Source organism: Acinetobacter sp. FDAARGOS_494, assembly GCF_003812225.1.
GTDB lineage: Bacteria > Pseudomonadota > Gammaproteobacteria > Pseudomonadales > Moraxellaceae > Acinetobacter > Acinetobacter baumannii.
This window is the reverse complement of record NZ_CP033866.1, coordinates 3,744,919-3,802,589: the sequence shown is the minus strand read 5'-3', so window position 1 is coordinate 3,802,589 and position 57,671 is coordinate 3,744,919. Positions and strand designations below refer to the sequence as shown.

Here is a 57,671-nt window from a genome sequence, read left to right as displayed (position 1 = left end):
GGCGGCGCATATTATCTGGCAGCTCGTCGAAGCTTTGATTTTACAAGTTTGCTTCAATATAAACCGCAAGAGAATACAACGCTAAAGCTGGCTTATTTAAAGTCAGACAATAAAGCACAATTTTCACCTGAACTATTTGTGACTGATCTGATGTATCAGCTTAAAGATAAGGGCGTTGGGTTTACCTATTTAAACGTATTAGATCTTACAGATGCTGAACACGTTTCAGGGCGCGAAGATCTTAAAAATTATGCTTTACGTTTGAATTATCAACCTTTACCAGAACTGCAAGTTAAAACTGAGTTTGTAGTTCAAGATAAAAAAGATGGCCAAGAAAATGCTGGCTACTTAGCGCTGAACTATAACTTTTTATCTTCAAAATATACGCCTTCATTAGGCTACCGTTTTAGTCATTTTTCAGACCAATATGACCCTATGTTTTATGGAAATACGGTCGGGTTCGGTACGTGGTTTCAGGGGGAGGTTGCCGGAAACTATGCTGGTCCATTCAATAAAAATGCAGATATTCATCAAGTCTCTTACATGATGAATTTGAAAGAAAATTTTATGTTGGGTGCTTTGGCTTATAAGTTCAAAACAGTAAATAAGTCCTTAGCCAATGTGGATGGACATGAGCTGGATGTATTCTCGGTTTGGTCGGTCAATAAAAAATTCAACGTTATTCCTTTAGTGGGACTTTATAAACCAAAACACGATATCCATAGTGGCGGTACTCAAAACTACGATGACAAAACCAATGTCTATGCGCAGTTAATTTTGCAATACATCTATTAATAGATCCTTTAAATGAATTGAGAGAAATAAAATGAGTGAAGTTCAGATTTTACAAAGCGTGCAGCAATTTATGGCACGTCAACATGGACATTTTATTGATGGAAAGTTAGTTGCTGCCGAGCTTTTAGATAAAGTGGATATTGTTAATCCGTCGACTGAACAAGTGGTTGCTCAAATTAGTATTGGTAGTCAACAAGATGTCGCAAGCGCCGTTAAGAGTGCTGAACATGCTTTTCAAAATGCTTGGGCTGAAACTACGCCGTATGAACGTGGCGTTAAACTAAATAAGTTGGCAGATTTAATTGAACAACATGGTGAAGAACTTGCACAGCTCGAGACGTTGTCTACAGGAAAGCTTATCAATATTTCCCGTCATCTTGAAGTTGCACAATCCGTTATTTTCTTAAGATATTTTGCGGGTTGGGCAACTAAAATTAATGGTCAAACCATTCAACCCTCTATTCCTTCTATGCAAGGAGAAAAATATACGGCCTTTACTTTAAGACAACCAATTGGCGTGGTTGCAGGGATTGTGCCTTGGAATTTCTCACTCATGATTGGCGTTTGGAAAATCGGTTCAGCTTTGACAACTGGCTGTACCATTGTGCTTAAACCAAGTGAGTTTGCCAGCTTATCTTTATTACGTTTAGCTGAACTTGCGATTGAGGCAGGTATTCCAGCGGGTGTAATTAACGTAGTTACGGGTAAGGGGGAGACAGGACAATATTTAATTGAGTCGCCGCTCGTTAAGAAAGTCTCGTTTACAGGTTCAGTACCAACAGGTATTGCCATCGGTAAACTTGCAATGAGTAGTGATTTAACTCGGGTAAGTCTGGAGCTGGGTGGTAAAAATGCCATAGCTGTTTTGGCCGATGCAAATATTGATGAGATTTTACCGACTTTATTGCAAGCAACTTTTGTGCATCAGGGGCAAGTTTGTGCATCCCCAGAGCGTTTTTTTGTACACCGTACAAAATATGATGAACTTGTCGGGAAACTCTCGAAAGCACTTTCGCAGTTTAAAATTGGATCGGCTATGGATGAAGGAAGTATGTTTGGTCCACTCTCTAATCAGCCACATTTTCATAAAGTGAAACATTATTTAGATATGGCTAAAGCCAACAATCAGATTATTGCTGGTGGTGAGGCTTTAGATCAGACCGGATATTTTGTACAACCGACTTTAATTTCCTTTAAAAATACGGATGATCCTTTATTTTCAGAAGAAACTTTTGGTCCAGTGGTCGGAGTAATGCCATTCGAAACTGATGAAGAGCTCATTCAACTGATGAATCAGTCACGCTTTGGTTTAACCGCAAGTATTTGGACAAATGACTTATCTAAAGCTTTAGGTTTAATTCCTAAAATTGAAGCAGGTACCTTGTGGGTCAATATGCATACATTCTTAGATCCATCAGTTCCATTTGGTGGGGTAAAAGCTTCGGGAATTGGCAGAGAGTTTTCAGATGCCTTTATTGAAGATTACACCGAATTAAAATCGGTCATGATTCGGTATTAAACTAATAAAGAGGTTTGTCATTTTATAAATAACAAACCTCAGTCTTTTAACATAAAAATTGGGCTAAAAAGTTAGTAGTTTAAAGTGATGCTTTGTTGAGTTGATTGGTCGATTTCTTTTTGACTCACTGCATCATCTTTACATTTATAACTTTCAAATAAAGAGAGCTGATCTGCAAAGTGGGCATCAGGTTTTCCATTTTGATTGATAAAACCACTTTGTCCTGGGGCCAAAATCGAACACATGGTAACTTGATTTGGATTTAAGACCACTCTAAAAGTAGCACTTCCTGTATTTCCATAAGTACTAAGGTGTTGTTCATGTGATGGATCAGCCCAAGGAATGCCTACCGAATTTTTGCTGGAAAAACCCATGGTTGCCACCGGAATTTTCCAGTCGTTCGGGTCGGTAGAGTGATATTGATTTGAAAGTTCAGTCAGCGCATTTTCTAAAGCTTTTAATACGACTTCATCTGCTGTTTGTCCTTTTAAGAAATCAACATTCTGAGGAACGCTTGCCTGTTTTCCTTGCAGTGCATTCCAGATTAATTTCGATGCACTCGCTGGCTGTGCACTTCGTGGATCATTATTTACCGGATAAAGCGTATCGGTATAACGCTTATAAATATTTTCTGAAAGGTTTGGTTTGAGTACCAGTTCAATCATTTGATTAAGCCATGTACGCGTAATTGCTGGTGCTGCACCTTGATAATATTTCGCCTCGCTATCAGGGCGTAATTTAAGATCCCAACTGGCAAGTAAGGGAGCGACTTTTTTAGCTAACGGTGTTGCCTTAGGACTTTGTGCAGCTTTGACCATATAAGGAACAAAATAACGCGCATTTAAATCAGACCATGCAGCCGTTTTATTAATTTCCCAAATTTCTTGCTGACTCAGTTTTGCTTTACTTTCTAAAGGTTCAATTAGTTCATTCACCCGATCTACATAAGAAAAGTTTGACGAATCTGAGCGTAAACCTGCATAGGCTTTGTTATTCCAGCTTGTGACATAACCTTTTTGCGGATTGTATTCTTTAGGGTTGTGTGAGAAGTCATAAAAACCTTGCCACTCCATTGAACCATCACCTTTAGCTGGAAGCTGAATATGCTGGTTTTCAGGGCGAATAGGTAAACGGCCTAAAGCAGCCACACCGATATTATCTTTAGTATCGGCATAGAACCAAGTGATAGAGGCCGCGACACGTTTGGCTTGAGCAAGAAACTCATCCCAATTTGAGGCTTTCGCTGCATTTGCCCATCCTAATAAGGTTTCAATTTCTACACCTTCCCAGCTACGTTTTTGTGCATAGGCCGTATGGTTATTTTCATCCCATGTACTTACAAAACCTTGTTTACTCTTATAAACATCTAAAACATGGTCGGCTTGATTCTTAACTTTTATTTTTACTTGCTTGTGTTCAAATGGAATATAAACCCCTTTATATAAATATTCTTTTGAATTACTTGGATTTAGGGTAAGTTGATAAACATCGTTAGTATCAAGTGAACCTACCGTCGAACCCCATGCGATTTTGCCATTAGTTCCAAATAAAATTGCAGGCAAGCCAACTGGAGTTATACCTGTCAAATTATAGCCAGCACCATGTAAACCAATAGCGTAGGTAATTGCTGGTGTATACCATCCTTGCTGTGGGCCATTATATAAAACTGCTTGGCCTTCAATAGTCTTATCACCTTTTAATACCCATGCATTACTGGCGGTAGGTACACCATCTACCACACTTTTGCCTAAAGCAATGCGAGCTTGAGCTAAATAGGTTTTGGCTGCCTTGTTTGAAATAGGGCTAATGTCTTTAAGTATTTGTTGTTGATGTGCTAAAAGCTGAGTTTTTTGTGCAGATTGAATAATAGTTGGGGCACTTGGGTCATCTAGCCAACGTAATTGTTGATAGACTTTAAGGCCTTCTTCTTGACCTTTTTCTTTTTGCAGTTGCGTGAGTAAATCTAAATTTGTTACTTCCGAACTTGCTGAAAAGAAGCGATTTAAAATTAAGCCCACCCAAACCATAGCAATATCTTCTGGTTGCCATGTTGATGGTTTAAAATCATGATCTGTGAACTCTTTAGGCATAAGAGCTGGATCTGCTAAAACCTCTTTAACACGCTTATTAAAACCTGCGGCATAACCTTCAAAAATTGCTCGGTCTTCTGGTGAGAGTGCAGCGAGTTGTTGCTTAATATTTTCTGGGTCAAAACGACTATGTGTCGCAATATCATATTGAAGATAGTCGGGGCCGAGGACCTCAGCAACCGTACCTTGTCCTGTACGTTTTGACATTTCCATCTGGAATAATCGATCAGTCGCTACCGAATATCCATAGCCGTAAAAAAGTCCATAGGTATCATTTGCATATACATGTGGTGTACCGAATTTATCGCGCTTAATTGTGATCTGCTTTTGTGTCGGTGTGGGGTCTAAACTTGATGAGGAATTACAACCCGCTAAAAGCGCACCTAAAAGTAATGTTCCATATTTAATTAAAGGGCGTGTAGGGTGAGGCCGAGAGTTCAGCATAGATATGTTCAATTTAGATATCCTTACTTTCATTATGAATAGAAGTGAGCGATTTAAGAATCTTCTTAGATTCACGTCACAGATGAACAAGCCCTGTTCATGAATTTAAAATACTGTTATTTATCCATGTAATTTTCCATTACATTTGAGGTATATATTTATACCTTCTCGAACAAGTTATTTAATTTTCTATTTTGAGAGAATAAAAAAGGCCGTTATAGGCCTTTTTTTGAAATGAATGAGTTTTATAGAAGACGAATTTAGCCCAATAAAAAATCTTTTAAGATTTTATTAAAAGCTTCGGGTTGCTCGACATTAGAAATATGAGAGGCATTTATTTCTGCAATTTTTGCTTGTGGGATGCGTTGCTGCATAAATTGACCATCTGCAACGGTTGTTACAGGGTCTTGGGTTCCAGCAATCAATAATACTGGAATTTTGATGTCTTTTAACTGCTCACGGACATCCGCTTTAGCCAAAGCCTCACAACAATTGGCATAACCCATTGCGCTGCCAGCACTTAAGTCGTTACACAGGTTGTTGACAATAGAAGGATGACTTTGGATAAAGGGATCTGTAAACCATCGCGAAGCTGCTGTGGCTGCGATTGGCTGTAAACCTTGCTCACGTACTAATTTTGCACGGTCAAGCCATGCCTGCTCTTGACCAATTTTAGCAGCAGTATTTGCCACAATGATATGACTAAAACGGTTAGGGCAGTGAATCGCAAGCCATTGACCTGTTAAACCACCCATTGAAATACCACAAAAAGCAGCTTTGCTAATATTCAGATGATCCAGTAAACGGACAACATCTTCACCTAATTGCTCTACAGTATATGGACCGTCAGGCGTAGATGATGAACCGTGACCACGAGTGTCATAGCAGATCACAAAAAATTGATCTTTTAACTCATTAAACTGTTTTTGCCACATGCCATAGTTGGTGCCCAAAGAATTGGAAAACACCAGAGCAGGGGAAGATGGCTCGCCAAAGGTTTGATAGTTGATTTGTGCATCAGCAGATTGAAAAGATGGCATTTGTTTCTCCTTAAAGTGCTTCAACACGTTCAATAATCAAAGCAATGCCTTGACCCACCCCAATACACATTGAACACAAGGCATAACGGCCGCCTGTTTGCTCAAGCTGGTTTAAGGCTGTAGTCACAAGACGTGCACCCGAGGCACCCAGTGGATGACCTAATGCAATTGCTCCACCGTTTGGATTGACCTTGTCAGAGTTGTCTGGCAAACCTAAATCACGGGTCACTGCCAAAGCCTGTGCAGCAAAGGCTTCGTTAAGCTCAATTACATCCATCTGCTCTAAAGTCAGGTTGACTTGTTTGAGTAATTTTTTAATGGCGGGTGCTGGAGCAAAACCCATAATGCGTGGTTCTACACCCACCGCTGTTGAAGCAATGATCTTGGCACGTGGTTTGAGGTTGTAAGCCTGAACTGCTTCATCAGAAGCAATCAGTAGAGCTGCTGCGCCATCGTTGATGCCTGAAGCATTGCCCGCAGTAACTGTGCCATCTGCTTTCACAACTGGTTTAAGTTTGCTTAAACCTTCAAGGGTGGTCGATGCACGTGGATGTTCATCGGTATCAATCACAACAGCATCGCCCTTACGCTGAGGGATTTCAACTGCCACAATTTCTTTAGAAAAAAAGCCTCTGGCTTGCGCGCTTGCGGTGCGTTGTTGGCTCACCAAGGCAAACTGGTCCTGATCTGCACGATTGACGTTAAACTGTTCAGCCACGTTTTCGGCAGTCTGGGGCATGGTGTCTACACCATACAATTCTTTAAGTTTTGGGTTAATGAAGCGCCAACCCATGGTGGTGTCTTCAATCTTCTGGCTACGGCCAAAAGCATTGTCAGACTTACCCATCACATAGGGTGCACGGCTCATGCTTTCCACACCACCTGCAATCACCAAGTTCGCTTCACCTGCTTTAATGGCACGGGCAGCAATGGCAATGGCATCGAGTGATGAACCGCATAAACGGTTAATAGTGGTTGCCGGCACCTGATAAGGTAAACCCGCAAGCAGTGCTGACATACGGCCGACATTACGGTTGTCTTCACCGGCTTGGTTAGCACAACCATAGATCACATCATCGACCTGTTCCCAATCTACCCTAGGGTTACGCTGCATGAGGGCTTTAATCGGCACAGCGCCAAGGTCATCGGCACGGACAGGTGCAAGACCACCGGCATAACGGCCGAATGGAGTACGGATGGCATCGATGATATAAGCGTTTTTCATTCTAACTTTTGTCCTTTACTTCAGGCCTTTTTAGCCATTCTCCGTAGGTATTTCACGGTGGCGACATGGATGTCGCCTCGTTGCTCAGCACAACAGGGAGGTTGTGCCTGAGTAACAAAGGTTTTTGGTTACTTTTTAAAAAAAGTGACACGAATTAGCTGGTGGTACCTGACTTAAACAGATAAGACTCCGTTGTGATGCTTTATAAATTTTCATATCAACGAATAACATCACAGCTGTAATTTATTGTGATATCCATAGGTCTGTTGTATAAGCGATACCTTACTTTTGAAAGGTCAAAAGTAACAAAAACCTTTGTTGAACAGAGGAGGCTTCCATGCCTCCCTGTCCAACGGGCGACATCCATGTCGCCTGTCACGATAGTGAATGCTGTGTAATAGGTGTTTGTTGTGTAAACCTTACCCTTGAGTCGCATCAATCAAAGTTGCACCGGTTAAAGCCTGTAACTCATCAAAGCTAAGACCTTCCACTTTCTCAATCACCTTTAAACCGTCTTTGGTCACATCAATCACACACAGGTCAGTGTAAATACGGTCAACACAGTGTTTACCCGTTACCGGATAAGTGAGCTCAGCGACAATCTTCGGCTCACCTTGCTTGGTGATGTGGTCTGTAGTGATAAATACTTTCTTGGCACCAACTGCCAAATCCATTGCACCACCTACCGCAGGAATCGCATCCGGTGCACCCGTGTGCCAGTTCGCCAAGTCACCATTGGCTGCCACCTGAAATGCCCCAAGCACCGCAATATCAAGGTGACCACCACGCATCATGGCAAAGGAGTCTCCATGGTGGAAAAAGCTGCCGCCTTCAAGCATGGTCACAAACTCTTTACCCGCATTAATCAGTTCAGGGTCTTCTTCACCTGCAGCTGGTGGTGGGCCAAAAGCCAACAGGCCATTTTCAGAATGTAGGAAGACATCTTTGTCAGCAGGTAAGTAGCTGGCAATCTTGGTCGGTAAGCCAATGCCCAAGTTCACATAGGCTCCATCGGGAATATCTTGTGCCACAAGTTGCGCAATCTGGTCACGGCTGAGTTTCTGGTAGCTCATGTTATTTCTCCTTATTGCTTACTGTGCGGGCTGTACTTGTACAACGTGCTGTACAAAAATACCTGGGGTAATGATGTGTTCCGGGTCTAATCCACCCAGTTCAACCACTTCAGAAACCTGGGCAATGGTGACATCAGCAGCCATGGCCATGATCGGGCCAAAGTTACGTGCAGATTTACGGTAAACCAGATTGCCCCAGCGGTCGCCCTTATAGGCTTTAATCAGGGCAAAGTCAGCCTTGATCGGATACTCAAGCACATAGTCTTTACCATCAATATGACGGGTTTCTTTGCCTTCAGCTAAAAGTGTTCCAAAGCCTGTTGGTGTAAACACCGCCCCAAGGCCCATACCTGCTGCCTGAATACGGCACGCCAGATTGCCTTGTGGTACCAGTTCAAGTTCAACCTTTCCGGCACGGTACAGTTCATCAAACACATAAGAGTCAGACTGACGTGGGAAAGAGCAAATCACTTTTTTAATTGAACCGGCTTTGAGCAGTTTAGCCAGACCATAATCCCCATTACCGGCATTGTTGCTCACAATGGTCAAGTCCTTAACGCCAAGTTCAATCAGACCGTCAATGAGTTCAGCGGGTTGTCCTGCGGTACCAAAACCACCAATCAGAATGGTTGCACCATCTTTAATCTGCGATAAAACCTCGCTTAGTGAGGACTTACTTTTGTCAATCATGTGAGAAACCTTAGAGCATGAGGTAACGTGATGTATTACTACCGCTAAAAATTTATTGAAATTCTTAATGGTAGTAATAAATGGAGTAAATTTTGTGAGTCAAAAGCGAACTTTTAACTCACATACACTTTCAATTAAGCACTAGCGCGACGGCGTTCAACTTCAGTTGAAGGAGCAGCAGCGGCTTCTTTAACCAGTTCAATGTTAAATGTGATGTGTTTGAAAGCGTGATCTAAACCACGGCGTTGAATTTCAGCAGGATCTGTGACATCTACTGCTGTTGCCACTAAACCGTCACGAGTAGCGAAGGCAAAGTCATCCCATAAGTACTCATCACCCTCAATGTTGAATTGAGTAGTCAGCTTGCGGTAACCCGGTGCAGAAACGAAGTAGTGAACGTGAGATGGACGGTTACCATGACGGCCTAACTTGTTAAGAAGAGCCTGTGTTGTACCTTCAGGAGGGCATCCATAACCAACTGGCATAGTGGTTAACGCTACATATTTACCATCTGCATCGGTGAAAATGGTACGGCGTAAGTTAAAGTCAGATTGTGACTTATCAAAGAATGAATAGTTACCTAAACTGTTGGCATGCCATACTTCAACTTTGGCATTTTCAATAATATTGCCATCAGTGTCGGTTACCGTACCTTCAATAATTAAGGTATCGATTTTGCCAGTCTCGGTTCCGTCATCCATACGTGCAAAGCCAACTGATTCAGGTGCGCCAGCAACATAAAGTGGACCTTCGATAGTACGAGGTGTACCGCCTGTAATACCAGCTTTGGCATCTGCTTCATCTGCACGTAAGTCAAGGTAATGTTCAAGACCTAAGCCTGCTGCCAAAAGACCAAGTTCATTTGCTTGACCTGCATCGGTAAAATATTCCAAACCTTTCCAAACTTCAGAAGGTTGGATGTCTAAATCTTCGATGGCTTGAAATAAATCCCCAAGAAGGCGCACTACAATTTGTTGAACACGTGCATCAACTTCGCCTTTTGCAGTGTCGACATTCATTTGTTTTACAAGCGCATCAATTTGTTGACGGTTCATACTAAAACTCCTTAAGTATGCAATACGGTTTTGGGTGGCAGCGCTGCGGGCATTTGGTTTTGCTAGCGAATAAGTGCCGCCACGTTCCTTGTTACCTTCTGAATAATCTGCTTGGTTTTTAAATGGACTTCAGAGATCGCATTTAAAAAATTCTTTCTATTTACGAATCATCATCACGAACAGAAGATGGATGACGGTTAAGTGCCATCACTTCAATGTCCATGTATGGATAGAGAGGTAAACCTTGTAAAATGTTATGCAATTCTTCATTGCTCTCTACATCAAAAATGCTGATGTTCGAGTACTGACCTGTAATTCGCCAGATATGACGCCATTTACCTTGGCGTTGTAAGTCTTGCGAATAAGCTTTTTCAACGGCCTTAATTTCATTTGCTTTGTCGGCTGGCATATCAAGTGGAATATGCACATCCATACGTACATGAAATAACATGGGAAACTCCTTATCCTGTTGCCTTAACGACGTAATTTCTCAATCTTATCTTCATCAATTTCAATGCCTAAGCCCGGAGCTGTCGGCAAATGCAATTCAAAGTTTTCGTAACGTAGCGGCTCTTTTAAAATTTCTTCGGTAAGTAATAACGGACCAAATAATTCAGTGCCGAACGCTAACGTTTCAAAAGTTGCAAATACATGGGCCGATGCAATACTTCCTACAGGGCCTTCAAGCATAGTGCCGCCATATAGGTCGATACCAGCCAAACCAGCAATTTTGCCAACTTCACATGCTTCAATCAGACCACCAGATTGTTCAATTTTTACGGCAAATACATCTGCACCATGATTTTTTGCAATACGGTACGCGCTGTCAGGGCCAGTTAAAGCCTCATCAGCCATAATGGCTACATCAAAACGTAGGGTGAGGCGAGCAAGTGCTTCGGTATTTTGAATTGCACATGGCTGTTCGATTAAATCGATTCCACCATCTTGGAGCTGTTGAATACCATGAATACACTCAAGTTCTGACCATGCACGGTTTACATCTACACGTACACTAACATCAGCACCTAATGCTTTTTTAATAGCAATCACATGGTCAACATCTTGCTGTAAAGGACGTGCACCAATTTTAAGTTTGAACGTGTTGTGGCGCTTTAGCTCAATCATTTTGCGAGCTTCAGCAATATCTTTTTCTGTGTCACCAGACGCAAGCGTCCAAAGCACAGGTAAACTATTACGCAGACGTCCACCTAAAACTTCGCTTAATGGCACACCTAAACGTTTGGCCTGAATATCAAGTAGGGCAGTCTGAATGGCACACTTAGCAAAGCGGTTACCATTAATATTTTTACGAATCAGTTTTAGTGTTTGTGCAACATTTAAATCTTTAACTGATGTCAGTAATGGTGCAAAGTAGGTATCAATATTGGCTTTGACACTCTCAGGACTTTCTTCACCATAGTTCAGCCCACCAATGGTGGTGGCTTCACCCCAACCGACAATACCATCCGTGGTCGTAATTTTAACGAGTACCAAAGTCTGGGTACGCATAGTAGTCACAGACAACTGGTGAGGACGGATAGTTGGAATATCCACAAGTATGGTTTCTATGGTTCTATACATGAAGTTTCAACTATTACGAACTTGTTTGTATACCATAGAAGAATGTAATAGCCTAAAATAGATATAGAACGGTATTTTAAGATACTAAAAAGGTATATTAATGGAATTAAGACATCTACGTTATTTTGTTACCGTTGTTGAAGAACAGAGTCTGACGAAAGCTGCAGAAAAGCTTTTTATTGCTCAGCCACCTTTAACACGCCAAATCAAAAAACTAGAAGAAGAATTAGGGATCGATTTATTCGAAAAAGGCTCTCGTCCATTAAAAGTAACGGAAGCAGGGCTGTTTTTTTACCAGCATGCGGTACAAATTTTGACGCACACCGCTCAAGCTGCTTCGATGGCTAAAAAAATGAAGCTGGTCGAGAATGTTGTTAAAGTTGGTTATGTGAGTTCGCTTCTTTATGGGCGATTACCACAGGTCATTTATCTATTTAGGCAAAAAAATCCTGACATTCATGTCGAGCTTATTGAATGTGGTACACGAGATCAGGTGGAAGCATTAAAACTCGGTAAAATTGATTTAGGTTTTGGTCGATTACCAATTAGTGATCCAGCCATTAAGCGACTTTTACTCAGAAAAGAAAAATTAAAACTCGCAATCCATAAAAAACACCCATTAAGTGATTTCCAAGAGTCAGGAATTTATTTATCTCAAATTATCAATGAGACAATTTTTTCTTATCCAACCACACCTAAACCAAATTTTTCGACCACTATTCAAGCTTTATTTACCAAATTAGGTCTTGTTCCGGCCAAGCTGACTGAAGTACGAGAAATTCATATGGCACTTGGCTTGGTGGCATCTGGAGAGGGTATTTGTATTATTCCGGAAAGCGCCTGCGACATTGGAATGAAGAATCTAACTTATTTAAATATCTTAGACTTAGAAGCCTATAGTCCCATTTCTCTATCTATGCGTAACATGGACCAAAGTTCCTATATTCCTAAAATCTTAGATTGTATTGAAGAGATCTATAGCGAAGAAGAAGTATCCAGAAATTTGAATTTATAAATTTTTAATACGCTTTAAATTGAATTATCATGTTATTTTAAAACTTTAAACCTATAGGTAATATGTAAAAGGAATTATTAAATGAGAAAAATTTTAGGTATAGCTTCTCTCATTATGTCTACAGGTGTTGTACATGCTGAACAATTAAATGAACAAGAACAAATTTCTCCGTATAGTGCGAATGTGACTTTTGCAAGTCAATATATTTCGCGTGGTTTTCAACAAACTTGGGGTAAGCCTGCACTACAAATTGGTTTCGACTATGCAAATCCGAATGGGCTATTTGTGGGTACTTGGGCATCCAATGTAAGTTCTAACTATCTCCGTGATGCTTCAGTTGAATGGGACTTTTATGCAGGTTATTTAAAAACCATCGATAAATTCTCAATTGGAATGTCTGTTTTTTATTATTATTACCCAGGTGCAAAAAGTACGGCTGAAACGGGGAGTACAAGCTATAACTATGGCGAAATTGTGCCTCAAATTGGCTATGGTCCTTTAAGTCTCAAATATTTTATTACTTATACCCCAGATTACGCAGGTTATAACTCAAATACGATGGGTGGACCGGAAGGTAAACGTTCACGAGGAACAACTTATTTAGACCTCAACTTTACACAGCCGATCAATGAAAGTTGGACTTTTGGTGCCCACTATGGCTATGAAAGAATTAAAAACTTCTCAGAAGCTAATTTTCAGGATATGAAAGTCGAACTTATTAAAGATTTAGGTGATGGCTGGACTACAGGGTTAGCTTATACCAAAGCATGGGACAAAGACGGATACTATAGAAATTATAGTAATGGTGAATCAGATGCACCAATTTCAAATCCAATTCACTCAACCTTTACAGTAGCTGTAAAAAAGGTGTTCTAATTTATACATAAAAAGCCTGATCACTTTAATTTGGAGTCAGCAGGCTTTTTCTAATACATAGAGAAAATTATTTTTTAATTAAATCATAAGCCATTTTAGTATCGTCTAGCTGAACCAGTGAAGCATGACGAGCAGAGAGCGGATCTTTATTTTCAATTGCTGTCAAAATAGCTTTATGTCTTGGTAATGAATGACCTTGTAAATTTGGGCGTAGACTGGTGACTTGAATCGATTGCTGCAAAGGTAAAACCAGCATTTTTGACATATAAGCCAATAAGTCATTATGCGTTGCTTTGGCAATTGCTAAGTGAAACTGGATATCTGGCTCTATAAATTCTTCAACTGTTGTTGCCTTTTCCATTCCTTCATAGGCTTGCTTAATACGTTCAATATCTTCTTCATTTGCTGTACTTGCCGCAATATAGGCTAACTCCGGTTCTAAAACGCGTCGTACGGTAGAAAGTGTTTTAAAAAACTCGTGCTCAGGCGTGGTTTGAATCAACCAGAACAGTACATCTGGGTCGAGTAAATGCCATTCTTCTTTAGGTCGAACTACTGTTCCGATTTTGGGCCTTGAATATGTTAAGCCTTTCGCATTTAAAACACGTATAGCTTCGCGAAAGACAGGGCGGCTGACTTTATATTCCTCACATAAATCAACTTCACTTGGGAGTTTTTCATTTTCTGAAATTTCTCCAGAAACAATTTTTAATCCCAATTGTTGAACGATTAATGCATGTTGGCTTTTGCTTGGAATAGGATTTTTATAGTCAGCTTTACTCATATTTCACTATTACGACATGTTGAATATCCTATGGTATAGATGACCTTGTGTTTTAACAAGATCATCTTTTTCAAGAATAAATATTAATGGGAATGACGTGGAACTTCTGAGCCACGGCAACCGACCAAGAAATCAAAATCACAACCCTCATCGGCTTGTAAAACATGTTCTACATAGAGCTTACGGTAACCGCCAATAAAACTTGGTGGAGCTGGTGGTGCTAAATTTTCAAGACGTTGCTTAAGTTCTTCATCACTCACTTCTAGGTGAAGTTTTCCAGCATAGGCATCAAGTTCGATAAAGTCACCATTTTGAACTACGGCCAAAGGCCCACCCGCCATAGCTTCAGGGGCAACATGTAAAACGACCGTGCCATACGCAGTTCCACTCATACGTGCGTCGGAAATACGAACCATGTCGGTAATGCCTTTGGCTAAAATCTTTGGTGGTAGGCCCATATTTCCAACCTCGGCCATGCCCGGATAGCCTTTAGGGCCGGCATTTTTCATCACAAGAATACAAGTTTCATCGACATCTAGATCTGGGTCATTAATGCGGGCTTTATAATCATCGAAGTTTTCGAATACGACTGCACGACCACGATGCTTCATAAGTTCGGGTGTGGCAGCAGATGGTTTAAGCACCGCACCTTTAGGCGCTAAATTCCCGCGCAAAATACACATACCGCCATCTTGTCGAATTGGATTATCTATTTTTCGAATTACTTCATCGTTATAAATAGGTGATTGTTGGCAGTTTTCCCAAATGGTTTGACCGTTTACGGTTAAAGCTTGAGGATGTGGTAAGAGATTGGCTTCACCCATGCGACGAATCACGGCTGGCAAGCCGCCGCTATAATAAAACTCTTCCATTAAAAAACGACCCGAAGGCTGTAAGTCAACAATGGTTGGCATGCCACGGCCAACACGGTTCCAGTCATCGAGTTGTAAATCAACCCCAATGCGTCCAGCAATTGCTTTTAAGTGAATCACGGCATTGGTTGAACCACCAATAGCTGCATTGACTTTAATGGCATTTTCGAAAGCTTCTTTGGTTAAGATTTTGGAAAGACGTAAATCTTCATGAACCATATCAACAATACGCATGCCAGAAAGATGAGCCAACACATAACGTCGAGAATCTACAGCTGGAATGGCCGCATTGTGGGGTAAGGAAGTGCCTAGGGCTTCAGCCATACAGGCCATTGTAGAAGCTGTGCCCATGGTATTACATGTACCAGCCGAGCGCGACATACCAGATTCAGCAGATAAAAATTCATTTAAATCAATTTTGCCTGCTTTGAGTTCTTCATGCATTTGCCAAACGATGGTACCTGCACCAATGTCTTTACCTTTGTGCTTACCATTCAGCATGGGACCGCCAGTCACTACAATGGCAGGAATATCACAACTTGCAGCTCCCATTAATAATGCAGGGGTGGTTTTGTCACAACCTGTCAGTAACACCACACCGTCAATAGGGTTACCACGAATCGCTTCTTCAACATCCATACTGGCTAAGTTACGGGTAAACATGGCGGTAGGACGTAAATTCGACTCACCATTTGAAAATACAGGAAACTCAACAGGGTAGCCGCCCGCCTCTAAAATTCCTTTTTTTACGTGTTCGGCAATTTTTCGAAAATGCGCATTACATGGGGTGAGTTCAGACCACGTATTACAAATCCCAATGATAGGCTTGCCTTGAAACTCATGATCTGGAATTCCTTGGTTCTTCATCCAGCTGCGATACATAAAGCCATTTTTATCCGTTGTACCAAACCAGGCAGCCGAACGAAGAACTTGTTTGTTATTCATACAAATTTCCCTATATAGTATTACTATTAGAATTAATTAAATTAAAAATACACCATAAATTTTATTTTTAAAAGGTTTGAAATTTAAATAGTATTACTATATTTTAAATTGAAAGGATAATTTACGAGCAAGATGCTCTATAAGTAAATAATAGGAAATGGAGTCGAAGATGGATTTCGAAAAGGATGTAATACGGACGGTCACGTTTAAGCTAATACCTGCATTAGTCATACTATATCTCGTGGCATACATTGATCGTGCCGCTGTTGGATTTGCCCATTTGCATATGGGTGCCGATGTAGGAATTGGTGATGCTGCCTATGGTCTAGGAGCTGGTTTATTTTTTATTGGATATTTTCTTTTTGAAGTCCCAAGTAATTTGCTTTTAGACAAATTTGGTGCTCGTAAATGGTTTACCCGCATTTTATTAACATGGGGCCTCATCACCATGGCCATGGCGCTTATTCAAGGCCCTAAAAGTTTTTATCTCTTAAGGTTTTTACTCGGTGTAGCAGAGGCGGGTTTTTTCCCTGGTGTTTTATACCTAATTACGCAGTGGTATCCGGTGCGGCATCGCGGAAAAATCATGGGAATGTTTGTGCTTTCACAACCAATTGCCATGATGATTGCAGGGCCTTTAGCTGGTCTATTACTTGGAATGGATGGCATTGCAAATTTACACGGCTGGCAATGGTTGTTTGTTGCAGTTGGCTTGCCCGCGGTTTTATTGGCTTTACCTACCTTTTTGTGGCTGCCCGATAACATTGATAAAGTAAAATGGTTAAGCATTGAACAAAAACAATGGCTTAAAAATGAACTCGTTAAAGATGAAGCCGAATATGACCAAACCCGACATGCCAATCCACTACATGCTTTAAAAGACAAACGCGTACTTTTATTAGCACTTTACTACTTACCGGTAACTTTAAGTATTTATGGTTTAAATCTCTGGCTTCCTACCATTATTAAGCAATTTGGCGGAGGTAGTGATATTCAAATTGGGTTCTTATCTAGCATTCCCTATATTTTTGGAATTATTGGACTCCTCATTATTCCGCGTAGTACTGACCGCCTAAATGATCGTTACGGACACTTAAGTTTTCTGTATGCACTAGGTGCTTGTGCAATGTTTTTAAGTGGTTGGCTAAATTCCCCAGTCATGCAGTTGGCAGCTTTGGCTGTAGTTGCGTTCTGTCTATTTTCATCGACTGCCGTGTTTTGGACACTACCGGGTCGTTTCTTAACGGGTGCAAGTGCAGCAGCTGGTATTGCCTTAATTAACTCTGTTGGAAATTTAGGTGGCTATGTCGGTCCATTTGGGATCGGACTGTTAAAAGAATACACGGGAAATATGGCTGCTGGTTTGTATTTCTTATCTATCGTCATGCTTTTTGGCTTGATTCTGACTTACATCGTCTATGCCAAGCTCGAACGTCAAAAAACACAAACAGTGAATATTCAAAAGCCTTTGTAAGGAATAAAACATGCAAATTATTCAATTTGAAAATCGTGCAAATCAACGTGCTGTTGCCAAAGTAGAAGGCAACATGGCATATCCGGTTAAAAATATTCAATCGGTTCGTGATTTAGCACTTTTGGCAATCCGCAATAAAGTTTCACTGGAACAACAAGTTGAGGCGTTAGGGTTTGAGTCCGAAACTTATGATTATTCATCTTTATTAGCAGACTTAAAGGTATTGCCGCCTTTAGATCATCCAGATCCAACGCATTGTTTAATTTCCGGTACAGGCTTAACCCATTTAGGTTCTGCATCTGCACGCGACAAAATGCATCAACAAAATTTAAGCGATGACAGCTCGGTGACCGACACCATGCGAATATTTCAATGGGGCCTACAAAATGGCCGTCCAGCACAAGGTCAGATCGGTGCGCAACCGGAATGGTTTTATAAAGGTGACGGTTCAATTGTGGTAAGACCGGGAGCTGAATTACCTTTACCACCATTTGCTGAAGACGGCGGAGAAGAACCTGAAATTGCAGGCCTCTATGTTATTGGCGAAGACTTAAAGCCTTATCGAATCGGGTTTGCGCTGGGTAATGAGTATTCTGATCATGTGATGGAGCGCCGTAATTATTTATATCTAGCACATTCAAAATTACGTTTTTGTAGTTTTGGTCCGGCTTTACGGACGGGCGAGTTACCAAAACATTTAGTCGGAACCAGCCGTTTGCGTCGTGATGGACAAATCATTTGGGAAAAAGAGTTTCTGTCAGGTGAAGACAATATGTGTCATAGCTTGGCAAATCTGGAATATCACCATTTTAAGTATCAACAATTCTTAAAAGCAGGGGATGTTCACATCCATTATTTCGGTACAGCGACTCTATCTTTTGCCGATGGTATTCAAGCGCAAGTCAACGATGAGTTTGAAATTGAAATGAAAGAATTTGGACTTCCGCTCATAAACAAACTTGCTCATATGCAACCCGAATTACCGATCGGTTCAGTTATTACTCTCTAAGGAATATAAAAATGGTCATTGGACACAACTTTATTGGCGGTTCACGCAGCGCACAAGGTACAACCTTATTAAAAAGTATTCAAGCTACGACTGGTGAAGCTTTGCCTTATGAGTTTCACCATGCAACCGAGCAAGAGATTAATCAGGCCTGTGAAGTAGCCAGTCAAGCCTTTAAGACTTACCGCCATACCACACCTGAACAGCGTGCTGTTTTTTTAGAAAATATTGCAGATGAACTCGATGCTTTGGGTACCGATTTTCTAGAAATTGTCTCACAGGAAACTGCTTTGCCACTTGCACGTTTACAAGGTGAACGTGCCCGGACCAGTGGGCAAATGCGCCTGTTTGCTAAAGTGCTGCGCCGTGGTGATTTTTTAGGTGCCCGTATTGATACCGCTTTGCCTGAGCGCCAGCCTTTACCTCGCCCAGACCTGCGTCAGATTAAAATCGGTGTAGGCCCTGTTGCAGTCTTTGGGGCAAGTAACTTTCCTTTAGCATTCTCAACTGCGGGTGGTGACACTGCTTCGGCACTGGCAGCAGGTTGCTCTGTAGTGGTGAAAGCCCATAGTGGACACATGGCGACAGCAGATTTTGTAGCGCAGGCAATTGAGCGTGCCGTAGAAAAATCAAATATGCCTAAAGGCGTATTTAACATGATCTACGGTAATGGTGTGGGTGAACCACTGGTTAAGCATCCTTTAATTCAAGCTGTGGGTTTTACAGGTTCATTGCGTGGTGGACGAGCTTTATGTGATATGGCCGCAGCCCGTCCACAACCGATTCCGGTGTTTGCTGAAATGAGCAGTATTAACCCGATGCTGATGTTGCCAGAAGCCTTAAAAAACCGTGGTGAAAAAATTGCACAGGATTTGGCAGATTCAGTGGTTTTAGGCTGTGGTCAGTTCTGTACCAATCCGGGTTTAATCTTGGGAATTAAATCAGCTGAATTTAGTCAGCTCATTAACAACCTGACCGACATTATGGGGGCTAAGCCTGCGCAGACTATGCTCAATGCCGGCACCTTAAAAAGTTACACCGCTGGTCTTGAGCACTTGACCCAGCATCAAGGCATTAAGCATTTGGCTGGCAATACTCAACAAGGTAATCAGGCGCAGCCACAACTGCTTAAAGCTGATGTTGAGCTTTTACTGGCGGGTGACCAGCTTTTACAAGAAGAAATCTTTGGGCCAACCACAGTCGTCATTGAAGTTGAAGATAAAGCCCAACTCATTCAGGCACTACAAAGTATGAATGGGCAATTGACTGCGACTTTAATTGCCGATGAAGCTGACTTAACCGAGTTTGCAGATGTAGTTCCAGTTTTAGAGGAAAAAGCCGGTCGATTACTTATAAATGGCTACCCAACTGGTGTTGAGGTCTGTGATGCCATGGTTCATGGTGGGCCATACCCAGCCACTTCAGATGCACGAGGTACTTCAGTTGGAACCTTGGCCATTGACCGTTACTTGCGCCCTGTGTGTTACCAGAACTATCCACAGAGTCTATTGCCGGAAGCCTTAAAAGACAGCAACCCGTTGCAGATTTTAAGATTGGTCAATGGTGAGATGACCAGAGAAGCGATCTAAGAATAAAAAGAGACCAGATGATGGTCTCTTTTTCATAGTCAATTTCAAATGTGAAATAATTTTCATATTTGAAATAATATTTTATTTTTAAGTGATTGATTTTAATATTAAAAATAGTGGCATGTAATTTGCTCCAATAGGATTAGCTACAAGGAGTAAATAATGAATGCGAATCATATACTGCAATTGAGCGGAATATTGCAGCAGAATCTAGGGCTAATCCCTCATGAAATTCAGTTAAAAAAAATGAGTGGCGGAGCTATCCAAGAAAATTGGCTAGTTCAATCTGAAGATTTTGCATTAGTACTGCGTAAAAATGCTGAATCTAGTGTAGAGGCTAGTTCAGATCGGGAGCAGGAATTTTTACTTTTAGATCGGTTATATCACTTTGGCATTAAAGTGCCAGAGCCACTTTATTTCGAGAAGTCACCTAACTTTTTAAACAGTGATTTCTTCATTATGAAAAAAATTGATGGTGTTACAGAAGGCCATAAATTAGTTCGAATTACAGAAGAAGAAAAACGTAAAAAGATTACTCAAGACATTGGTAGGCAACTTGCTTTAATTCATGCCATTCAATCAGATGAAGTATTAGAGAAACTACTTCCTAAGCCAGATAAAGATCAATATTTAGAAAAAAAGCTTACAGTTTTTCTAGAACAACTGGATCACTTAAAAAGACAACGTCCAATCCTTGAGTACGCTATTCAATGGATGTTTAACAATCTTCCAAAAGTCGATGATTTGGTCTTAGTCCATGGTGATTACCGCATTGGTAACATCATGATTAATGGCGATCAAATTTCAGGAATTTTAGATTGGGAATTTACGCAATGGGGAGATCGAAGAGAAGACTTAGGATGGTTTACCTCTAAATGTTGGCGTTTTGGTCAAGATGAAAATATAGCTGGGGGAATAGGTTCATATAAGGACTTTGCGAAAGCTTACGCTGAGATTTCCGATATTTATATCCCTGAATTTGAAATGAAGTTTTGGCATGTCCTGTCTCATGTTCGATGGGCAATTATTGCGATGCAGCAGTCTGACCGAAACAATGAAATGGATACTCCATCACTCGAATTAGCCCTAACGGAATTTTTAGTTCCCCGCCTTGAAAAAAATATCTTGGAAATATTGGGAGAAAAAGAATGAGCGAGCAAAAGATAATTGACCTGATCAAAGCTAGCCAAGCCGTCATTAAAAATGAGCTTTTACCGCAATCGGGCAGTCAGAAATATAACTTGTTAATGCTCATGAGAAGCTTAGAAATTTTGCAGGCTTATATTTTGCAAAAAGATACCTGTACATTGCATCGTTCAGGCATTTTACAAGATTATTTTTCATTTCCAATTAAAGATATTGATGAGGCAACTCAATTGTTTATTAGCGATATCCGTGAAGGTAAACAATCGGATCAAACTTTTGAGACATTAAAAGCCCTGAATTTGGAAGAATTAAAAATTACTGAACCGAAGGTGGCCAATCATGGATAAATATCGGCTACGAATTTATTTGGTTCGACATGGGCATGTTTCATACTTTGATGCAGCTAATAATCCGATTAATCCGAAATTTGCACAGTTATCCGAACGAGGAATAGAGCAAATACAACAACTGGCTCATCAATTACAAGTTGTTAATTTTGAAAAAATTTACTCATCTACCATGCCTCGTTCGATTCAGACAGCCGAAATTTTGAAGCGCTATCAAAATGAGTATAAAGACATTCAGTCATTCGATGATATTCGAGAAATAAGAGCAGGACGTTTAAGAGAAATTTCGTTGGATCGCGCTGAGCTGGAAATCAAAAAGGCCTATCAGTTCCATAAAAATAACCTTGAATTATTTGTACAAGGCGAAAGTTGGACTCACTTTATTAGTCGTGTACTGACTTGGTTTGAAGGCATGATATTAACGGCAAACAAAGACCAGAATATCCTCATTTCTTCACACGATATTGTAAATCGAATACTCATTAATTGGGTTTATGGACATGACTTCAAAGATGTTTATTCGCAGGAACAAGATTATGGCTGCTTAAACATTCTTGATCTGACGATTGAAAATCAAAAGGTAATAAGCAAACGAATCAAGCTTCAAAATTTCACGCCGTACAATCTGATTAAAAATGAGCTATTTAATAGCGCTATGGATGATGTGTATGAAACTTATATCGCGACTCAAGGCTTTAAATTAAAGGAGCTCAGCTCATGATCACACTATCTAATGAATTATTAGAGCTACAACAGAAAGTTAGAGAATTTATTCAGCAAGAGGTGATTCCATTAGAAAGTGATCCTCGCCAAGATAGCCATGGCCCTAGTGAAGCTTTACGCCAAGAATTGGTGAGTCGGGCGTGTAGTTGGGGGCTGCTAACTCCTCATGCAAGTCGAGAAATGGGAGGACTTGGTTGGTCGCATCTGCAAAAGGCTGTAGCTTTCGAAGAAGCAGGATACTCTGCTTTAGGCCCAATCGCGTTAAATATTCATGCGCCAGATGAAGGAAATATCCATCTTTTAGATGTTGTGGCAAATGATGCACAAAAAGAAAGATGGTTAAAAAAACTGGTAGCTGGAGAAATTAGATCTTGCTTTACCATGACAGAACCTGCACCAGGTGCTGGCTCGGATCCATCCATGCTTCAAACAACGGCAATTGCAGATGGCGATGACTATATTATTAATGGCCGTAAATGGTTAATTACAGGAGCCGATGGAGCGAGCGTTGCGATTATTATGGCAAAAATGGAAGATGGCTCTGCTTCAATGTTTCTAACAGATACAAACGTTGAAGGCTTTATATTAGAAAAAAATATGAATGCTATGGACTCATGCTTTTCAGGCGGGCACGGTATTTTACGCTTTGAGAATTTACGTATACCTAAAGAAAACGTTTTGGGTGAAATTGGTAAAGGATTTAAATATGCTCAAGTTCGCCTTGCACCAGCACGTTTAACACATTGTATGAGATGGCTGGGACAAGCAAGGAGAGCACATGATATCGCTACTCAATATGCACGAGAACGCCAATCTTTTGGTAAGAGATTAGGAGACCACCAAGGCGTTGGTTTTATGCTTGCCGACAATGAAATGGATATTTTAACAACTCGATTAGCCGTTCACTATTGTGCGCAGGTTTTAGATTTGGGTGAGAAAGGAAATTACGAGTCGAGCCTAGTTAAAGTGATCAGCTCTGAGGGTATCTGGCGTGTGGTGGACCGATCAGTTCAGATTTTAGGTGGACAGGCCATGACGGATGAATCAGTGGTCTGCAAGATTTTTAAAGATGCGCGAGGTTTTAGAATTTATGATGGCGCAAATGAAGTTCACCGCATGAGCATAGCCAAAAAACTATTAGGGAAACAGGCATAATAAAACAGGGATAAGAGAATGAATATTTTTGATGTAAAAGATAAATATATTTTAATTACTGGTGCTTCAAGCGGTCTAGGGCATCACATAGCTGAATTATTTGCAAAAGAAGGTGCCAATATCGTTATTTGTGCCAGACGGTTAGAGCGATTGAAAGAATTAGAATCGCATATAAAAAATGAATATGGCGTACAAGTTTATACCTTTGCATTAGATGTAAATGATCGTTCCGCTGTGAAAGATATGCTTAGTTCTTTAGAAGCTGAAGGAGTCACTATAGATGTGTTAATTAATAATGCCGGGGTGAGTGATACCAAGCGTTTCTTAGACTATAACGATGAAGATTGGGATAAGATTGTAGATACTAACCTTAAAGCCCCTTGGCAATGTGCACAAGAAGTTGTGCAGCATATGATTAAAGCTGAACGAAAAGGATCGATCATCAACATTACATCAATTCTGTCTCAGTCTACCAACCTAGGTGTTAGTCCATACTGCGCATCAAAGGCTGGATTACGCCATTTAACAGAAGTTATGGCAGTAGAGTTGGCTAGATTTGGTATAAATGTAAATGCCATCGCTCCAGGTTATATGATTACTGAAATTAATGAAGAATATTTAACGAGTGAGGTAGGCCAACAGCTTTTAAAGAAAATTCCTACAAGGAAGTTTGTAGAGTTTGATGACTTAAATGGGCCATTACTGTTACTTGCTTCGCAAGCGGGACAAGGCATAACAGGTATCGAAATTAAAGTCGATGGCGGTCATAGCGCTGCGCCTATATAAAACGTTTTTTAATGGAGTAAAAAATGCTGAATCGAAAACCAATTAATATTTTGGTCACCTATATTAAAAAACCTAATATTAATGGTTTTCGTTCTTTGGTTGAGCAGGCGATTAGTGAAGTAGAGTCGAACGAAATTGATTTGGTGGAATGCCATATTTCAGATGTACAAGATGTTGCTCAAAGCTTAGTAGAAAATGGCTGTCAGATTCTTCTATGTACGGGAGCGACCGCGAGTTTTCTACAGAAGAAATTAAACATTGATATACAGGTCATTCGAACTGGTACTTTTGATGTCATTCAAGCCATATCAAACTTAAAACAATATAAGCGAATTGCTTTGGTGGGTAATACGTCCACAGTCGATCTTGAGAACTACTCTGATATTTTTGCTTTAGATATACAACAGTTTAACTATGACTCATATTTAGATGCTAAAAAAACAATTCATTTAATTAAAAATCAAGGCTTTGATGCCATTATTGGTTCGCCTGTTGCAGTAGAATTAGCTCTGAATGAAAACCTAGTCGGACATTTGGCGATTAGTGTGCCGTCTTTAAAAGACCTTCTGCAAAATGCCTTACGTACCCTTGAAAAGATTCGTAGAGAACAGTATTCAACCTTACGTTTAACCGAGATCTTTAATCACTTAAATGAAGGCATTTGTTTTATTACAAAGCAAAAAAAGATTTCTTTAATTAATAATTCAATGAGTTCGTTACTTGAAAAAGACTCTTCAGACGTTTTAAACAAATCAGCACTCGAAATTTTTGAAGGTTTAAACTTTGATATCGATCAAGAAAATAGTCATCAACTCGTCCAATTTAAAAATTTAAAACTTGCTGTATATATTTCCAAATTAAAAAATGACTACATAGATGGCTATATCTTAAGAGTGCAGGAACTAAATGCATTAGAGCAGTCTAATAGTCAGTTTAGAAAGGTTTCATCAAAGAATTTTAATACAAGATATACCTTTGACCAGATCTTGACGCAAAATCCAAATTTTCAACAAATCATTAAGTTATCCAAAGCATATGCAAAAACCGATAGTACCATTCTCATTACTGGTGAAAGTGGTACAGGTAAAGAAGTTTTAGCACAAAGTATTCATAATTATAGCAGTCGTTATAAAGCGCCGTTTGTTGCAATCAACTGTGCATCTTTTCCGGAAAGCTTGTTAGAGAGCGAATTATTTGGTTATGAAGAAGGTGCCTTTACTGGGGCGAAGAAAAATGGACGTATTGGTCTCATTGAAGCAGCACATACGGGTACGCTTTTTTTAGATGAAATTGGAGATATGCCATTACATCTACAAACTAGATTTTTACGGGTCTTACAAGAAAGACAAATTAACCGCTTGGGCTCAGTGGTAAGTCATCATTTAGATATACGTGTGATTGCTGCAACTCATGCGGACTTAGAAGAATTGGTACGAAATGGAAGCTTTCGGGCAGATCTCTACTATCGTTTAAATATTTTAAGAGTGTATACGCCGTCTTTAAAAGAACGAAAAGAAGATATCTTGTATTTAGCAAATTCCTTTCTAGAGAAATATAGAAAAACACTGAATGATTTGCCGAGTATTTTACAGAAGGCTTTTTTACACTATTCTTGGCCGGGTAATATCCGCGAACTTGAAAATATCGTTGAAAGAATCAATGTGCTATTACAGCTTGATCATGAAATTTTAACTCCAGAATTTTTAAAGCAACAGTTACCCGAGCTATTTCAATCTCAAAATCACCACACGACGCAACCTTTATTAAAAGAAGTAAAAGTTAATCAAGAGTTGAGTTTAATTGAGCAAACACTTGCAGAAGTAGAGGGTGATTTAGACCTTGCTGCACAAAAACTCGGGATTAGCCGGACCACTTTGTGGCGTAGAATGAAACTCATAAATCATTAATTTCAAAATTGAAATCTTTTCAAAAAAGAAAAATAAAATAATTAATTAAGTTATTGAAAATAATAATAAAAATATTTGGCATCATAGTTGCATTGACTCATGTAAGCATCTGAATCAGTTGCTAAATTGTGTGAGGAAATAAGAATGACGAATGGATTAATGATGCATTGTAATTTAAACATTACTTCAATAATGCAGCATGCTTTGATAGTTTACGCAGATCAAGAAATTGTAACTTTGAAAGCAGATGGGATAAGTAAACACCGATATACATATAAAGATGCTTTCGAACGTGTAGCTCAGTTTGCCAACGCACTAGACCGATTAAATATAAGTTCTGATGCTAAAGTCGGAACGATGGCATGGAACTCATTTCAGCATTTTGAATTGCACTATGCCATTCCATGTACGGGAAGAATTTACCATACAATTAACCCTAAATTGGCGCCTGAACAGCTCATTCAAATTATCAATTCTGCTCAAGATGAGGTACTCATTATTGAACCAGATTGTTTGGCATTAGTTGATTCGATTTATGACAATATAAAGCCAGTCATAAAACATTTTATTGTGCTCGGGGACCCCAATAAAAATTTAAAAGCACAATTTGATTTCGTCTTTTATGAAGAACTCATTGCTCCAGAGCAGTCTTATTATGATTGGCCAGATATCCCTGAAGAGCGTGCAAGTGGTCTTTGTTATACATCAGGTACAACAGGGGATCCTAAAGGCGTTCTTTACTCACATCGTAGTACTGTATTACATGCATTAATACTAAGCATGCCAAATGCGATTGGCTTAACGCATGATAGCTGTATCATGCCTTTGGTTCCGCTTTATCATATTAGCGCATGGGGAATGCCATTTAATGCGGTTTTGTCGGGGGCAAAAATCGTTTGGCCTCATTCATTTGCGGGCCAAACAGATAAGATTTTCGACCTGATCCAATCAGAACACGTAGATATTTCTATGGCTGTTCCTACCATCTGGAATTCTTTTAAAAATTATCTTGAAGAACACCATATTTCATCAGTCAGTTTAAAACGTGCAATATCTGGTGGTTCAGCTGCGCCATATTCGCTTATTGAGTCTTTGAGCCATTATGGAATTTCTGTTGAAAATGCTTGGGGAATGACTGAAACCAGTTCAATGGCAGCGTGTAACCGAGTAGACCAAATTAAAAATAATATCGAAACCCAATCGATTAAATGCGGTAAACCTATCTTCGGTATTCAAATGAGATTGCGTGATGAGAATCATCAATTACTTCCTCATGATGGTGTGCATGAAGGCATTTTAGAAGTACGTGGTCATACAATTGCTAAACAATATATCAATCAACCAAAAGCAGGAGAAGAAGAGGGCAAATGGTTCGATACGGGAGATATCGCCTGCATAGATGAATATGGATATATGCATATTACGGACCGTGCCAAAGATATGATTAAGTCGGGAGGAGAGTGGGTCAGCAGTGTTGAAGTTGAAAATGCAGCGATGGGATATGAAAAAGTTGCAGAAGCCGCCGTTATTGCTGCCAATCATCCTAAATGGGGAGAACGCCCACTTTTAATATTGGTGCCAAAGTCTCCACAAGAAAAAATTGAACATTCAGAAATTGTCATTTTTCTATCATCCAAATTACATAAATGGGCCATTCCGTCAGCAACCATATTGGTTGAAGAAATACCGCATACGCCCACTGGAAAAATCAGTAAAAAAATATTGAGAGAACGTTATCACGACTATTTCACCAATAGTGCTTTTGCTGAATGTAAATAATGATCAACATAAAAAAGGATTTTTTATATGAACATCCCTCAGGAAGCAAATATCGTTTTAGATGCGAAATTTAAAAAGATGGTAAAGCAGAGAAATCGATTCGCCGTTTTCTTAAGCTTAATTGTACTCAGCATTTACTTTATTTTTATAGGAACAGCCACATTTCATCCCGAATTACTTGCAATTCCATTAGAAGCAAGCAAAGTCACCATTGGTTTACCAATTGCTGCAATTGTTATTGTATTGAGCTGGATTATAACGGGATTTTATATATTTATTACGAATCAATACTTTGACAAACAAAAAGAAAAATTAAGAAAGGAATATCGTTATGAATAAATATTTTGCTTTTACTATTTTGACCTTATTTAGCTCCGGTGCTTGGGCTTCACAAAGCGAGCCAAGGAATTGGACCGCAATTATTATGTTTGCATGTGTAGTTGGTATTTCACTACTTATTACTTTTAAAGCTGCAAAGAAAACAGTATCGAAAGAAGATTTTTATACAGCGGGTAATGCTATTTCAGCTAAGCAAAATGGTTTGGCGATTGCGGGAGACTATATGTCTGCCTCAACCTTACTCGGTATTTCTAGTATGGTTTTCTTCAAAGGCTATGATGGTTTTATCTATGTGACAGGCTTTTTTGTTTGTTGGCCCATTTTAACTTTCTTAATGGCTGAAAGACTAAGAAACCTTGGCAAATATACTTTTGCAGATATTGTTTCGTATCGATTAGATCCACAGCGCACCCGTATTTTGGCAACGTGTGGTTCACTTATTGTTGTGTGTTGCTATTTAATTTTGCAAATGGTGGGTGCAGGTCAGCTGATTAAATTATTGTTTGGTCTAGATTATAAAATTGCCGTTATGCTGGTCGGTTGTCTAATGCTGGTGTATGTCATTTTCGGAGGAATGCTTGCAACCACATGGATACAAATAGTTAAAGCTATTCTTTTGCTCTTTGGCGGAACCGTTTTAGTCTTTCTGGCATATAAAGCGTTTGGTTTTAGTTTAAATAATATGGCTGAGGCTGCCGTTAATACACATAAATTAGGACAAAAGGTGTTAGAACCGGGTCCAATGTTATCCAACCCGATTAATACACTCTCTATGTCTATTGGGTTGATCTTTGGTTTAGCAGGTTTACCACATATTCTGATGCGCTTTTTTACGGTTCCAAATGCTGCTGAAGCACGCCGTTCAGTCTTTTATGCTTCTGGTTATATTGGTTACTTCTTTATTGTAGTTTGTATTTTAGGTTTAGCTTCCATCGCCATAGTAGGCACGAATCCTCAATATTTTGTAGATGGGCACCTCGGTGGAGATTTAATTGGCGGCAGTAACATGGTTGCGATGCATCTAGCAAAAGCCCTTGGTGGAAATCTATTACTCGGCTTTTTATCTGCTGTAGCATTTGCAACGATTTTAGCTGTGGTGGCTGGCTTGGTACTTGCTGGAGCTTCTGCGATTTCCCATGATTTATTTCAAAAAGTCATTAAGAAAGGCAAGGCAACTGAAAAGCAGGAAATGGTTGTATCTCGACTTTCTGTGGTGGTTCTAGGTGTGATTGCCATAGCATGTGGAATCTTATTTGAAAAAATGAACATCGCTTTTTTAATGGGACTTACATTTGGTATTGCTGCTTCCGCTAACTTTCCTGTACTTATTCTTTCTATGTACTGGAAAGATTTAACTACCCGCGGCGCCATATTTGGTGGGTTTGTAGGAATCATTTCCGCAATTACCTTTGTAGTTTTATCACCTACGGTCTGGGTAGGTGTTTTAGGGCATGAAAAAGCAATATTCCCATTTGATAATCCAGCATTATTTTCAATGCCCCTCGCTTTTTTAGTGAGTATTGTTGTGTCTTTGACTGATAAAAGTGAAAGAGCCAAGTTAGATAAACAGGGTTTTGAATTACAAGTGGTGCGTTCAGAGCTTGGGGCTCAACAAGGGTCGTTTGAAAAAATGCCTTTGCATTAAGTCTATTAAATAATCCCAAAAGTAAGATAGCTGGAGTGGATTATGAGAGTAAAGGAAAGAGAGATGACTCCCTATATAAGTTAATAATAATTTGGACTTATTAAGTAAAAAAGACCAGTATTAACTGGTCTTTTTTACTTTCAGTTTTTATTTTTTGACGATTAAAGCTAACTTACCAACATGTTGTCCTTGATCAAGGAATTCATGAGCTTGGCGAGCTTCTTCAAGATCAAATGTTTTATATAACAAGGGTTTTATCTGTCCTTTTGAAATTAAAGGCCATACCTTTTCTTGCAGTGCTGCCATCACTTCTGCTTTCGCTTCTGCAGTTTGAGAGCGTAGGGTAGCGCCTGTATGAGTTAGGCGTTTAGCAAGCATCGGAAAAATATTGACTTTGTCCGCTAAGCCTTTAAGCACACCTATTTGCAATATTGTGCCGTTCATTGCAGCGACTTCATAATTTCGCTGGATGTAATCTCCAGCAATAATATCCAAGACAAAATCTACACCTTTACCATCAGTATGTTTTTTTACAACTTCAACAAAGTCATCTTCATTATAATTTATGGCTACATCAGCACCAATTTTTAAACTCGCTTCTTGATGTTCTTTGCTCGAAACTGTTGTAAAAATTTTGGTTGCTCCAAAAGCTCGAGTTAACATCGTTGCGGTAGTACCAATTCCTGAAGTACCGCCATGTATTAAAATTGAACTGTTTGGACGGAATTTTGCATGTTGGAAAAGATGTGACCAAACTGTCATAAAAGTTTCTAATAAAATTCCACCTTCAATTAATGTCAGACCTTCAGGAATGAAGAGTACATTATCTTGATGGGCAACTACATATTCAGCATAGCCACCGCCCGGAACTAATGCACAGACTTCATCTCCAGCTTTAAACTTAGTAACTTGCTTGCCTACTTGTTTAACAATTCCGGAAACTTCAAGGCCAGGAATGTCAGTTACACCAGGCGGTGGTGCATACAAACCTTTTCGTTGCATTACATCTGGACCGTTAATACCTGCTGCAACAACTTCAATTAATATCCCATCATCTGTTAACTCAGGCATAGGTCTTTCACTAACCGTAATAACTTCAGGGCCGCCAGCACCTTTAAAAGTGATACATTTCATAAAGTTGTTTCCTTATTAGATATTGTTAATTAAATAAGCGGAATTGAGACTGAGTGCGCAATCCCGCTTAGGATGAAAAATAATTAAGATTTAGCTTTTTTCTTACCCAAGGTAATGGCAAGTGCTAACTCCATGAATTTTCCAAAAGGAGCATGTAAGAAGCTTGGGAAATTCCAGCGGCCCTGATCAAAGACACCTTTTGCATGGCTCATAGAACGGAAACCTTCAATTCCGTGATAAGCACCCATCCCACTTGGACCGATACCACCAAACGGTAGATCGTCTTGTGCCACATGAATTAAGGTATTGTTAATACCAACGTTACCTGAAGTCGTACGTCGTAGCAGTTTTTTGCAATCTGCATCTTTTTCACCAAAATAATATAAGGCGAGTGGACGATCTCGTTCATTGATGTAGTTAATTACCTCATCAATATCACGGTAGGTACGCACGGGTAGAATTGGGCCAAAGATTTCTTCTTTCATAATTGCATCATCATCTTTTGCTCCTACAACAAGTGTTGGAACAAGAGTACGAGTGCGATTCTTTGCCGATTCAGATTTGACTCCTAGTTCAATGATTCGTGCGCCATTTTGTCTTGCACTATCAAGTAAGCCTTGTAAACGAGCATAATGACGTTCATTGACAATTGAAGTGTAATCATCACAGTCTGGCCCGTTTGGATAGAATCGAGAGACTGTCGCGTTGTATTCTTCAATAAATATTTCTAAATCATCTTCATGAACAAGGGCATAATCTGGAGCAACACATGTTTGTCCACCATTGGATAATTTTCCATAGGCAATACTAGTCATGGTTCTCGAGTTTACGTGCCCTCGACCTACAATCGCTGGACTTTTACCACCTAATTCAAGAGTGAGCGGAACGAGGTTATCACTTGCTGCTTTCATGACTTTACAGCCCACAGGTGTACTTCCTGTAAACAATAGATGGTCGAAAGGTAGTGCACTAAATTCAGCACCAACTTCAGGCCCACCTAAAATAACCGCAACTTCTTCTATAGAAAAGTTCGCCGCAAGCATGCGTGAAATCACTTCACTTGTTCGAGGGGTGAGTTCTGAGGGTTTAAGCATTGCTCGGTTACCGGCAGCAATCGCTGTAGCAAAAGGAATAAGCGTAAGAGAAATAGGGTAGTTCCAAGGAGCCATGACCCCAATAACCCCTTTCGGCTGATATTCTATGTGAGCACTAGCTGAGCGATAGAATAAGCTGACATGACGCTTTTCTGGCTTCATGAAACGGCGTAAATTACGCGTTAAATAATCGATGGACTGAACAATACCAACAAGTTCCATGACATCTGTTTCATGATATGAACGGTGTCCAAAGTCTTCACTTGCAGCAACTTGTAATTCACTACGATATTCAATGACAGCAGCACGAAGTTTTGCAAGACTTGCTTTACGCTGTTGAAGTGTTGGTGGTTCAGCTTTCAAAAATGCTTTGCGTTGTCGAGAGAGTATCTCTGATGCATTTAAAGTGCTGCTTACTTCATTGAGAGTATTCATCTTAAACCTCAAAACATAGCTTAACGATCCTAAGCTAACTGACTGATGATTAAAGTTTAGTCGGTAGATTTAATACGACCTGAGCATCTTCAATCACATCGAGACGAAGAATAGTAGATGCGCCCAACTGGTCTAGAAGCTGGCTCACATGGCCGCCATGGCGTGTCACTTTTACCTTGCGCGGGAAAAGTTTTTCACCAAACGAGAGAACATTGGTTTGCACTAGAGTTTGATGCCACTCGTTATCGACTAAATGCAACATCGTGGCTTTACCCATGCGGGATTCAGACTTAACTCTTTTTAATGACGGAGTTGCGGTTGTTAGGCTAATATCTAATTTGTTGTAAGTTGAAAGTGTTGCTTCAACTTTTTTCTTATCAATCTTTACATCAATTTCGGCTAGCCATTTTGGAAGTTGATAACCATATACGCCACGTACACGTGCTATTTCAGTGTCGACAGGTAAAGCTAATACATGCGCATAAAAGTGATGTTTACGAATCGAGTTAATCAGCTCTAAAGCATGCGGACCATGAGCTTTAGGTTTACGCACGACAATAGCTACAGACGCTTCATTGTATGGATCATTATCACAAACTGTATAAGTGAAAAAGGTGAGTGCAACTAGTCCATAACCTGGAAAAGCTTCCAAGGGTACTAGAGGCGAAGGTAATTTTTTCTTTAACAGCTTAACGGGTGCAAGCATCAAAACTTGCACATTGCCGCTACGATAATAAAAGTTGGGAGCCCAGACAGGTCCAACTCTTGATTCAACTAACTTTTTAGGAATGCTACGGAAAAAATCAATATTTCCAGCTGCAGGATCTTTTGCAACTTCATCTAAATCAGGATTCATTCTAAAGCGGTCATAATAACCACCTTTTGGAACTTTAACTTTCTGTTGACCAAATTCAACTTCAGTGAACGCTTTATTTGTATTCATAATTGGTTAACCTTTAAATTGATCGACTGAGTAGCTGATAATCTTTAAAAGCAGATATCAACTTTCTGCCTGTAGGATTACTATAAGTTTAAAGTTCACTTGAATGTCAATATGCTATTTCTCTAAGAATTAAAACTGCTTGTAACGAATTTAGAATAACTTTTAATAAGAATAGGTAGAGTTGATTAGCTTTTAGATGATCTAAAGAAAACCCTTAGTTTTTAGGACTGTAGAAATTATTTTTTTACACTTTTTAAACGCTGTTTTCTCTAAAATCTATTGACCTTAAAGTGAACTTTAACCTTACTATGTTATGACTATCCATGAGGGTAGGATTGAAAATTTTATATGTACTTATTACGAATTAATTAGAGCATATACAGTAAATCGATAGTGTAACTTTTACACAGGAGAAACAAAAATGGGATATGTCACAACAAAAGACGGCGTAGATATTTTTTATAAAGATTGGGGCCCTCGCGATGCTCCTGTAATTTTCTTCCACCATGGTTGGCCGCTCAGTTCAGATGACTGGGATGCGCAAATGCTTTTTTTTCTTAAAGAAGGTTTTCGTGTAGTTGCTCATGACCGCCGTGGTCATGGTCGTTCCACTCAAGTCTGGGATGGTCATGATATGGACCATTATGCAGATGACGTTGCTGTTGTGGTTGAGCATTTAGGTGTACAAGGTGCGGTACATGTAGGGCATTCAACAGGTGGTGGTGAAGTAGCACATTATGTTGCTCGTTATCCTAATGACCCTGTTGCTAAAGCTGTTTTAATTAGTGCCGTTCCACCATTAATGGTGAAAACTGAAAGTAATCCGGATGGTTTACCAAAAGAAGTTTTTGATGACCTTCAAAATCAACTTTTTAAAAATCGTTCTCAATTTTATCATGACGTACCTGCAGGTCCATTTTATGGATATAACCGACCAGGAGCAAAAGTATCAGAACCTGTGGTGTTAAATTGGTGGCGTCAGGGCATGATGGGCGGAGCAAAAGCTCATTACGATGGAATTGTTGCTTTCTCTCAAACAGATTTTACTGAAGACCTCAAAAAGATTGAAATTCCTGTTCTTATCTTGCATGGTGAAGATGATCAGGTTGTACCTTTTGAAATTTCAGGTAAAAAATCTGCGGAACTCGTTAAAAACGGTACTTTAATTAGTTATCCAGGATTTCCTCACGGAATGCCAACTACAGAAGCAGAAACAATTAACAAAGATCTTTTAGCATTTATTAGAAGTTAAGTTTAAAAAAGAGGGCAGCCAAAATTGACTGCCCTTTTTATTGATTCGATTGATTATTTTTTTCGGGTGCATATTAATGAATGACGATACTAAAAAATGTCCTTTTTCCCAACTTACTACTGATTTTGGGGCTCCAGTTGTAGATAACCAGAATAGTATGACGGCAGGTGCAAGAGGGCCTCTACTTGCTCAAGATTTATGGTTAAACGAGAAATTAGCTAACTTTGTTCGTGAAGTAATTCCAGAACGTCGTATGCATGCAAAAGGTTCAGGTGCATTCGGCACTTTCACGGTGACTCATGATATTACTCAATATACCCGCGCTAAAATCTTTAGTGAAATTGGTAAAAAAACAGAAATGTTTGCCCGATTTACCACTGTAGCTGGTGAACGTGGAGCAGCAGATGCTGAACGTGATATTCGCGGCTTTGCTTTAAAATTTTATACAGAAGAAGGTAACTGGGACATGGTGGGGAACAATACACCAGTGTTCTTCTTACGTGATCCACGTAAATTTCCAGATTTAAATAAAGCAGTAAAACGCGATCCTAAAACTAACTTGCGTAGCGCAACGAATAACTGGGATTTCTGGACTTTATTACCTGAAGCTTTACATCAGGTCACTATTGTCATGTCTGATCGAGGTATTCCTGCTTCCTACCGTCATATGCACGGTTTTAGTAGCCATACCTATAGTTTCATCAATAGTGCGAATGAACGTTTCTGGGTGAAATTTCATTTCCGGACCCAACAGGGAATTAAAAATTTAACAGATGCCGAAGCTGGTGAATTAGTGGGGCATGATCGTGAAAGTCATCAACGTGATTTATTCGATGCGATTGAACGAAAAGATTTCCCTAAGTGGACTTTGTATGTACAGGTAATGCCTGAGCAAGATGCTGAAAAGGTTCCATATCATCCATTTGATTTAACAAAAGTCTGGCCTCATGGAGATTATCCATTAATCGAAGTGGGTGAGTTCGAGCTGAATCGAAACCCTGAAAATTTCTTCTTAGATGTTGAACAATCCGCTTTTGCACCAAGTAATCTGGTTCCTGGCATTAGCGCTTCCCCAGACCGCATGCTGCAAGCCCGTTTATTTAACTATGCAGATGCTCAGCGTTATCGTTTAGGTGTGAATTATCAGCAAATACCTGTAAATGCGGCACGTTGCCCAGTTCATAGTAATCACCGTGACGGTCAAGGACGCATCGATGCCAATTATGGTGGTCTTCCACATTATGAGCCAAATAGTTTTGGACAATGGCAAGAGCAGCCTCAGTACAAAGAACCACCGTTAAAAATTAATGGGGATGCTGATTTCTGGAATTATCGTGAAGATGACAACGATTATTTCAGTCAACCTCGTGCTTTGTTTGAACTTATGACTCCTGAGCAACAACAGGCTTTATTTGATAATACTGCACGCGCAATGGGTGATGCTCTTGATTTCATTAAATATCGCCACATTCGTAACTGTTACGCATGTCATCCAGCTTATGGCGAAGGTGTGGCTAAGGCGCTTGGTTTGACAGTTGAAAATGCTCAAGCAGCTAGAGAAACTGACCCTGCACGTGGTTTACCAAGTTTTATTTAAATCTTTAAAAACAGAACATAAGGCTATGTCAATAATAGCTTTATGTACTTAACTATTTTATAGCATCGAATGAAAAAATTAATATCTACACTCAGTCTCGGTATTCCATCATTATTCTTCACAAGTAATGTACAAGCAGGGCTGACCATTCCTGTGGGTTTTACCAAATCAGATTCATTTATATTTAACGCCTCAAGCAAAGACTGCTTATAAAGAGGCTTTAGCTTTACCTGAAACAGCCATACCTTTATTAGATTTAGATTTTGGTATATTAACTCAAAATTCATCTTCAAAGATTCGGTTTAACTAATATTATTTAAAAGAGAATAGAACTTTATTGTTTTCAGATAGTATATTTAAATTAACTAGAATTTTATAAATAAAATGAAATATAAAAAATATTATTATATATGGTAGAAATAATCGTAGCCCTTTCTTCTTATAATAAGTAGAAAGGGCTCTTTAAAATTATTTTTTAGCTGTCGATTTATCAAGTGATGGATATGGAACAGGCATATTTAATGCCAATTGTGCATCTTTCACTACATCAAAACGTAGAACTTTATTAGCTCCTAGTTCATCAAGTAATTTACTCAGCGGTCCACCACTTTTTACAACTTGAACGTTCTTTGGAAAAAGCTTTTGTCCAAATGCCAAAGTATTAGACTCTACAGAAGTGCTGTGCCATTTCCCATCTACCAATTGATACATGGTTTTTGTTTCAATACGAGATTGTGGTTTCACAGTTTTAATTTCTGGCAATGGCGCAGCTACACTTAAATCAGGTTTACCATCAGTATTATAAATATGAGCTTGAACTGATTTATCGCCAATTTTCATATCAATAGGTGTTAACCATTTTGGTAATTGGTAACCATACACACCACGAACACGAGCAATTTCTGTATTTACTGGTAATGCGAGTACATGGCCATAATATTTATGGTTACGCATTGAACTCAATAATTCTGTGGTATTGAAGTGATGAGCACCAGGTTGGCGTACAACCACAGCAACCGAAACTTCATCATATGGGTCGACATCACCGACTGCATAAGAGAAGAATGTTAATGAAACCAAACCATAGCCTGGGATAGGTTGTAATGGTTCAAGTGGAGCAGGGAGTTTTGCTTTTATTTTAGAAATCGGAGCAAGCATCAAGAGTTGGATATTGCTAGTACGGTAATAAAAATTCGGAGACCATACTTTACCCACTCTAGTATCTACAAGTTTTTTTGGGATGGTACGGAAATAATCAATATTTCCAGCTGCAGGATCTTTTGCAACTTCGTCTAGATTCGGGTTCATACGAAAACGATCGTAATAGCCGCCTTTTGGAACATTAACTTTATAAGGCCCAAACTCTACAACAGTTGTTTCCTGTGAAGTGCTTGAGTTTGATGGTTGTTGTACAGAACTTGAGTTAGTCTCAACCGCTTGAGCTGAAAAACTCAATAATAAACTTACGGATAAAGCAGTAACTGTTCGAGGGAGATTAAGCTTGTTGAACATTGAAATGTTCCTCCTATAGACCATGTATTAATGCTAAGATTAAAGTGAGGTTGAAGGTCAAGCTTTTTTATTAGTATTTTAAACTTTATTTAAAAAGAAAATTAGAATATAAAAAATAAAAGATATGATTTTTTATGAATTAAAAAAGAGAACCAGAATATAAAATTCTGGTTCTCTTTTTTTAAAATATTTTAATAAATTAATTAAGAGTGCTTAACCGTTTAACAACAGCTTCGGCAATTTCTTTACTAGATTGAGGGTTTTGTCCAGTAATAATTCTATCATCTGATACTACATATGAAGTAAATGGAAGAAAGCCTTGTTTATATTTAGCGCCATGGTTAATTAAGCTATTTTGTAAGGAAAATGGAACTTGAGATTTAATTCCAGACAAAGTTTCTTCTTTATTAGCGAACCCAGTAACAGTTCTACCTGAAATGAGTGGTTTACCATTTTCACCTACCAAAGGTAATAAGCCTCCCACGCCATGACAAACCGCTGAAACGATACCACCTTGGCGGTAAATAGTTTCACTAATATTTTTTAGTTCCTTATTATCCGGGAAATCCCACATTGTTCCATGTCCACCCGTATAATAAATTGCTTTATAGCGTGTTGGATCGATACTACTTGGTGCCAAAGTGTGGTTTAAGCGATACATAAACTGACGATCTGCTAAAAGTTTTCGAGCTGATTTATCAACGTAAATAGGCTTCATACTACGTTCATCAAGTGGTACAACTCCACCTTGAGGACTGACAAAATCCATGTCATAGCCAGCAGCTTTAGCGACATCATAAAAATGAGTTAATTCAGTAAGCCATAAGCCAGTTTTATCTGAACGAGTCGGATAGGCTGAATGATTGGTCATAACGACTAAAATTTTACCTTTGCTTTTAGCCATTTCTTGATTTTGTACTTGGTCAGATGCATTTGCATAGCTTACTGATAAAAAAGCCATAAAAAAGGCAATCAACCAACGCTGAAAACTCCAAACTTTAGACACGGTAAGCTCCTCATATTTACCTATTAGGAATGCTAAGATTAAAGTTAGGTTTAAGGTCAAGTTTTTTTAAAAAATGACCGATGAATGGAAAAATGATTAGTCAGAGATTAGGAAGTTAATGATTCAGGTAAATTATAAAGAAAGCATGATGACATGCTTTCTTTATAAGATTTACATTAATTAGCACCGCACTAAATTATTATTTCAAATGCTTTTGAAGTTCAGATCCAGCTTGTGATAACGCAGTTTTCACAGATGGTTCGTTGCTTAATGGATTTAAAAGACCATAGTCATGAATCAAACCGTTATAACGAGTTACAGTCACTGGAACACCCGCTTTATCTAAGTTACGGCCAAAAGCTTCACCTTCATCACGTAATACATCTAATTCAGCTGTTTGAATTAATGTAGGTGGGAAGTCTTTTAACTGTTCGCTTGTAGCACGAAGTGGTGATGCCAAAATATTGTTGCGATCATTGGCATTGGTTGTGTAGTTGTCCCAGAACCATTTCATCATGTTCTTAGTCAAGAAGTATCCTTTTTCATACTGATTGTAAGAAGCATTGTCGAAACCAGCATTGGTAACAGGCCATAACATTACGTTGTAACGCACTTTTGGACCGCCAGATTGTTTAATCTGAAGAGCAACAGCAGCCACCATGTTGCCGCCAACGCTATTACCTACTAAAGCTAGACGGCTACCATCAACACCAATTTCTTTACCATGTTTAGCGACCCATTTGGTTGCTTCATATGACTGATTAATTGCTACAGGGAAATGAGCTTCTGGGGAAGGCGTATAGTTAACATATACAGCCGCTGCACCAGACTCGCGAACTAAATCACGAATTAAGCGTTCATGAGTAGCAAAGTCGCCTAACACCCAACCGCCACCATGGAAGAACATAAATACAGGAAGAACGCCTTTAGCATTTTCTGGTTTAACAATTTTTAGTTGAATGCTTTGACCATTTATTTGAATTGTTTTCTCTGAAACTTGTGCTGGCGGAAGTTTTGCTCCTTTTTGTGCACCGATTAAAACTTGACGAGCTTCGTTTGGAGTCATTAATTCCATTGGTTTACCGTTACCCGAATTGAGTACGTCTAGGAATGCTTGTACACCCACAGTCGGAGTAGGAGTATTGATAGCTTCAGCTGAAACAGCTGTAGTGAAAAGAGCAGATGTTAATAAAGCTGTTGCGATTTTCATGGTGAAAACTCACTTTAAGTTAAAAATTTGAAATACAACTTTGAGCCAAGGCTTTTCGTCCAAGATCAAGCTGGTTCTATCGAAAGCTCAGTTCAATAAGTATCTTGTGTATATAATACTTGCACGCAAGATACTTATGGTCAAGAATTATTTATAATAATTTTTAGATAATTTTATTTTTTGGTTTAAATATGAAAGAAAACAAGATATTAGGTGATAAACTCTGTTTTTCGCTTTATTCAGTAGCGAATGCACTTACGCGGCAGTATCGTCCATTACTTAAAGATTTCGATTTAACTTACCCTCAGTTCATCGTTCTTTTAGCTCTTTACGAAGAAGATGATATTTCCCTAAAAGAACTCAGTGAAAAGACCTTATTTGACTCAGGCACCTTAACGCCGTTGGTTCAAAAACTTGAAGCAAAAGAGTTTTTGAAGAGGGTATCAATCAAAGAAGATGAGCGGGTAAAAAAAGTAATATTGACGGACAAAGCTTTAGAGATAAAAGAAAAAGTGATTGATCTACCCAATCAGTTGCGATGTTCAATGCATATGAATGATGAGGAGCTGACTATGCTGAGAAAGCTTTCTTTGAAATTATTGGAAGATTTATAAAGTTTTCTTTAACTGAAAATAATTTTTATCTGCAAATAGTTTAAAGCTTTAAACTTTAAAAAAAGAGGCATCTGAAGGCCTCTTTTTTACATAAAAAATTAATGAATACAACTCTTTAAATAGGGGAATAATAAAAGGTATTGACATTAAAGTTAGCTTTAATCTTAAAGTAAAGCCATACTGAATGAGGTCATTCCAATGAAAGTGTTCGAAAAATTAGTATTCCCAAATGGCTCATATGTTCCTAACCGTATTGCTAAAGCAGCAATGGAAGAAAACATGGCTGATTTAAACCATGCACCATCAGAAGAATTAATGCGTTTATATCAGGCTTGGGCAAATGGTGGCGTAGGTCTAATCATTACCGGAAATGTAATGGTAGACCGCCGAGCAATGACTGGACCGGGCGGCGTAGTGCTTGAAGATGAAAAGCATCTAGATACTTTTAAAAAATGGGCACAAATTGGGCGCTCAAAAGGTGCTCAGATGTGGCTTCAAATTAACCATCCGGGTCGCCAAATGCAAGCCAATCTTGGTCAGCAGACGTGGGCACCATCCGCTATTTCACTTGATCTTGGCAAAATGTCAAATCGCTTCAACACGCCAATCGAAATGACTGAATCTATGATTGCAGAAGTGATTCAGCGTTTTGCAAACACGGCGCGTTTAGGTGAAAAAGCAGGGTTTACCGGTGTGGAAATTCATGCAGCACATGGTTATTTATTAAGTCAGTTTCTTTCTCCACTGAGTAATAAACGCCAAGATCAATGGGGTGGTTCTTTAGAAAACCGCGCTCGCATTTTAATTGAGATTGTTGAAGCTGTTCGTAAAGTGGTTTCGCCTCAGTTTACTGTTGCAGTAAAACTGAACTCAGCCGATTTCCAACGTGGTGGGTTTAGCGCTGAAGATGCTCAACAAGTGGTTAAAATGTTAAATGAGCATGCAGTCGATTTGGTTGAACTTTCAGGCGGTAGCTATGAAGCACCTGCAATGCAAGGTCAAGCACGTGATGGCCGTACACTTGCTCGTGAAGCTTACTTTTTAGAATTTGCGCAAGAGATTCGTAAAGTTGCCAAAATGCCTGTTATGGTGACAGGTGGGATACGCCGTAAACAAGTGGCAGAGAAAGTGATTGAAAGTGGTGTAGATATGGTCGGTATTGCCACAGCTCTAGCAATTGAACCTAATTTGCCAAATGCTTGGAAACAAGGCCAGAATCTTACTCCTGAGTTAAAACCAATTACTTGGAAGAACAAAACACTTGCTTCACTTGCCAATATGGCTATGGTCAAATTCCAGTTACGTAATTTAAGCGCAGGTAAAAAAACAAAACCAAATGTTTCACCAGCTTGGGCTTTAATTTTGCAACAATCAGCTATGTCATGCCGTACTCGCCAATACAAAAAAGGCATGCGTGACTATTATTTGCTTCTTAATAAGTGAGTTGTGTTATGACAAATGCGAACGATTCAAACTGGATAATTTATGGAGCAAATGGCTACACGGGCGAGTTAATCGCTCGTGAAGCTGTACGCCAAGGTCTAAAACCAACTTTGGCTGGTCGTAACAAAGCTAAGGTTGAAGCACTTGCTCAAGAGTTGGGGCTTGGTTATAAGGCTTTTGGGCTCGATAACGTGGATGCGGTAAGTGAACAACTCAAAGGCTTTAAACTGATCATGCACTGTGCAGGGCCATTTTCCGCGACATCGAAACCCATGATGGAAGCTTGTATAAAGGCAGGTGCTCACTATCTAGATATTACGGGCGAAATCTCAGTATTTGAGTTGGCACAGTCACTTAACAGCCAAGCCGAAAAAGCCGATGTTGTGCTTTGTCCAGGTGTTGGTTTTGATGTGATTCCGACAGATTGCGTTGCCGCTGCGCTCAAAGAAGCTCTGCCAGATGCGACCCATTTGGCGCTTGGTTTTGATTCAAAAACAGGGCTTTCACCGGGTACGGCAAAAACAAGTACAGAAGGTATGGCCGAAGGCGGCAAAATTCGTAAAAACGGAAAAATTACCACTGTTCCATTAGCACATTATGTCCGTACTATCGATTTCGGTGATGGTAAAAAAAGTGCTATGAGCGTTCCGTGGGGAGATGTATCTACAGCGTTTTATACAACGGGTATTCCAAACATTGAAGTATTTGTTCCTGCGCCTCCCAAAATGATTTTTGGTGCGAAAATGATGAACTGCTTCCGCCCTGTATTAAAACTCAATGCCGTCCAAAAGTTTATTAAATCACGTATTGAAAAAACGGTTGTTGGACCAAATGAGGAACTCCGCGCGAAAGTACCCACCTATGTTTGGGGAGAAGCAAGAAATACGCGTGGGGAAATAAAAACCGCCCGTATCCAAACGGAAAACGCTTATAGCCTTACCGTAAATGGGTCATTGACTGTGGTGAATTATTTACTCAACAATACCGTTAAAGGCGGTACATATACACCTGCAAAACTGATGGGTTATAAGCTAGTGACCGAGTTACCGGGTTCTGGTCCGCTGGTCATTAATTAAAAGCTTTTATTAAAACAGCATGTTTATAGATCGTCCCGAATAAGGAGTCATTCTTGTTCGGGGAATTTATAAATATTTCAAAAGAATACAGTGCATAAGTATAAGAAAAACAGAAAACAAAATACTCCATAAGAAATCATATAAATTGAATATACTAAAAACGATAAATTTTTTATAACAAAGGAATGAGAATAATGAGAAAACTCATACTATTTCTACATGCATCGCTTGACAGTTTTGTTGAAGGGCCAAATGGGGCAATGGATATAGGTTGGATTGCTTACGATGCCGATTTGGCAAATCATGCAAATAAAATCTTGAACTCTGCTGATACGGTAATTTGGGGACGTGCGACATACAAGATGATGCATAATTATTGGCCAACTATGCTTTCAAATCCAGAAGCTTCAGAGCATGAACGAAATCATGCAGAATGGATTGAAAAGACAGAGAAAATCGTTTTTTCAACCACATTAGATACAGTTGAATGGAATAATTCCCGACTTGTAAAAGACCATGTTGAAGAAGAAATTAATAAACTCAAACAGCAACCGGGTAAGGATATGGTGATTTTGGGTAGTCCACGGTTCGCGCACTATCTGATGCAACTTGGTTTAATTGATGAATATAAAATTACAGTTTCGCCCGTGCTGCTTGGTAGTGGCTTGCCACTATTTCAAGGTATTGAGCAAAAGACCAGTCTTAAACTCATTGAAAATAAAACGTTTGCTTCTGGAGCTATCGGTCTTCACTATCAAAAGATAAGCTGATTTTTTCTATAACATGTATATAAAAAAACGAATTACTGATTAATTCTGTAATTCGTTTTTTAAATTTATGAAATGCTACTTAATCGCTTGAATTACTTGGTTGATAACAATACGTATCGTAGTTTCAATGTGAGAAGCCTTAACTCGTTTTGAACTTAAAACTAGGGTGTTTTTACCTTGTCAAAATACAGATTCATAAGACGTTCTGCATTTTGCTCACATGTAATTTCATCAGGTTTGTTGTTGATTGCATCAATCATGGTATGTAAGTTTTGCTTACTGATTTTTAGCTTTTGTTCTAAAAGCTCTATTTCCTGAATTTTGGTTTCAATCGTTTGAATAAGGGCATCATGGTCCCAAACAGCAACTTTCGAGGGCAAAAATGCTTTAATTTCTGCTAAAGAAAACCCGACTTGCTGAGCTTGCTGAATTAAAGAAAGTTGTTTCAAATCGTTATCGGTATATTCACGATAGCCATTCGATTTCCTTTTGGCTTTGGGTAAGAGTTTGATTTGCTCGTAATAACGAATTGTAGGGGTACTTAAACCACTTAGTTTTGATAACTCGCTAATATTCATAGCCACATACTCTCTTGACATTCAAGCTAACTTTAGACTTATAGTAACATAAAAGCAAGGTTCATAACTTTACCAAGCACACGTTTTCAGTAACAACTTTCTATGCTTTGATTGATAAAAGATAGAACTATAAAGAAGAATGAGGTGAGAAAATGTCTAAACGTATATTACACATCGTGACCAATGTTTCACGCTATAAGGATGTAGATCAACAAACAGGACTGTGGTTAGGTGAGCTCACCCATGCTTATGATGAGTTTGAAAAGCAAGGCTATATACAAGATATTGTCAGCCCAAATGGTGGAAAAACTCCAATTGAACCAAAATCGCTTGTGCCTTTGGTGGCGGATAAATCTGTTAAAGACCGAGAAAAAGATCAAGCTTTTATTACGCTGCTGGCAAATACTTTTAAGCCTTCCGACATTAATTGGCAAGACTATGACGTGATCTACTATACGGGTGGTCATGGTGTAATGTGGGATTTTCTAGATAACCCTGAACTGCAAGAAATCACCAAAAATATTTATGAAAAAGGCGGTATTGTTTCGAGTGTTTGTCATGGCTACTGTGGCTTGCTCAATGTCAGACTTTCAAATGGTGAAAGACTTATAAAAGGCAAAAAGTTAACAGGCTTTGCATGGAGTGAAGAAGTTTTGGCAGGGGTGGCAAAAAAAGTGCCATATAATGCCGAAGAGTTAGCGAAAGAATATGGTGCTCGTTATGAAAAGGCTTTTATTCCTTTTGCACCGTATGTCGTTCAAGACGGTAAGTTAATTACGGGGCAAAACCCGTTTTCAGCTAAAAAGACAGCTTTAGCGATAATAGAAGAGCTAGAAAAGTCATAATTTAATGATTCAAATATAAACCCTAAAAGCAAAACAGCGATGGGCTTGCTTTTAGGGTTTTAAATAAATGGATTGGTGTAAAAAATTAAGCTTAAGGAACAATCACAAAATCAGGGTTTGCTATTGCAAAAACTGCTTCATGGTCTGCAACTGGTGGATAAATCCAAACAGTATTAATTTCCTGTTTAATTTTTTTCGCTTCTTCACGCACAAATTGAACTTGTCGATCCCAACCTTCAGTATAAAGTGCGCCCCAAGGACCCAAGTCAACACAAGTGACATACTTTGGTTGGCTGTATGGATGAAGTGGTAAATCAACCAATTCTGCCGCAGCGTTATAACCCGCCACACGGCCTAAGCTCATAGCATGCTGACACGACATCACATTAAAATTGCCTAAATCATCGGTTGGAACTTTTACAGTATCGCCAGTCACAAAAATGTTTTTTGCTTCAGGTGCATGTAAATAAGCATCCCCAATCAAACGGCCTAAATTATCTTTTTCACCAGCAATTTGAGAAGTGAGGGGGTTAGCCCGCATGCCGGCAGTCCAGATCACGGTTTCTGTTTCAATTTTTTCGCCGTTAGAAAGCGTTACGCCAGTGGCATCTAGCGCAGTAACTCTTAGCCCAGCTTTACCTTCAACACCGAGTTCGTTAAGGGCCTCTCGAATAACAGTCGCAGCTTGGTCACCCATTGCCGCACCAATGTCTGTCGAGGAATCAACCAAAACCACACGGACATCAGTTTCACCTAAAATGCTACGCAAACGTTCAGGCATTTCGGTCACGGTTTCTAACCCAGTAAGACCACCCCCAGCAACAACTACAGTGTTACGTGCCGCATTTGCAGGTTTATGGGCTAAGTTTTTAAGATGTTGGTCCAGTTTTTCAGCATCTTCTAATGTATTTACGCTAAATCCATATTCTTTTAGACCTGGTATAGGTGGCATAAAAGTCGTACTTCCGGTTGCCAGAACAAAACGGTCATAGCTTAAATTTTGCTTGTTGCCATCGGTGGTTGCAACTTCGATAGTTTGTTGGTTGACATCAATTTTATTTACCCAACCTGCCAGAAATTTAACCCCAACCACGCTTAATAACTCTGAAATATCAGGGTTCATGTTTTCAAGCACAGCTTCATAAAGACGAGGACGAATCCCGACATTTGGACTAGGGGAAACCATCATCACTTCAATGTTTTGTTCTTGTGATGCTAAATGGATTGCTCTTTGTGCAGCGAGTGCAGCCCATAAACCTGCAAAGCCAGAACCAGCAATAATAATACGCTTACTCATTGGATTATCCTTTTGATCGATTTTTCGGACAACACGTTCCAGCTCATCATAAAATTTAGGGTGAGCGAATCCATTCTCTGATTGTCCGAAAAAATCTGAGAAGGCGTTTAAAACGGATTAGGGATGTTTTACTTTAGTATTTGAGGGTTATTAGCTCATTAGTCGGGAGTATCCCGCGATATTTTACTTTTCCGCATTTTTGCTGTTCTTCCTTCAATGCGTTCATTGATCCAACCATTTACATCACTAAAAAATACGTCAGGGGCATAACGGCCAAAACGGTCTGCAATATCGCCAAGTGTATGAGCACCTAATGCGTCTCGCATAGCTTTTTCGGCTTGTAGCATGACAGCATGTACGGCACACACACCACTGGTTGCCCAATCTGGTGGGGCATTGTTAAAGACTGCACATTTACCGCGAACTTCTTGACACTCAAAAAGCGGTTTTTCAGCTTCGATTGCATTCACGATATCTAAAAAGCTGATTTCGTGAGCAGATCGAGCCAGTAAATAGCCGCCGCGAACACCTTCTTGAGCAACAACCAGACCTGCCTTTTCAAGTTTAGGAAAAATCTTGGCCATAAAACTCGGAGAGACTCCTTGTAATTCAGCAAGATCCTTACTACTCAAAGGTTTATCTTCATTGTTCACAAGAAAAAGAAGACAGTGAATCGCATACTCGACGCTACTAGTGATATAAGCCATTTAATTTCATAATTGATCAACTATAAACACAGACTAATGTAGTCTGTGTTTTAAGTCAATAATAAAACTGAGACAAAGTTTGTCCTAGTTTTATTTGGAAGTGGTATTGAGGCTAGATGTGTAGGGTATATAACTAAATTTAAATACCTTTAAATTGAAATTTAATAGGATAAATAATTTAAAAAATTATCGGAAAACTTACGAACGCCACCAATAATTTTCAATATTTGGTTCCTCTAAGTTCAATAATTCACCCATTTGCGGTGTGCTAATCGCTAAATTATTTTGTTGAGCCAAAGCGACGATACGTTCAAAAGGGTCGTCCCAAGCATGAAGTGCCAAGTCAAAAGTACCGTTGTGCACAGGCAACAAATGACGTCCTTTTAAATCGATATGAGCTTGTAAAGTTTGCTCTGGTTGCATATGAACATCGGGCCATTCGGGGTCGTAAGCACCAGTTTCTAACATGGTCAGATCGAAAGGACCGTAACGATGCCCAATCTCTTTAAAACCGTCAAAATATCCCGTGTCACCGCTAAAAAATACACGTAAGTCATTATCAATAATCACCCACGACGCCCAAAGCGTCGCATTGCTATCACCCATTCCACGGCCTGAAAAATGATGGGCAGGGGTAGCCACCAGTTCGAGTCCATCTACATGTGTGGTGTCCCACCAGTCGAGCTGCTGAACCTTTTCTGCTGGAATTCCCCATTTAATAAGGGTGTCGCCTACACCAAGTGGTGTTAAGAAATGCTCAACTTTATCGTTAAGCTGCATGACCGCATGGTAGTCTAGATGGTCGTAGTGGTTATGCGACAAAATCACGCCTTTAATGGGTGGTAAGTTTGCAATACTAATCGGTGGTTGGTGAAAACGTTTTGGACCAATCCATTGAAAAGGTGAGGCACGCTCCGAAAAAACAGGGTCGGTTAACCAAAACTCATTTTGCAGTTTTAGTAAAATAGTTGAGTGGCCCAAACGAAATAGAGAGCGGTCAGGCGCACTTAATAATTGTTCTTTTGACAAACTTAGAACAGGAATTTCTCTGTCTGGAACGGTATCCTTGGGTTTGTTAAATAGAAACTTCCACATGAGTTGAAGCGTTTTGCCAAAAGAAGGCTTGTGTTGGTTTGGACGTGTATTTCTAAATTTGCCATTGTGTTGCTGAGATGGCATTAGGGGAGAAGATAAGTCTGTTGTATTTGAAATAGTCATCTTATTTTTCCTTATTGGAACAAACCTAATGGGCAAATAAGAACTTGAACTAAGTGCTTATTTCGATTCATTTAAATGAGTATTTACTCACTCATTAATCCATTCAAAAATAAGGACGCCGTGCATCCTTACTTTAATCTATATTGAAACTGCATGCCAAAATGCTTCAAAACCAGATTTGCGGTAACGCTCGGCTTGAGAAGGGTCTTGGGCAATAAAATTAAGTGTAACTTCGGCAAGCGCACCTAAAATTGAAGCAATAAATAACGGCGGGTAATCTCTTAATTTGCCATCGTTAATACGTTCTTGAATGTTTTGAGTCAGGTCACAAAAGGTTTGCATACCAATTTGTTTACTTTGCTCAGTAATTTGTTCCGATGTTGAAAGCTGTGCCATCACTTTACGTTTAAGGGGAGCTTCTAAACTCCAGTCCAAATAGCTTTGCCAAATGTGCGACATTTGTGTTTGCAGGTCAGCGTTAGTGGGGTAACTAAGCATCATCACCTGACGTAACTCAGCCTTTAGTGAAAGATATAATTGGTTAAGCAGTTCTTCTTTATTACTAAAATAGGTAAATAAAGTACCTTCTGCTACGCCAGCAACTTTGGCAATTTTTGAGGTAGACGCACGCTCGCCAAGCTCTGCCAATGTTTCGATAGCAGCGCTTAAAATTGCATTACGTTTATCTTCACTACGAGGACGAGCCATATACAAATAAAATAATTGAGTGATTACTCAATCATAAATAAAAATGGAAATAATGCAAGCTAAATAAAAAGCTCTTAACGAAGGGGTTTTAATAAAAAAATTGACGGTCTTTCTTTATTTTAAATAAAAGTACCTCCTTAAAAGGAGGTACAAAAGATTAAAAATTTAATAATTTAAATTGATACTAAGCCAGCGCTTGAAGTCGATGAAAAAATTCTATTTTTTCAACATTACCCATGCCTTCTTTTTGAAAGTTTTGGATATGTGGTCCAAAATTATGATGATGTTCCTGATCTTTTTCACTAGCCCAATGTTCATAAAATATAAATAGACTAGGATCATTTTGATCTTGGAATAATTCATAAGTGATACAGCCGCTTTCTTTGCGGGATGGAGCTACCACTTCAATAAGATCACTTCTGACCTGATCAATCTTTTCTGGTTTTGCTCGAAGTCCCACTACTAAATAAACAGCACTCATTTTAATGTGTATCCTTTGAATAGGGACAATACAAAACTTTTATTCAGCTTTGTCGTAAGAGAATTGGATACCCGCTGTACCACCAGTCTCAATAAATAATTTCATAAATTGAGGTACAGTTTCTGAGCGTTTCCAATCACGTTGCAGTTCACAGAATAACTGAGCAACACTGATCATTTTGCCGCCTGCTTGTTCAATACGGCGTAAAGCAGCTTCATGCGCTGCAACAGAAGTACCACCTACAGCATCTACCACAACATATACTTCATATCCTTCAGCTAGGGCGTCTAGTGCAGGAAATGTTAAGCAAGCTTCAGTCCAAAGCGCTGTCATAATGAGTTTTCTACGGCCTGTTGCTTTTACGGCTTCTTTAAATTCGGTATCTTCCCAAGAGTTAATACTTGTACGGTCATAGGTAGGGTAATCTTTCAAAACTTTACTTAATTGTGGAATCGGTGGTTTATTTAAACCAGTCTTAACATTTACGGTTGAATGGATAATTGGCAAATTATAAACAATGGCAGCTTTTGCCGTGCCTACAATATTATTAATCAACAGTTGACGATCCATCGAAGCAATGGAGTTTACTTGAACCGGTTGATAATCAATGACAATAAAAGCAGAGTTTTCTGGAGTTAAAAGATGATCTTGTTTTGGGTCACGGATGTTTTCACTAGTCATTTTTTTCACCTTTATTAAATATAATTAAATAATACAAATATTATTTTTGTGCCATAAGTTTGGTCACTTATGAACTATATAATTAAGTGAGAAAGGACGGAACTACACAAAATTAGGCTAAAGAATCCTAAAATTGAAACAGTGGTAATTGCATGAAAACAGATTTAAATGATCTTTATTATTTTGTAAAAGTTGTACAACATGGAGGGTTTGCTTCTGCTAGTCGCGAAATTGATATTCCAAAATCCAAGTTAAGCCGCCGCATTTTATTATTAGAAGAAAGGTTAGGGGTAAGATTAATCAATAGAAATACTCGTCAATTTGATGTAACCGAGTTAGGACGAGAATACTATCATCAATGTCAAAATATGATTTTAGGTGCAGAAGCTGCACAGCAAGTCATTGAAAGAAATCAGGCAGAACCTTGTGGGGTAATAAGAGTCAGTTGCCCGCCTGCATGGTTATATGACCACATTGCAGATATGATTTCAAAATTTATGAGGTTGTATCCCCAAGTTAATATTCATCTTGAAGTAACCAATAAGAATATTGACCTGTTAAATGACGGAATAGATATCGCGTTAAGAATTAGATTTCCACCCTTGGAAGATTCCGATCAGGTCATGAAGATTTTTGCAAAAAATCCGCAATGTATAGTGGGGCATTGTGAGCTGGTCCAGCAACATGGTATGCCCGAAACCCCATTAGATCTATGTGGTTATCCTTCAATTGGGTTAGGTAACTCGGAACAAAAAAGTATATGGACACTATACAGCCGAGAGAATGGTAAAATCGAAAAAGTTATACATACACCACGTTTGATTGTGAACGACATGATTGGTGTACGAGATGCGGTATTAAGAGGAGTTGGGATTGCTCAATTACCTTTTGCCCTGATTTATAAAGAAATTGAGCGTGGTGAATTAATTAATTTAATGCCAAATTGGGAATTAAAAAATAGTATTATGCATGCAGTTTACCCCTCGCGAAAAGGACTATTGCCAAGCGTTCGAGCACTATTAGATTTTTTATCGGAGGAGTTCGAAACACTTATTAATGAAAGACCCGGTTTTGAATAATATTCAAGGCAAGTGAATTTGTTCTTAATGAGATTTGGTCTTCAACTCAAGATTAAGTCATTTTTGAGATAGTGTGTCTCATTAATATGGATTTTATTCGGTTTTTGATAATTTCATAATAATGAAAGTTTAACTACAGACTAAAGTGCTAAAAACGAAAGCATTAACTTTGAATACGGTGAAAATTATGAATAAACACTTATTACTAAACATTGCTTTTTTAGGTTCGGTCCAGCTTTTTACAATGTCTAATGCATTGGCTGATGTTCCCTTAACTCCAGCGCAATTTGCAAAAGCAAAAACTGAAAATTTTGAAAAGAAGGTTCTTTTATCAAATTTAAATAAACCTCATGCTTTAGTCTGGGGACCGGATAACCAGATTTGGTTGACTGAACTTGTGACAGGCAAAATCTTACGAGTAAATCCAGAAACAGGTGCAGTTAAAACAGTATTTCAAGTACCTGGTATTATTAATGATCCGCATGCACAAAACGGCTTGTTAGGTTTTGCATTTCATCCTGATTTTAAAAATAACCCATATATTTATATCTCTGGAACTTTTAAAAATCCTCAGGCAACAGACAAGAACTCTCCAAATCAGACAATTATTAGAAGATACATCTATAATAAATCAACAGATACCTTGCAAAACCCAGTTGATTTATTAGCAGGGTTACCTTCTTCTAAAGACCATCAGGCTGGTCGTTTAGTGATTGGACCGGACCATAAGATTTATTACACTTTGGGTGACCAAGGCCATAACCAGTTAACGTATTTGTTTGAGCCTAACTATGCCCAAAGTCTTCCAACCCAACAAGAATTAAAGAATAAAGACTTCCATGCCTATTCTGGTAAAGTCCTGCGTTTAAATTTGGATGGTAGTATTCCTCGTGATAACCCAAGTTTTAATGGTGTTACAAGTCATGTTTACACATTAGGTCATCGTAACCCACAAGGTTTGGCATTTGCACCAAATGGTAAGCTCTTACAAGCTGAGCAAGGCCCAAATTCTGACGATGAAATTAATTTGGTTGTTAAGGGGGGGAACTACGGTTGGCCTAATGTAGCAGGCTATAAAGATGACAGTGGTTATGCCTATGCAAACTATTCAGCCGCAACCAATAAATCTCAAATTAAAGATTTAGGACAAAACGGCATAAAAGTAGCGGCGGGTGTTCCAGTAACAAAAGAGTCTGAATGGACTGGTAAAAACTTTATTGCACCTTTAAAGACCTTATTTACCGTTCAGGATACTTATAACTATAACGACCCGATGTGTGGCGATATGACTTATATTTGCTGGCCAACGGTAGCTCCATCTTCGGCTTATGTTTATACGGGCGGTAAAAAAGCAATTCCAGGTTGGGAAAATACTTTGCTTGTTCCATCTTTAAAACGTGGGGTTATTTTCCGTATTAAGATGGATCAGACATATAGCACGACCTATGATGATGCTATTCCGATGTTCAAGAGTAACAATCGCTATCGTGATGTTATTGCAAATCCTGAAGGGAATACTTTATATGTCTTAACTGATCCGGAAGGTAATGTTCAAAAAGATGATGGTTCCGTTACAAACCAATTGGAAAACCCAGGGGCTTTAATTAAGTTTACCTATAAAGCTAAGTAAAATAATGACAAGAATCTAAAGGTATTCCTTTAGATTCTTTTGTATATCTATATAAGGTTATTGGTCTTTTTAACTAGTTGTAGAGGGTGCCTAATAATATTTAAAAAGTACTTTTTATAAGTTACTAAGAATGAAAGGCGTGCTTTTTTATATAGGAAATTACGTTTAATTTACAGTAAGGAGAGGGTGAGAATTTAAATAAATACAAAAAGATAAATCAAAAGATGAGTAGTATATGAGTTCAGAAGCACATTCAATTAGCTTGATTGCCCCTGTAGTTTTATTGGCGGCCGCGGTAATTGCAGTCCCTATTTTTAAACGTATTGGTTTAGGTTCGGTATTAGGTTATCTCATTGCGGGTCTGATTATTGGCCCTTTCGGTTTTGCATTTTTCCAAGATTCTACCGCAATCTTACATATTGCCGAGTTGGGCATTGTGATGTACCTATTTGTGATTGGTCTTGAAATGCAGCCATCACATTTATGGAGTCTACGACGGGAAATTTTTGGGCTAGGAACACTACAAATCATAAGCTGTGCTGTGGCATTAACAGGCGTAGGTTTGCTATTTGGTTTTACGTGGCAAGTTGCTTTTATCGGCGCAGCAGGGTTTGTATTAACATCGACTGCTATTGTGATGCAACTACTGGGCGATCGTGGTGACTTAACTCAGCCTCGCGGGCAAAAAATTGTAGCCATCTTATTATTTGAAGATTTATTGATAGTGCCATTACTGGCTATTGTTGCTTTTATGGCACCGAATCATGTGGTCGAAAGCACAGCGGTACGTTTAGAAAATATAGGAATTGGTTTATTAGCTATTGCGGGTCTGATTGCAGCAGGGCATTGGTTACTTAATCCATTATTTAGAATCTTGGCTGCCGCTAAAGCAAGAGAAGTGATGACCGCTGCCGCTTTGCTGGTGGTATTGGGTGCGGCATTGCTCATGCAAGTGAGCGGTTTGACTATGGCAATGGGCGCTTTCTTGGCTGGTGTGTTGCTATCTGAATCTACCTTTAGGCATCAAATTGAAGCTGATATTGAACCTTTCCGTGGAATCCTGTTAGGCCTCTTTTTCCTTGGGGTTGGCATGTCACTGGACTTATCAGTGGTTGCTCAAAACTGGCAGCTTATTGTAAGTAGCGTAATTGCTCTCATGTTTGCTAAAGCCATCATGATTTATATGGTCGCGCGAGTAACTAAGAGTTCTCATACTGAGGCCTTAGATCGTGCCTTATTGATGGCTCAAGGTGGCGAGTTTGCCTTTGTACTTTTCTCTGCCGCATTAAGTGAACAAGTCATTGATAGTACTATTAAATCAAACCTGACTGCTATTGTTGTACTTTCAATGGTGTTAACCCCCATTGTAGGTATTATTTTTAAGCGTTTTACTCAATCTAAGGCGAGTGTTTCATTAGAAAACATCAATATTGCCGAGGGTTTAACTGGTAATGTTTTAATGATCGGTTTCGGGCGATTTGGGCAGGTAACCAGTCAATTATTGTTGGCAAGAGGAGTAGACGTCACCATTATTGATAATAATACCGACATGATTCGAAATGCTGAAAGATTTGGTTTTAAAATTTATTATGGCGATGGTTGCCGTTTAGATATTCTACATGCGTCTGGAGCCGCAACTGCACAAGCAATTGTAGTATGTGTAGATAGTAAAGAAACTACCAATAGAATTGTAGAACTCGTGACTCATGAATTTCCGTTGGCAAAATTATTAGTTCGTTCATATGATCGTGAGCATTCACTACATTTAGTCAAACAAAAAGTAGACTACATGATTCGTGAAACTTTTGAGTCTGCCATTAAATTTGGGGGCGTTATTTTACAAGAACTAGGTGTAGATGAAGACGAGGTAGAGCGAATTACCGAAGAAATTCGAGATTTGGACAATGAGCGTTTTGAAACTGAAATTGCCGCCGATGATGTATATGCCGGAGCGGATATGCAATATACGCATGCACATCATCCGAGACCAACAGCACCATTAATTCGGCCAAAACAGGAAGGGCGTATTTTAAATAAAGATGATGCTTCGGATAATGAAAATATGGATGGGTAAACGCTCCAAAATTTTTAGGTGAAAATCTGGAGGTTAAAGAGTTGTTAACGACACTCATGGCTATAAGGAATCCGGTCGATTCTTTTTTGTAAAATTGACGGATTCACTACGCTTTCATACATTTGTCGGTACGTTAAACGATGATCTTCATTATTATGATAGTTAATTAGTTCGAGTAACTTAAGCCTATATTCTTTATGACCAGCGTGGTACATTGCCGCATAATTTCCCCATAATGCATATTGGTACCATAACTGTGCTTTAGGAATTAGATTTATTTCGTTTAAATAGCTGGACGCAGTTTTTTCATAACATTGCTTTATAAGTGATATATCTTTTTTCATCCTTTTTAAGAAAATACATTGCGTTTCTTGAAGCTTGGAATTATTAGCTTTCGTTAACATTTTTTCTGTAATGACATAAGCTTGTTCAAGGCAACCTAGACGAATAAGGATTTTCCTTTTAGTTTTTAAAATGGCTAAATTATCTTCATTAGATGGCATGGTATTTAATAATTTTTTTAATTTTAAATTGATCGATTTTTGGTCACTGTTGTTAGGTAAGTTATAAATAATATTGTTGTATTCATAAATATATTTATTAGCTGTTAGTTGGTGTTTCGGCATATATTCCTGATTATTTATAGTTAATGCAGAATCCTCACTAGTTTTATTGCAAGCAACCAGACCTATACTAATAAAAGAAAGTGCTAAAAATTTATACATTACAATTTTACCTATTTTATTAGTTAAGAGATTAATTAATAACATTAAAAAATAGGTATCAATATTGTATAATTTTTTACTATATATTCATATAGAATATAGCTGTTTTGATAAAATCAATTTAATATTGTTTTTCTTGTAATTTATTGTTTTTATGCATTGTTTTTATAATTTTAATTATGATTTATAAATAGAAATCTAATATTTTTATATTAATCGCTCACACCCATATAAAATGAGTGAAGCGATTAACTAATAAAAATTATTTCTTATCATCTCTCCAAGCTTTTTGTACCTGACTAGCGATAGCAGGATAATCCATAACAAAACGTATATGAGACTCAACACCTGTTTTTAAGGTTGCATCATCTACAATAAATTCTGGACTATGGTTAGGAGCTGCTTTACTCATATCTTGATTTTTAGGAGTCGCTCCGAGTGAAATATAAAGCGAGGGCATAAGCTTGCCATAGTGTGCAAAGTCGTCACTTGCACTTGCATTAGTCTCCATACGATGCAAATTATTTTTACCAACCGTGTTTTCTAATGTAGGCAAAATTAATTGAGTTAACATTTTATTGTTATAAGTTACAGGTGCATAAGGCGAGAGTTCAATCTCAGCTTTTACATTGTTTGCAAGCGCAGTATGAGTGACCATTTCAGGCAATTGTTGAAGAATATTTTGACGGATATCTTCGTTATTGGTACGAATAGTACCTTCCATATCAACTTCTTTCGGAATAATGTTGGCCGCAGTTCCGCCGGAAATATGTCCTACCGTTATCACGGCCATACCTTTAGTAAGATCAGAACGGCGACTGATCATCGTTTGAATATTATTAATAATGGCAGCAGATGCCACAATTGGATCTCGACCAGCCCATGGCATGGAAGCATGCACTTGCTGTCCAGTCAGTTTAATGCGGAATTCATCAGCACTGTTAAGCATAGCTTCATCTTTATAGAAAATGCTGCCACTTGGAATACCTGAAACGACATGGATACCAAACATGACTTCAGGTTCTGGCTTTTTAAGTGCGCCGTCTGTAATCATTTTTCTTGAGCCGATTTGGTCACCTTGGCTAAAACCAGCCAAATCAGCAGCTCCTTCTTCAGAAGGTTGGAAAACAAAAACAACAGTGCCCGCGAATCTATTCTTGTTTTCTGCAAGTATTTTTGCTGCACCTAATAGCATAGCCGTATGTGCGTCATGACCGCATGCATGCATAACAGGTTGTAACTCACCCTGATATTGTGCTTTTACTTTGCTTGCATAACTCAAATTTGTTTTTTCTTCGATGGGCAAGGCATCCATGTCTGCTCTTAATGCCATAACGGGACCAGGCAGATCGCCTTTTAAGATTCCAATAACACCAGTTTTTGCAAAACCTTTTCGAACTTCGATCCCATAAGACTTCAACTCATTTTGCACTAATTTTGAAGTGTTGAACTCCATGTTCCCAAGTTCTGGATGCTCATGAATATAATGGCGAATTTGAATAGTTTTTGATTCATTTTTAGAAACAGAGTCTTTAATCCAATCGGCAAAACTTGTCTGGGCGGTAATGAGTAAGGGTGTCACCAACAACAGTTTATGAAATCCTTTCATCGTCTTTTCGAAAGATTTATTAAATAAACAATCCATGTTTTGCCTCAATAGTC

At 39.0% G+C, this 57,671-nt stretch carries 51 protein-coding genes (1 of these 51 running past the window's edge); 26 read left to right on the top strand and 25 right to left on the bottom strand.

Going from position 1 to position 57,671, the window contains the following annotated elements; translation table 11 throughout:
• Both EG365_RS18475 and EG365_RS18470 read left to right on the top strand, forming a co-directional pair.
• Positions 1-795: the 3' portion of a hypothetical protein gene (locus tag EG365_RS18475; protein WP_002000891.1), read on the top strand. 423 nt of this gene lie to the left of the window's left edge; the window shows 795 of its 1,218 coding nt (coding positions 424-1,218); its start codon lies beyond the left edge, outside the window; its stop codon occupies positions 793-795.
• Between the two features lie 31 nt (positions 796-826).
• A complete protein-coding gene (locus EG365_RS18470) occupies positions 827-2,314 on the top strand; it encodes an NAD-dependent phenylacetaldehyde dehydrogenase (RefSeq protein ID WP_000005752.1) in 1,488 nt (495 codons plus the stop codon).
• A gap of 71 nt (positions 2,315-2,385) precedes the next feature.
• Here EG365_RS18470 and EG365_RS18465 read toward each other — a convergent pair whose 3' ends face one another.
• From EG365_RS18465 to EG365_RS18430, 8 genes are all read right to left on the bottom strand, one after another.
• The gene (locus EG365_RS18465) at positions 2,386-4,848 is read right to left on the bottom strand and encodes a penicillin acylase family protein (protein ID WP_000935122.1); all 2,463 of its coding nucleotides are present in this window, start codon (positions 4,846-4,848) and stop codon (positions 2,386-2,388) included.
• A gap of 260 nt (positions 4,849-5,108) precedes the next feature.
• Entirely contained in the window at positions 5,109-5,888 is a 780-nt protein-coding gene (pcaD, locus tag EG365_RS18460; RefSeq protein ID WP_001138972.1) for a 3-oxoadipate enol-lactonase, read from the bottom strand.
• Positions 5,889-5,898: 10 nt separating this feature from the next.
• Positions 5,899-7,113: a 3-oxoadipyl-CoA thiolase gene (gene pcaF / locus EG365_RS18455; protein WP_000786460.1), complete on the bottom strand. Its 1,215-nt coding sequence runs from the start codon at positions 7,111-7,113 to the stop codon at positions 5,899-5,901.
• Between the two features lie 419 nt (positions 7,114-7,532).
• Positions 7,533-8,186 (bottom strand): 3-oxoacid CoA-transferase subunit B, encoded by a 654-nt coding sequence (locus EG365_RS18450; RefSeq protein WP_000121776.1) that lies wholly within the window; start codon positions 8,184-8,186, stop codon positions 7,533-7,535.
• An 18-nt stretch (positions 8,187-8,204) separates the two neighbouring features.
• The gene (locus tag EG365_RS18445; protein ID WP_000566012.1) at positions 8,205-8,876 is read right to left on the bottom strand and encodes a 3-oxoacid CoA-transferase subunit A; all 672 of its coding nucleotides are present in this window, start codon (positions 8,874-8,876) and stop codon (positions 8,205-8,207) included.
• 134 nt (positions 8,877-9,010) lie between these two features.
• Positions 9,011-9,931 (bottom strand): catechol 1,2-dioxygenase, encoded by a 921-nt coding sequence (catA, locus tag EG365_RS18440; RefSeq protein ID WP_001081618.1) that lies wholly within the window; start codon positions 9,929-9,931, stop codon positions 9,011-9,013.
• A 160-nt stretch (positions 9,932-10,091) separates the two neighbouring features.
• The gene (gene catC, locus EG365_RS18435; protein WP_000897235.1) at positions 10,092-10,382 is read right to left on the bottom strand and encodes a muconolactone Delta-isomerase; all 291 of its coding nucleotides are present in this window, start codon (positions 10,380-10,382) and stop codon (positions 10,092-10,094) included.
• 23 nt (positions 10,383-10,405) lie between these two features.
• The gene (locus EG365_RS18430) at positions 10,406-11,512 is read right to left on the bottom strand and encodes a muconate/chloromuconate family cycloisomerase (RefSeq protein ID WP_000286344.1); all 1,107 of its coding nucleotides are present in this window, start codon (positions 11,510-11,512) and stop codon (positions 10,406-10,408) included.
• A 100-nt stretch (positions 11,513-11,612) separates the two neighbouring features.
• Here EG365_RS18430 and EG365_RS18425 point away from each other — a divergent pair, with 100 nt between their 5' ends.
• Together EG365_RS18425 and EG365_RS18420 are read left to right on the top strand one after the other, a co-directional pair.
• Positions 11,613-12,527, top strand: a complete 915-nt coding sequence (locus EG365_RS18425) for a LysR family transcriptional regulator (RefSeq protein ID WP_000423293.1) — start codon at positions 11,613-11,615, stop codon at positions 12,525-12,527.
• A gap of 81 nt (positions 12,528-12,608) precedes the next feature.
• Positions 12,609-13,403 carry a TorF family putative porin gene (locus EG365_RS18420; RefSeq protein ID WP_001226543.1) on the top strand — a complete coding sequence of 265 codons (795 nt, stop codon included), beginning with the start codon at positions 12,609-12,611 and terminating at the stop codon, positions 13,401-13,403.
• Positions 13,404-13,470: 67 nt separating this feature from the next.
• Here EG365_RS18420 and EG365_RS18415 read toward each other — a convergent pair whose 3' ends face one another.
• Together EG365_RS18415 and EG365_RS18410 are read right to left on the bottom strand one after the other, a co-directional pair.
• Positions 13,471-14,187 carry a FadR/GntR family transcriptional regulator gene (locus EG365_RS18415; protein ID WP_000029961.1) on the bottom strand — a complete coding sequence of 239 codons (717 nt, stop codon included), beginning with the start codon at positions 14,185-14,187 and terminating at the stop codon, positions 13,471-13,473.
• Between the two features lie 83 nt (positions 14,188-14,270).
• Positions 14,271-16,004: an IlvD/Edd family dehydratase gene (locus EG365_RS18410; RefSeq protein ID WP_001060816.1), complete on the bottom strand. Its 1,734-nt coding sequence runs from the start codon at positions 16,002-16,004 to the stop codon at positions 14,271-14,273.
• Between the two features lie 169 nt (positions 16,005-16,173).
• Between EG365_RS18410 and abaQ the strand changes: the two genes are divergently transcribed.
• From abaQ to actP, 12 genes are all read left to right on the top strand, one after another.
• A complete protein-coding gene (abaQ, locus tag EG365_RS18405; protein ID WP_000345069.1) occupies positions 16,174-17,478 on the top strand; it encodes a multidrug efflux MFS transporter AbaQ in 1,305 nt (434 codons plus the stop codon).
• A gap of 10 nt (positions 17,479-17,488) precedes the next feature.
• Positions 17,489-18,487 carry an AraD1 family protein gene (gene araD1, locus EG365_RS18400; RefSeq protein ID WP_001165785.1) on the top strand — a complete coding sequence of 333 codons (999 nt, stop codon included), beginning with the start codon at positions 17,489-17,491 and terminating at the stop codon, positions 18,485-18,487.
• An 11-nt stretch (positions 18,488-18,498) separates the two neighbouring features.
• Positions 18,499-20,073, top strand: a complete 1,575-nt coding sequence (locus EG365_RS18395) for an aldehyde dehydrogenase (NADP(+)) (RefSeq protein ID WP_000234442.1) — start codon at positions 18,499-18,501, stop codon at positions 20,071-20,073.
• 162 nt (positions 20,074-20,235) lie between these two features.
• Positions 20,236-21,225 (top strand): phosphotransferase family protein, encoded by a 990-nt coding sequence (locus EG365_RS18390; protein ID WP_000993273.1) that lies wholly within the window; start codon positions 20,236-20,238, stop codon positions 21,223-21,225.
• The gene (locus EG365_RS18385; protein WP_000003220.1) at positions 21,222-21,566 is read left to right on the top strand and encodes a hypothetical protein; all 345 of its coding nucleotides are present in this window, start codon (positions 21,222-21,224) and stop codon (positions 21,564-21,566) included. The genes EG365_RS18390 and EG365_RS18385 overlap by 4 nt, the downstream gene beginning before the upstream one ends.
• On the top strand, positions 21,559-22,287 hold the full coding sequence (locus tag EG365_RS18380) for a histidine phosphatase family protein (RefSeq protein ID WP_000362238.1): 729 nt from the start codon (positions 21,559-21,561) through the stop codon (positions 22,285-22,287). Before EG365_RS18385 ends, EG365_RS18380 begins: the two co-directional genes overlap by 8 nt.
• The gene (locus EG365_RS18375; protein WP_000631823.1) at positions 22,284-23,444 is read left to right on the top strand and encodes an acyl-CoA dehydrogenase family protein; all 1,161 of its coding nucleotides are present in this window, start codon (positions 22,284-22,286) and stop codon (positions 23,442-23,444) included. Before EG365_RS18380 ends, EG365_RS18375 begins: the two co-directional genes overlap by 4 nt.
• Before the next feature lie 18 nt (positions 23,445-23,462).
• Positions 23,463-24,230, top strand: a complete 768-nt coding sequence (locus EG365_RS18370) for an SDR family NAD(P)-dependent oxidoreductase (protein ID WP_001019900.1) — start codon at positions 23,463-23,465, stop codon at positions 24,228-24,230.
• Between the two features lie 23 nt (positions 24,231-24,253).
• Positions 24,254-26,137, top strand: coding sequence for a sigma 54-interacting transcriptional regulator (locus tag EG365_RS18365; RefSeq protein ID WP_000934676.1), 1,884 nt, complete (start codon positions 24,254-24,256; stop codon positions 26,135-26,137).
• Positions 26,138-26,281: 144 nt separating this feature from the next.
• A complete protein-coding gene (locus tag EG365_RS18360) occupies positions 26,282-27,916 on the top strand; it encodes a long-chain-fatty-acid--CoA ligase (protein ID WP_000181290.1) in 1,635 nt (544 codons plus the stop codon).
• Positions 27,917-27,943: 27 nt separating this feature from the next.
• A complete protein-coding gene (locus tag EG365_RS18355; RefSeq protein ID WP_001025141.1) occupies positions 27,944-28,255 on the top strand; it encodes a DUF485 domain-containing protein in 312 nt (103 codons plus the stop codon).
• The gene (actP, locus tag EG365_RS18350) at positions 28,248-29,900 is read left to right on the top strand and encodes a cation/acetate symporter ActP (protein ID WP_001045993.1); all 1,653 of its coding nucleotides are present in this window, start codon (positions 28,248-28,250) and stop codon (positions 29,898-29,900) included. Before EG365_RS18355 ends, actP begins: the two co-directional genes overlap by 8 nt.
• 147 nt (positions 29,901-30,047) lie before the next feature.
• On the opposite strand, the gene EG365_RS18345 is transcribed toward actP, so the two are convergent.
• The 3 genes from EG365_RS18345 to EG365_RS18335 form a co-directional block, all read right to left on the bottom strand.
• Positions 30,048-31,034 (bottom strand): NAD(P)H-quinone oxidoreductase, encoded by a 987-nt coding sequence (locus tag EG365_RS18345; RefSeq protein WP_000649780.1) that lies wholly within the window; start codon positions 31,032-31,034, stop codon positions 30,048-30,050.
• 83 nt (positions 31,035-31,117) lie between these two features.
• Complete coding sequence (locus tag EG365_RS18340) at positions 31,118-32,563, bottom strand: coniferyl aldehyde dehydrogenase (protein WP_001094386.1); 1,446 nt, start codon at positions 32,561-32,563, stop codon at positions 31,118-31,120.
• A 49-nt stretch (positions 32,564-32,612) separates the two neighbouring features.
• Entirely contained in the window at positions 32,613-33,506 is an 894-nt protein-coding gene (locus EG365_RS18335) for an acetoacetate decarboxylase family protein (protein WP_001095374.1), read from the bottom strand.
• Between the two features lie 421 nt (positions 33,507-33,927).
• Between EG365_RS18335 and EG365_RS18330 the strand changes: the two genes are divergently transcribed.
• Entirely contained in the window at positions 33,928-34,758 is an 831-nt protein-coding gene (locus tag EG365_RS18330; RefSeq protein ID WP_000542600.1) for an alpha/beta fold hydrolase, read from the top strand.
• Positions 34,759-34,834: 76 nt separating this feature from the next.
• Positions 34,835-36,355 (top strand): catalase, encoded by a 1,521-nt coding sequence (locus tag EG365_RS18325; protein WP_000997200.1) that lies wholly within the window; start codon positions 34,835-34,837, stop codon positions 36,353-36,355.
• Positions 36,356-36,823: 468 nt separating this feature from the next.
• Here EG365_RS18325 and EG365_RS18315 read toward each other — a convergent pair whose 3' ends face one another.
• The 3 genes from EG365_RS18315 to EG365_RS18305 all read right to left on the bottom strand — a co-directional run bounded on the left by EG365_RS18315 (position 36,824) and on the right by EG365_RS18305 (position 40,083).
• A complete protein-coding gene (locus EG365_RS18315; protein WP_000482355.1) occupies positions 36,824-37,867 on the bottom strand; it encodes a hypothetical protein in 1,044 nt (347 codons plus the stop codon).
• A gap of 199 nt (positions 37,868-38,066) precedes the next feature.
• Positions 38,067-38,873 carry a type 1 glutamine amidotransferase domain-containing protein gene (locus tag EG365_RS18310; RefSeq protein WP_000049441.1) on the bottom strand — a complete coding sequence of 269 codons (807 nt, stop codon included), beginning with the start codon at positions 38,871-38,873 and terminating at the stop codon, positions 38,067-38,069.
• A gap of 199 nt (positions 38,874-39,072) precedes the next feature.
• On the bottom strand, positions 39,073-40,083 hold the full coding sequence (locus EG365_RS18305) for an alpha/beta hydrolase (RefSeq protein WP_000685011.1): 1,011 nt from the start codon (positions 40,081-40,083) through the stop codon (positions 39,073-39,075).
• A 191-nt stretch (positions 40,084-40,274) separates the two neighbouring features.
• Here EG365_RS18305 and EG365_RS18300 point away from each other — a divergent pair, with 191 nt between their 5' ends.
• From EG365_RS18300 to EG365_RS18285, 4 genes are all read left to right on the top strand, one after another.
• Positions 40,275-40,697 carry a MarR family winged helix-turn-helix transcriptional regulator gene (locus EG365_RS18300; protein WP_000662197.1) on the top strand — a complete coding sequence of 141 codons (423 nt, stop codon included), beginning with the start codon at positions 40,275-40,277 and terminating at the stop codon, positions 40,695-40,697.
• A 198-nt stretch (positions 40,698-40,895) separates the two neighbouring features.
• Positions 40,896-42,140, top strand: coding sequence for an NADH:flavin oxidoreductase/NADH oxidase family protein (locus EG365_RS18295; protein WP_000862284.1), 1,245 nt, complete (start codon positions 40,896-40,898; stop codon positions 42,138-42,140).
• Positions 42,141-42,148: 8 nt separating this feature from the next.
• Positions 42,149-43,216 (top strand): saccharopine dehydrogenase family protein, encoded by a 1,068-nt coding sequence (locus EG365_RS18290; protein WP_000180173.1) that lies wholly within the window; start codon positions 42,149-42,151, stop codon positions 43,214-43,216.
• Positions 43,217-43,410: 194 nt separating this feature from the next.
• Positions 43,411-43,986 (top strand): dihydrofolate reductase family protein, encoded by a 576-nt coding sequence (locus tag EG365_RS18285; protein ID WP_001228602.1) that lies wholly within the window; start codon positions 43,411-43,413, stop codon positions 43,984-43,986.
• A gap of 161 nt (positions 43,987-44,147) precedes the next feature.
• Here EG365_RS18285 and EG365_RS18280 read toward each other — a convergent pair whose 3' ends face one another.
• Positions 44,148-44,564: a MerR family transcriptional regulator gene (locus EG365_RS18280; protein ID WP_001026785.1), complete on the bottom strand. Its 417-nt coding sequence runs from the start codon at positions 44,562-44,564 to the stop codon at positions 44,148-44,150.
• A 152-nt stretch (positions 44,565-44,716) separates the two neighbouring features.
• Between EG365_RS18280 and EG365_RS18275 the strand changes: the two genes are divergently transcribed.
• Positions 44,717-45,409 (top strand): type 1 glutamine amidotransferase domain-containing protein, encoded by a 693-nt coding sequence (locus tag EG365_RS18275; RefSeq protein WP_000044203.1) that lies wholly within the window; start codon positions 44,717-44,719, stop codon positions 45,407-45,409.
• A 91-nt stretch (positions 45,410-45,500) separates the two neighbouring features.
• Here the strand turns inward: EG365_RS18275 and EG365_RS18270 are convergent, their stop codons facing one another.
• From EG365_RS18270 to EG365_RS18245, 6 genes are all read right to left on the bottom strand, one after another.
• A complete protein-coding gene (locus EG365_RS18270) occupies positions 45,501-46,706 on the bottom strand; it encodes an NAD(P)/FAD-dependent oxidoreductase (RefSeq protein WP_000044139.1) in 1,206 nt (401 codons plus the stop codon).
• A 158-nt stretch (positions 46,707-46,864) separates the two neighbouring features.
• Positions 46,865-47,413 (bottom strand): RrF2 family transcriptional regulator, encoded by a 549-nt coding sequence (locus EG365_RS18265; protein WP_000323484.1) that lies wholly within the window; start codon positions 47,411-47,413, stop codon positions 46,865-46,867.
• A gap of 198 nt (positions 47,414-47,611) precedes the next feature.
• Positions 47,612-48,631 (bottom strand): MBL fold metallo-hydrolase, encoded by a 1,020-nt coding sequence (locus tag EG365_RS18260; RefSeq protein ID WP_000155962.1) that lies wholly within the window; start codon positions 48,629-48,631, stop codon positions 47,612-47,614.
• A gap of 138 nt (positions 48,632-48,769) precedes the next feature.
• A complete protein-coding gene (locus tag EG365_RS18255) occupies positions 48,770-49,339 on the bottom strand; it encodes a TetR/AcrR family transcriptional regulator (RefSeq protein WP_000113716.1) in 570 nt (189 codons plus the stop codon).
• 184 nt (positions 49,340-49,523) lie between these two features.
• Positions 49,524-49,820 carry a putative quinol monooxygenase gene (locus EG365_RS18250; protein ID WP_001277233.1) on the bottom strand — a complete coding sequence of 99 codons (297 nt, stop codon included), beginning with the start codon at positions 49,818-49,820 and terminating at the stop codon, positions 49,524-49,526.
• Between the two features lie 39 nt (positions 49,821-49,859).
• On the bottom strand, positions 49,860-50,501 hold the full coding sequence (locus EG365_RS18245) for a hydrolase (RefSeq protein ID WP_000200064.1): 642 nt from the start codon (positions 50,499-50,501) through the stop codon (positions 49,860-49,862).
• Between the two features lie 152 nt (positions 50,502-50,653).
• On the opposite strand from EG365_RS18245, the gene EG365_RS18240 reads away from it, so the two are divergent.
• From EG365_RS18240 to EG365_RS18230, 3 genes are all read left to right on the top strand, one after another.
• The gene (locus EG365_RS18240) at positions 50,654-51,580 is read left to right on the top strand and encodes a LysR substrate-binding domain-containing protein (RefSeq protein WP_000845355.1); all 927 of its coding nucleotides are present in this window, start codon (positions 50,654-50,656) and stop codon (positions 51,578-51,580) included.
• A gap of 187 nt (positions 51,581-51,767) precedes the next feature.
• On the top strand, positions 51,768-53,210 hold the full coding sequence (locus EG365_RS18235) for a glucose/sorbosone family PQQ-dependent dehydrogenase (protein ID WP_001032872.1): 1,443 nt from the start codon (positions 51,768-51,770) through the stop codon (positions 53,208-53,210).
• Between the two features lie 235 nt (positions 53,211-53,445).
• Positions 53,446-55,284, top strand: a complete 1,839-nt coding sequence (locus EG365_RS18230; protein WP_000093483.1) for a monovalent cation:proton antiporter-2 (CPA2) family protein — start codon at positions 53,446-53,448, stop codon at positions 55,282-55,284.
• 44 nt (positions 55,285-55,328) lie between these two features.
• Here the strand turns inward: EG365_RS18230 and EG365_RS18225 are convergent, their stop codons facing one another.
• Complete coding sequence (locus EG365_RS18225) at positions 55,329-56,009, bottom strand: hypothetical protein (RefSeq protein WP_000276396.1); 681 nt, start codon at positions 56,007-56,009, stop codon at positions 55,329-55,331.
• A gap of 262 nt (positions 56,010-56,271) precedes the next feature.
• Positions 56,272-57,654, bottom strand: coding sequence for an amidohydrolase (locus EG365_RS18220; protein ID WP_000340494.1), 1,383 nt, complete (start codon positions 57,652-57,654; stop codon positions 56,272-56,274).
• Positions 57,655-57,671 lie beyond the last annotated feature (17 nt).

Excerpts from the sequence above, each read along its gene's own strand:
- EG365_RS18470 (WP_000005752.1), top strand. The coding sequence starts at position 827 with ATGAGTGAAGTTCAGATTTTACAAAGCGTGCAGCAATTTATGGCACGT.
- EG365_RS18465 (WP_000935122.1), bottom strand. The coding sequence starts at position 4,848 with ATGCTGAACTCTCGGCCTCACCCTACACGCCCTTTAATTAAATATGGA.
- pcaD (WP_001138972.1), bottom strand. The coding sequence starts at position 5,888 with ATGCCATCTTTTCAATCTGCTGATGCACAAATCAACTATCAAACCTTT.
- pcaF (WP_000786460.1), bottom strand. The coding sequence starts at position 7,113 with ATGAAAAACGCTTATATCATCGATGCCATCCGTACTCCATTCGGCCGT.
- EG365_RS18450 (WP_000121776.1), bottom strand. The coding sequence starts at position 8,186 with ATGAGCTACCAGAAACTCAGCCGTGACCAGATTGCGCAACTTGTGGCA.
- EG365_RS18445 (WP_000566012.1), bottom strand. The coding sequence starts at position 8,876 with ATGATTGACAAAAGTAAGTCCTCACTAAGCGAGGTTTTATCGCAGATT.
- catA (WP_001081618.1), bottom strand. The coding sequence starts at position 9,931 with ATGAACCGTCAACAAATTGATGCGCTTGTAAAACAAATGAATGTCGAC.
- catC (WP_000897235.1), bottom strand. The coding sequence starts at position 10,382 with ATGTTATTTCATGTACGTATGGATGTGCATATTCCACTTGATATGCCA.
- EG365_RS18430 (WP_000286344.1), bottom strand. The coding sequence starts at position 11,512 with ATGTATAGAACCATAGAAACCATACTTGTGGATATTCCAACTATCCGT.
- EG365_RS18425 (WP_000423293.1), top strand. The coding sequence starts at position 11,613 with ATGGAATTAAGACATCTACGTTATTTTGTTACCGTTGTTGAAGAACAG.
- EG365_RS18420 (WP_001226543.1), top strand. The coding sequence starts at position 12,609 with ATGAGAAAAATTTTAGGTATAGCTTCTCTCATTATGTCTACAGGTGTT.
- EG365_RS18415 (WP_000029961.1), bottom strand. The coding sequence starts at position 14,187 with ATGAGTAAAGCTGACTATAAAAATCCTATTCCAAGCAAAAGCCAACAT.
- EG365_RS18410 (WP_001060816.1), bottom strand. The coding sequence starts at position 16,004 with ATGAATAACAAACAAGTTCTTCGTTCGGCTGCCTGGTTTGGTACAACG.
- abaQ (WP_000345069.1), top strand. The coding sequence starts at position 16,174 with ATGGATTTCGAAAAGGATGTAATACGGACGGTCACGTTTAAGCTAATA.
- araD1 (WP_001165785.1), top strand. The coding sequence starts at position 17,489 with ATGCAAATTATTCAATTTGAAAATCGTGCAAATCAACGTGCTGTTGCC.
- EG365_RS18395 (WP_000234442.1), top strand. The coding sequence starts at position 18,499 with ATGGTCATTGGACACAACTTTATTGGCGGTTCACGCAGCGCACAAGGT.
- EG365_RS18390 (WP_000993273.1), top strand. The coding sequence starts at position 20,236 with ATGAATGCGAATCATATACTGCAATTGAGCGGAATATTGCAGCAGAAT.
- EG365_RS18385 (WP_000003220.1), top strand. The coding sequence starts at position 21,222 with ATGAGCGAGCAAAAGATAATTGACCTGATCAAAGCTAGCCAAGCCGTC.
- EG365_RS18380 (WP_000362238.1), top strand. The coding sequence starts at position 21,559 with ATGGATAAATATCGGCTACGAATTTATTTGGTTCGACATGGGCATGTT.
- EG365_RS18375 (WP_000631823.1), top strand. The coding sequence starts at position 22,284 with ATGATCACACTATCTAATGAATTATTAGAGCTACAACAGAAAGTTAGA.
- EG365_RS18370 (WP_001019900.1), top strand. The coding sequence starts at position 23,463 with ATGAATATTTTTGATGTAAAAGATAAATATATTTTAATTACTGGTGCT.
- EG365_RS18365 (WP_000934676.1), top strand. The coding sequence starts at position 24,254 with ATGCTGAATCGAAAACCAATTAATATTTTGGTCACCTATATTAAAAAA.
- EG365_RS18360 (WP_000181290.1), top strand. The coding sequence starts at position 26,282 with ATGACGAATGGATTAATGATGCATTGTAATTTAAACATTACTTCAATA.
- EG365_RS18355 (WP_001025141.1), top strand. The coding sequence starts at position 27,944 with ATGAACATCCCTCAGGAAGCAAATATCGTTTTAGATGCGAAATTTAAA.
- actP (WP_001045993.1), top strand. The coding sequence starts at position 28,248 with ATGAATAAATATTTTGCTTTTACTATTTTGACCTTATTTAGCTCCGGT.
- EG365_RS18345 (WP_000649780.1), bottom strand. The coding sequence starts at position 31,034 with ATGAAATGTATCACTTTTAAAGGTGCTGGCGGCCCTGAAGTTATTACG.
- EG365_RS18340 (WP_001094386.1), bottom strand. The coding sequence starts at position 32,563 with ATGAATACTCTCAATGAAGTAAGCAGCACTTTAAATGCATCAGAGATA.
- EG365_RS18335 (WP_001095374.1), bottom strand. The coding sequence starts at position 33,506 with ATGAATACAAATAAAGCGTTCACTGAAGTTGAATTTGGTCAACAGAAA.
- EG365_RS18330 (WP_000542600.1), top strand. The coding sequence starts at position 33,928 with ATGGGATATGTCACAACAAAAGACGGCGTAGATATTTTTTATAAAGAT.
- EG365_RS18325 (WP_000997200.1), top strand. The coding sequence starts at position 34,835 with ATGAATGACGATACTAAAAAATGTCCTTTTTCCCAACTTACTACTGAT.
- EG365_RS18315 (WP_000482355.1), bottom strand. The coding sequence starts at position 37,867 with ATGTTCAACAAGCTTAATCTCCCTCGAACAGTTACTGCTTTATCCGTA.
- EG365_RS18305 (WP_000685011.1), bottom strand. The coding sequence starts at position 40,083 with ATGAAAATCGCAACAGCTTTATTAACATCTGCTCTTTTCACTACAGCT.
- EG365_RS18300 (WP_000662197.1), top strand. The coding sequence starts at position 40,275 with ATGAAAGAAAACAAGATATTAGGTGATAAACTCTGTTTTTCGCTTTAT.
- EG365_RS18295 (WP_000862284.1), top strand. The coding sequence starts at position 40,896 with ATGAAAGTGTTCGAAAAATTAGTATTCCCAAATGGCTCATATGTTCCT.
- EG365_RS18290 (WP_000180173.1), top strand. The coding sequence starts at position 42,149 with ATGACAAATGCGAACGATTCAAACTGGATAATTTATGGAGCAAATGGC.
- EG365_RS18285 (WP_001228602.1), top strand. The coding sequence starts at position 43,411 with ATGAGAAAACTCATACTATTTCTACATGCATCGCTTGACAGTTTTGTT.
- EG365_RS18280 (WP_001026785.1), bottom strand. The coding sequence starts at position 44,564 with ATGAATATTAGCGAGTTATCAAAACTAAGTGGTTTAAGTACCCCTACA.
- EG365_RS18275 (WP_000044203.1), top strand. The coding sequence starts at position 44,717 with ATGTCTAAACGTATATTACACATCGTGACCAATGTTTCACGCTATAAG.
- EG365_RS18270 (WP_000044139.1), bottom strand. The coding sequence starts at position 46,706 with ATGAGTAAGCGTATTATTATTGCTGGTTCTGGCTTTGCAGGTTTATGG.
- EG365_RS18265 (WP_000323484.1), bottom strand. The coding sequence starts at position 47,413 with ATGGCTTATATCACTAGTAGCGTCGAGTATGCGATTCACTGTCTTCTT.
- EG365_RS18260 (WP_000155962.1), bottom strand. The coding sequence starts at position 48,631 with ATGACTATTTCAAATACAACAGACTTATCTTCTCCCCTAATGCCATCT.
- EG365_RS18255 (WP_000113716.1), bottom strand. The coding sequence starts at position 49,339 with ATGGCTCGTCCTCGTAGTGAAGATAAACGTAATGCAATTTTAAGCGCT.
- EG365_RS18250 (WP_001277233.1), bottom strand. The coding sequence starts at position 49,820 with ATGAGTGCTGTTTATTTAGTAGTGGGACTTCGAGCAAAACCAGAAAAG.
- EG365_RS18245 (WP_000200064.1), bottom strand. The coding sequence starts at position 50,501 with ATGACTAGTGAAAACATCCGTGACCCAAAACAAGATCATCTTTTAACT.
- EG365_RS18240 (WP_000845355.1), top strand. The coding sequence starts at position 50,654 with ATGAAAACAGATTTAAATGATCTTTATTATTTTGTAAAAGTTGTACAA.
- EG365_RS18235 (WP_001032872.1), top strand. The coding sequence starts at position 51,768 with ATGAATAAACACTTATTACTAAACATTGCTTTTTTAGGTTCGGTCCAG.
- EG365_RS18230 (WP_000093483.1), top strand. The coding sequence starts at position 53,446 with ATGAGTTCAGAAGCACATTCAATTAGCTTGATTGCCCCTGTAGTTTTA.
- EG365_RS18225 (WP_000276396.1), bottom strand. The coding sequence starts at position 56,009 with ATGTATAAATTTTTAGCACTTTCTTTTATTAGTATAGGTCTGGTTGCT.
- EG365_RS18220 (WP_000340494.1), bottom strand. The coding sequence starts at position 57,654 with ATGGATTGTTTATTTAATAAATCTTTCGAAAAGACGATGAAAGGATTT.